Consider the following 57671-nt stretch of genomic DNA (forward strand, 5'->3'; position numbering starts at 1 on the left):
TTCGAGCACAGCCTGGACGCACCGGCCGGCATCGTCGAACTCGCCGTCGATCCGGCGGTCGCGGACAGTCTCGTCGACCGGCTCACAGCCACCGGATGGACGGCATACCGACGATCCTGATGCGGTACCGAGTAGCCTGATCCGGGTTGCCCGCGACGGTCCCCGCCGCGGCGCGACCGACGGGTTGACGCCACCGGCCCGCCCTTCGGCCCGGTTCGCGTGCCGGGAGTCGTCCGACGGTCATCGTCCGGTGATCGTGGCCGGCGGGCCGGCCACCGCCCTCGCGGTGGGCGAGGGTCGGGGCGGACGCGGCGCGGTAAGGGGTCCGCGGGGCGCGACCCGACGATTCTCAGGTGTCCGGGACGGAGGAATCGGGTGAAGCCCGAGCACGGGTCTGCGCTGTCGGCGGGCGGGAGCGCCGCCGACGGGGTGAAGGGAACGTCCGCGCCGCTCGGGTCCGAGGCAGGCGCGTCCGCGCTTGCCGACGGCCCGGTCGAGGGGCTGATCGTGGCGGTCGACGGTCCCGGCGGATCGGGAAAGAGCACGGTGGCCCGCGAGCTCGCGCGGCGCCTCGGGCTGCGCTATCTCGACACCGGGGCGATGTACCGCGCCGTCACCCAGCTCGCGCTGGAGCGGCGCATCGACATCGAGGATCCGCAGGCGGTCGCGGAGCTCGCCGAGCGGGCCGTGCTCTCCGTCGGCACCGACCCGGACGAGCCGTCGATCGCCGTCGACGGGGTCGGCGTCGACGCCGAGATCCGCACCAGGGCGGTCACCAACGCGGTCAGCGCCATCGCCGCGGTGCCCGCGGTGCGGGCGCGCCTCGTCGCCCAGCAGCGCCAGGTGATCGCCGCCACCCGGCCCGGGGGCATCGTCGTCGAGGGCCGCGACATCGGTTCCGTCGTTGCGCCGGACGCCCAGATCAAGGTGTTCCTCACCGCGTCGACGGAGGTGCGGGCGCTGCGCCGGTCGCGTCAGCTCGGCGAGAAGGGCGTCGACGACGTCGCGCGGACGCTGGCCGAGCTGGACCGCCGCGACGCGCTCGACTCGAGCCGCGCCGCCGACCCGCTGGCCGTCCCCGAGGGGGCGATCGTGCTGGACTCGACGGCCCTGTCCGTCCCCGAGGTGGTCGACGAGGTCCTCAAGCGCTGCGGGCAGTCGTCGAACGTGGCGACGTGACGGGCCCCGACCAGGCCGCGGACGACACGACCACCCGGCCGACCCCCGAGGCCATCCTGCCGGCGCCCGAGACCGTTCGGCCGGCGCCCGAGTCCNCCCGGCCGACCCCCGAGTCCACGCGGCCGGCCTCCGGGACGGGGCTGCTGCACCGGGGCGCCGCCTCGCCGGTCTACAACGACCTGCCGCACCGCGTGCTCAAGCCCGGCGTGCGGCAGGTCATCAACCGGCTGATCATGCGGGTGACCCTGGAGGGACTCGAACACGTCCCCCGGGACGAGCCGCTGATCTTCGCCGGCAACCACAGCAGCTGGCTGGACGGCCCGCTGGTGGTCATCGAGTCGCCGCGCACCGTGCGCTGCCTGGTCAAGTCGGAGATGTACACCCGGATCGTCGGCCGCCTGCTGCTGATCAGCGGGCAGATCCCGATCGACCGGGGCCGCCCCGACCGNGAGGCGCTGCACACCGCGCTCGACGAGCTGTCCCGCGGCGGCGCGATCGGCGTCTTCCCGGAGGGCACCCGGGGCAGCGGGGAGATGGCCGCGGTCCAGCACGGCATCGCCTACCTCGCCGTCCACGGCCGCTGCCGGGTGCTCCCCGTAGCCTGTATCAACACCGGCGACGCCCTGCCCAAGGGCGCGCGCTGGCCGCGCCGCTCGGTGCAGGTCAGGGTGGTCTTCGGTAAGCCGTTCGAGGTCGACGTGCCGGCGAACCCGCGCTCGCGCCGGGCGCTCGCCGCCGTCGCCGAGGACATCCGGGTGCGGTTGCTCGATCATCTCGAGACCGCCCGCGCCTCCCCGGGCGCATCCGCCGCGTGATCATCGTAGATCACCGGTCCCGACGACAGGTGTGGCAGTGATGGCAGTGATGAGCAGACAGGACGCAGCGATGGACGGCGCCGAGGCGGCATCCGGCGACGACCTTCGGAACGCCGACCTTCGAGGCGCCGAGCTGGGAGCCGACGAGCTGGGAGCCGACGAGCTGGGAGCCGACGAGCTGGGAGCCGACGAGCTGGGCCCGGTCACCGGCCAGCCGGTCGTGGCCGTCGTCGGGCGGCCCAACGTGGGCAAGTCGACGCTGGTCAACCGGATCCTCGGCCGCCGCGCCGCCGTGGTCGAGGACGTGCCCGGGGTGACCCGCGACCGCATCGCCTACGACGCGGTGTGGAACGGCCGCCGGTTCACCCTCGTCGACACCGGCGGGTGGGAACCCGACGCCTCCGGGCTCGCCGCGCAGGTCTCCGAGCAGGCGTCGGCGGCGCTCGACACCGCCGACGCGGTGCTGTTCATCGTCGACGTGACGACCGGGGCCACCGACGCCGACGAGGCCGTCGCCCGGGTGCTGCACCGCAGCGGCCTGCCGGTGATCCTGGTGGCGAACAAGGTCGACGACAACCGGTTCGAGTCCGACGCCGCCGCCCTGTGGGGGCTCGGGCTCGGCGAGCCCCACCCCGTCTCGGCGCTGCACGGCCGTGGCAGCGGTGACCTGCTCGACGCCGTGCTCGCCGTGCTGCCCGAGGCGCCGCGCGAGGTTTTCACCGAGACCGACGGCCCGCGCCGGGTCGCCCTGATCGGCCGACCCAACGTCGGCAAGTCCAGCCTGCTCAACAAGATCGCCGGTAGCCGCCGCTCGCTCGTCCACGACGTGGCCGGCACCACCCGCGACCCGGTGGACGAACTCGTCACCGTCGGCGGCGAGGAGTGGATGTTCATCGACACCGCCGGCCTGCGCCGGCGGATCCGCGAGGCGTCCGGCGCCGAGTACTACTCGTCGCTGCGCACGGCCGCGGCGCTGGAGGCCGCGGAGGTCGCGATCGTCCTGCTCGCCGCGGACGAGCCGCTCACCGAGCAGGACCAGCGGGTCATCACCATGGTGATCGAGGCGGGCCGGGCGCTCGTCATCGCCTTCAACAAGTGGGACCTCGTCGACGAGGACCGCCGGTACACCCTCGAACGGGAGATCGACCGCGACCTCGGCCGGATCGCCTGGGCCCCGCGGGTGAACATCTCCGCCCGCACCGGGCGGGCCACCGACCGGCTGGCCCCGGCGCTGCGCACCGCGCTGGAGTCCTGGGGCACCCGGATCCCGACGGGCCGGCTCAACACCTGGCTCGGCGAGGTCGTCGGCGCCACCCCGCCGCCCGCGCGCGGCGGCAAGGTGCCGAAGATCCTGTTCGCCACCCAGGCCGGCGTGCGCCCCCCACGCTTCGTGGTGTTCACCACCGGCTTCCTGGAGCCGGCCTACCGCCGCTTCCTGGAGCGCCGCCTGCGCGAGGATTTCGGCTTCGCCGGCTCACCCATCGCCATCTCGGTCCGCGTCCGTGAACGCGGCGACCGCCGCAGCCCCACCGCCGGCTGACCCGCGGCGCAGGCGCGGGACGCACCAGGTGTCCCGTGCCTGCCCGGACGTGGAACGTCGTGGGATGGACGCTGCCCGACGGGGTGCGTGCCCGGTGGGTCCTTGCCTGGCGCCGAATCTCTGGTGCGGTGCTGAGACCCGATCAGCGCGCCGCCTTCCTGGGGGCACGAGCTCTGTTCGTNGAGGGCTTGGTCGCCGGCGTGTTCCACCCGTCGTTACGGGTGAAGGGATACCAGTCGAAGCCGGGCTGGTACGGGATGACCTGGGCACCAGACGGCCGAGCCCTGTGGCGCTACGGCGACCTCATCCCGGGGCAGCCTGGCCCGCATAGCGAGTGGCTCCAGATCGGCACCCACAAGATCTTCCGCTGGACGACCTCGGCCAAGATCCAGCACGTCTTCGCNCTCAGCTCTGTTCGAAGTAGTGGCCGTGCGTCAGGTCGTCGATGAGTCCTGGGTGCGCAGGCTCCCATCCGAGCAGCTTCCGCGTCACCTCGCTGGAGGTCGGGTTGTCCACCCCGACGAACGCGCCGAGGAAGGCGAAGCGCTCGGCGGCGTCGGAGGCGGCGATGCTGACCGTGGGGACGCCGGCCCCGCGCCCGATGGCGGCGGCGATGTCGCGGAAGGGGATGCCCTCGTCCGNGACCGCGTGCAGGCGGCTCCCGGCCGGGGCGTCCTGCAGGGCCAGCAGGTAGACCCGTGCCGCGTCGAGCGTGTGCACCGAAGGCCACCGGTTGGCCCCGTCTGCCACGTAGCCCGACACGCCGGACTGCCGGGCGATGCCGATCAGGATGTGCGCGAAGCCGTGGTGATCGAGCGAGCTGTGCACGATCGGAGGCAGCCGGACGATCGACGACCGTNCCCCGCGGTCGGCGAGCCCGATCACGAAGTTCTCCGCGTCGACCCGCGGACCGCCGCTGGCGACGTCGGCCTCGGTTCCCGGTCGTCCGACGATGCCCGCGAGGGTGAGCATGAGCGTGCCGGAGGAGGTGACCAGCGGCTTGCCCGTCCCCTCGAGCGCCGATGCGAGCGCGGTGATGGCGGCGAGGTCGGCGGCGACCGCGGCGGCGAAGTTGCCGGCCCCCATCAGGTCGTGCTTGAAGGCGAGGTGGATGACGCCGTCGGCCGCCGCGGCGGCCACGCGCAGCCCGTCGAGATCGTCCAGGTCGCCGCGGCAGACGTCGGCGCCGGCGGCCGTGAGTGCCTCGGCCGAGCTGTCCGAACGAGCCAGCCCCACGACCTGATGTCCCGCCCGCAGCAGCTCGGGCACGACCGCCGAACCGATGTGCCCGGACGCGCCGGTCACGAAAACACGCATGGGAAACCCTCTCGGAACGACTGATGTCACCTGGTGCCATCACCCTAACATGGTCATGACGCCAGGTGACATCGCTAGGCTTGTCACATGGGCAGATGGCAGCCGGATGCGCGCGTGCGGTTGCAGGAGGCGGCCCTGGCCCTCTACGGCGAGCGTGGGTACGAGGAGACGACCGTCGCGGAGATCGCGCAACGCGCCGGGCTGACCAAGCGCACGTTCTTCCGGTATTTCGCGGACAAGCGCGAGGTGCTGTTCTGGGGCTCCGAGTTGCTGGAGCAGCAGATGGTGGCCGCCATCGAGGCCGCCCCCGCGCCCGTGTCGCTCCTGCGCCTGATCGCCGCGGCGCTGGAGGCCGCCGCCGTCCGGTTCGAGGAGGTCCGCGAGTTCGCCGGCCCGCGGCACCGGATCATCGCCGCCAGCCCCGAGCTACGGGAACGCGAGCTGATCAAGGCGGCCTCCCTGGCCGCCGCCATGGCACAGGCCCTGCGCGCACGGGGATTCGGCGACACCGCCGCCACCCTCGCCGCCCACCTGGGCACGACCGTCATGCACGTCGCCTTCACCCAGTGGATCGACGACCCGGCCCGCAGACCCTTCCAGCAGATCGCCGGGGACGCCCTGGCGCACCTGCGGGAGATCGCCTCCGCCGAGTAGTCCNGGCCGGCTGCGCCACGGAGACCGGCGGCGACTACCCCGTCGGCGTGGGTCTGACCCGTCGGCGTGGGTCAGACCCGTCGGTCCGGACGGGCGGGCCCCTCCGGGTCGGCCGCGGCGTAGGCGCGGGCGAGGTGGTCGCCGAGTCCGGTGATCGCCTCCCGGGCCGTCTCGACGGGTGGCTTGTGGGTGTAGCCGTGGTCGACGTCGGGGAAGCNGTGATAGGTGACGTCGGCCCCGGTGGCGCGCAGCTTCTCGGCGAAGATCTGACCGTCGGCCTCGAGGGAGTCGAGCCCGCCGGTGGTGACCAGGGTCGGCGGGAAGCCGGAGAGGTCCGGGGCGAGCGCGGGAGAGGCGAGGGGTTCGGCGCGGGTGGCCGGGTCGGGGAAGTAGGCCTTCTGCACAAGCCGCAGCAGCCGCGGGCCGATGGCGGGAAACCTCTTCGGCGAGGTGCGGGCGTGCGGGTCGAGGCCCACGTCGGTGACGCCGAACCCGACGGCCAGGGCGACCGGCAGGAACGCCCCGGCGTCGCGGGCCTGCTGGACGACGTTGATCGCGAGTTTCGCGCCGGCGCTGTAGCCGCCGACGGACAGCCGTTCGCCGTCCCAGCCCCGCTCGGCGCCGTGCGTATGGGCCCAGGCGGCCACGTCGTAGGCCTGGTGCTCGGCGACGGGGTAGGTGACGTCGGGGGCGGTGTCGTAGTCGGGGACGAGGACCGCGGCGCCGACGTCGGCGGCGAGGTAGCGGCAGACGTGGTCGTCCTGCTCGGGCCTGCGGACGATGAACGCGCCGCCATGGAGCTGCACGTGCACCGGCGGGGGCGCTGCGGTGCCCGCGGGCCGGTAGAGCAGGCAGCGGACGGGGCCGTGCCGGGTGGGCACCGTCACGGTCTCGGGGTCGGCAACCGTCCCGCTGGCGAACCGCAGGGACTTCGGCGGGCGTGCGACGAGGGTGAAACCCGTGCGCATGACGCGGGCGGCCAGGCGGGTCCCGAGGCCGGGGGTGGGGCCGGTGGTCAAGGTCTGTCTCCTGGGGCGGGTCCGGGCTCCGGTGGCGGGTCCGGATCCGGCGTCGAGCGTGCGGGGCAGCGGCGCTGTCTGTCACTTCTACAGGCGTCGCGGCCATCGCTGCCATCCGCTGTCTGCTGCGCCTCGCTGCCGTCGGCTGCCGACGGCTCAGCAGGGTCGGACGATCGCGTCGTACGCCGCGTAGCCGCCGGCCACGATGTCCTGCACGTCTCGCGGTCGCTGCGGCGCGCGGAAGGAGTTGCGGTGCGGTGGGCACAGTTCTCGGGCTCGGACCGCACAGAACGCACCGCAATCGGCCCCGCACCGGCAGACCCCCGACCACCGCAAACGACCGGATGTGGCGGCACTGCTGGTGGCAGAAGAAATCGCCCCGGAACCGGTCCGGCGGCACCCAGTGGTCCGGCTCATCGTTCGAGATCTGCACCAAGAACCGGTGCGGCGCGTCAACATGAAGGAAAGGTGAGGCCGCGGCACATGAGAGCCCGTTGGGGTTCCAGCCAAGGGCGGGCCCGAGGACCGCTGCGAATTCGGGGCGAGTCAGCCCAAGCGTTTGAAGCGCATTACACCGGCCGGCTTGGTCCTCGTCCTCGATCAGACCATCCGGGGCAGCCTGATGGACAGGAGCCCGGCCAGGACCGGCGGGCAACAGAAGGAGGACCGCCGCACGGAGGGAGAACGGGACGAACGCCGTTCGGGCGATCTTCTTTACGGTAAGAAGTCGCGGCGAGCCCCGCGAGGCGGAGCGCCGCCCACGCTGCCTTGGGATTCAGCCCGAGCAGTCCCGCCAAAGACCGCCAACCACGCTTCGCCACCGATCCCGCGAGGGGCTTCGCCACCGATCCCGCGAGGGGAGGGGGACCGCGAGGGTGGAGCGAAGCTCCCCCTCGCCCCGCGAGGCGAAGCCGAGCAATGAATAAAGGGTGAGGCCCCAGCCTGCGCTCTCCGCAGGCACACCTCACCCCTCACCCGTGTCGGGACGACAGGATTTGAACCTGCGACCCCCAGACCCCCAGTCTGGTGCGCTACCAAGCTGCGCCACGTCCCGTACGTCGACAACATTACCGGATCGGCGGCCGGGTGTGGTGACCGGGGGTCGCGTCAGCGTCGACGCGACCCCCGACCCTCGTGCGCGGGCCCCGCGTGGGACCAGGCCGAGGCCATCACCCACGAGGGTGTTCGTGCGGCTGCCGGCCGCGACGGGGAAGGGTCAGGCCGCACCCTGGGCGCGTCGCCGAGCCACCCCCGCACCGATCAGCAGGGCGCCGACGGTGGCACCGGCCAGTGGGAGCAGGGGCGAGGACCCGCGGTCGGCCATGCCGCCGCCGCCGGCGGCCACACCGCCCGGGCCGCCGGCGCCGACGACGCCGACACCCACGCCGGCGACGACGCCGACCGGGCAGTCGCGGTTGCGGTCCTTGTCCTTGTCCTTGTCATCCCAGTTGAACCAGTCGTCGTCCTTGCCGTCCCGGCCGTCCCGGCCGTCCCGGCCGTCCCGGTCGTCCTTGCCGTCCCGGCCGTCCCGGCCGTCCCGGTTGCCGTCCAGGTTGTCGGCACGCCTCTGCTTGTCACCGCCGTCCCTGTTGTCGAAGCCATCCCTGTTGTCGAAGCCGTCCCGGCCGTCCCGGCCGTCCTTGCCGTCCCTGTTGCCCTTGTCGCCGAAGATGTCCCAACCGTCGTCCTTCTTGTCGTCGCAACGGTTGTTTCTGTCCTTGTCGTCGAAGGCGTGGGCGGCGGCCAGGCCGGGCCCGAAGGTGAGGGCGACGCTCGCTGCACTCGACATCGCGAGAACGGCGGCGCTCCGGCCCATACCCTTCTTCATCTGGTCCCCTCTCTCACTTACGGTGATCCGTTTGTCACTGCGAGTGACACCATAGCGACTGCGTGTGGGGATGCGCGGCAAGCGGGCCGGGCGTGGTGCGAGCGGCCCGGCCGGCGCGAGAAACGCCTGGCCGGCTGGATTTCACGGTCTGTCCCGCCGTCGACCGGGATGGCGGGCGTGGGCGACGGCCGGCTCTCGGCTCGTCGGTGCAGGATCACCGATTGTGTTCGGCTTGCTCGCTACAGTGACGGTCGGTGAAGGGGCTGCGGCCGGGGCGCAGGCAGAACCGGTGGCGCGTACGGCAGACGGCCAGCGGCCAGCGGCGTGCGGCGTGTGGATCGGGCGGGAGGGACTGTGGAAGGCGAGACCAACGACGGCCACCGGAAGCCTGCCAGCGGACCGGTCCCCGTCGCCGCGGCCACGCGGCGCCCCCTGCTGTGGCGCGGGCTGCTCCTCGTGGGCCTGGTGCTCATCGTCGGCAGCGGATTCCGGCTGGCGGAACCGGCACTCGACGCCGTCCGCGGCGGTTCCGGGACGGATGCGGCGGCCGACCTGCCGGACATCCCGCCGCCCCCGCCCCCGCCGCCGGCGGCCTCCGCGGGACCCGCGATCGGTCTGCCGCCCGCGCTGGTCGAGCAGCCGGTGGTCGTCATCAACGATCCCGTCCGACTGCGTATCCGGCGGATGGGGATCGACGCGCCGATCACCCATCTCGGCCTGAGCCCGGACGGTTCGGTCGCGGTACCGAAGGCGTGGGGCGACGTCGGCTGGTTCGACCGCGGTCCCGCGCCGGGTGGCATCGGACCGGCCGTCCTCGTCGGCCACTACGACTCCACCACGGGGCCGGCGGTCTTCTACCGCCTGCCCCAGCTCGTCCCCGGCGACCGGATCGAGGTCGCCGGGCGGACCGGGGCCGCCCAGGCGTTCATCGTCGACCGCAAGGAGGACGTGTCGAAGGCGGCGTTCCCGAGCCAGCGCGTCTACGGACCGGTGGCCCGGCCGGAGCTGCGCCTGATCACCTGCGGCGGCGCCTTCGACCACAAGACCAAGCACTACCTCAACAACGTCGTGGTCTACGCGCATGCGGACACGTTCGCGGGCCCCGCTCCCGGCGCGCCCGCGGGACCCGCCCCGGCGGCGCCGGCGACGGGCGGGAAGCCGGCCGCCCCGCCGAGCAGCGCCCCGCTGGGCAGCGCCCCGCTGGGCAGCGTCCCGCCGGGCGCCGCCATCGGGCCGACCCGCACCGCGGCCGTTGCGCCGGCCGGTGGCGGTACCGGCCCGTCGGCCGGCGCGGCGGGCGCACTCACCCACGCGCCCGCCGTCCCGCCCGCTCGGGCCGCCCGCCCGCCGGCCGGCGCGGCCGCCGTGCCGCCCGCAGGCGCCGCCGCGGTTCCCGCTTCGACGGCGCATGCTGGCACGTTGGTGCTGCCGGGCGCGAGTTCGGGCGGTGGGTCACCGGCGGCGGGGGGTCCGTTCCGGTAGGTCCCGGNGGTGCGGTCCCGGCGGCACCGGGCGTCCCCGCAGCGGGTGCGGGCGCGGCCGCGGGGACTCCCTGAGCCGCACCGGCGGCCCGGCGGCGGCAGGGGTAGCGGATGTCCCCGGCCCACGCCGGCGGCCTCGCGGCGGTGACGGCGAGGGCGAGGGNGAGGGAATTCCCCCGGGTCGATCCGGCGGCTGACCGTTCCGCTTTTCGCCGGCGCCGCGCGGGGCGGGAGGACACCCGTCCTTCGATACGCCTACGGCGTCCGGCAAGGGCGTGGCGGCGGCCCGTCCGGTCCCGGAACGATGCCTTTCCCGCGGTTCGCGGAACCGGCGGGGACCCCGATTCCGGCCGCCCCGGGGTGGCTCGCCGGATCACCTGCGCAGCGTCACCCGAGACGCGGATCAGTACACCGCTGGTCGCGGCCCACCCAACCGACTGTCACGGCGGCAGGGGTCGAGGGGTGTCGCAGCCCGACCGTCNTCACGAGACGTGAGTGCGGTGGCACATCTTGCTGAGGAGGGGGTGCTTTCCGGTGGCGTGTCCGAGCGTTGGGTTCGGGGTGGTTGCCGACCCTGCTGGTATGTCCATTATGGTCGTCGACAGCACTTCTGTTCCGGCCGTTCATCGCAGTCTGGAATATGAAGTGCTGGTTACGTGCCATGCGAACAGCGATACCCGTCGGACCGATGCGCCTAGTCCTGCCCCCGGTTCGGCGGCCCCTCCGAGTATGTCGGGGCAGGCGCGGGGGACCCATGGTCCTGGAGGTGGCTGCCGCAGGCGGCGCCGTCCCCAGGGGTGGAGCCGATAGGTCCGCGCGGCCGGCACCGGGCTCCCCGGCCCGACTCCCGGCAGCTCACCTCGTAGGCGCACGGGAAGGACACGCCTTGCCCCGTCGTGGTATGGCCTGGCTACCGGAGGACTGGGAACAGTTCGTTCGCAGCCGCCAGCGGCCGCCGGCGCCCCGCGCCTCCTCAGGCTCCGGCGCGGTCCGCCGCCGTACCACCCCTCCGCCCCGGCGGGCCGCCACCATCGCCGCGTTCACGACCGGGACGCTCGCCGCGTCGACGGCCGCCTTCGCCGCGACCGTGCCTGCCGGGACCGACGGTGCGGCCTCCCTGGACGCGGGCACGCCGATCCACGAGGCCGCGATGGTCGACGGGCACGGGCACGGGCACGGGGACGTCGGCGACCTGACCGGGGCGCGCACCCTCGCGCCGCTGGCCACCGCGATCGCCGACCACGACCCGGTGTTCACCAACGTCTCCATCAGCGCGGACAAGTCGACCGTCGCGCCGAACACCCCCGTCGTGCTGACGGTGCGCGCCACCGAGGCCGACACCGGCGCCCCCCTGTCGGGCCAGGACGTTCGCATCGTGGTCGTGAACGGGCCGCAGTGGCAGACCTCGACGCGCCTNCACACCGACGCCAACGGGACCGCCCAGATCACCGCCCGGCTGCTGTCCACCACGACCATCACCGCCGTCTTCGACGGGTCGAGCGCGCTGCGNCCATCCCTCGCCGGCGCCGCCACCGTGACGATCGCCAGCCCGGTGCGGGGCGCGGGCGGGCTCGGCGGGTTCGGCTCCGGTTCCGGTTCCGGGTCGGTCATCGACCAGGCCATCCCCACGGTGATCCCGGGCAGTTCGATCGGCGAGAAGGCCGTCTACCTGGCCTCGCTGAACAAGGGCAAGCCGTACGTGTGGGGCGCCGAGGGGCCCTACTCCTTCGACTGCTCGGGCCTGGTCCAGTACGTGTTCAAGCAGCTCGGCCGGTCCCTGCCGCNCACCGCGCAGGGGCAGTACAACGTCTCGACGAAGGTGCCGCAGTCCGGCAAGCAGCCCGGCGACCTGATCTTCTACGGCACCCCGGGCAACATCTACCATGTCGGCNTCTACGCCGGGAACGGCTACATGTGGGCCGCGCCGCAGACCGGCGGCGTCGTCTCGCTGCGTCCGATCTACAGCTCCACCTACAAGGTCGGCCGCATCCACTGACGGCGCCGGCTCGGCGCCGGGCGACGCCGATCCGCGCGGGGCGGTGCCGGGCAGCCGTGCCGAGCGGCCCTGCCGGGTCCGACGGACCCGTGGCGACGGCCATCCGCTAGCGTCAGCGCTGTCCGGACTGCCGATCGGGCGGCCCACGCGCGACCGGGCGGCCCCGGCGGCGCCGTGCCCGCGGGGCAAACCCGCGGGTGCACCGGGCGCGGTGGGCGCCCGCTCACCGCACCCCGCGGCACCTGCCGCCGAGCCGGTCGAAGCGCCGGTGGAGGAGGGACGTCGCATGACCGCGCCCACCCCGCAGCCCACGGCGTCCGAGCCGGTGCCGCCGGACCGGGTGTGGACGATCCCCAACGCGCTGTCGGCACTGCGGCTGCTCGGCGTGCCGGTGTTCCTCTGGCTGGTGCTCGGGCCGGAGGCGGACGGCGCGGCGCTGGGGATCCTCGCGTTCGCCGGGGTCAGCGACTACCTCGACGGCAAGCTCGCCCGCGCGCTCAACCAGACCAGCCGCCTCGGCGTGCTGCTCGACCCGCTCGCCGACCGCCTCTACATCCTGTCCACGATCATCGCGCTGACCGTGCGCGAGATCGTGCCGATCTGGCTGGCCGTCCTGCTGCTGGCNCGCGACGTGGCGCTGCTCGCCCTGCCGCCGCTGCTGCGGCGCATCGGCGCGGGGGTCGCCCTGCCCGTGCACTACCTGGGCAAGGCGGCGACGTTCAACCTGCTCTACGCCTTCCCGCTGTTGCTGCTCTCCGCCGGTGACTCGTGGCTGGCGACCGCGGCCCGCCCGCTCGGATGGGCGTTCGCGATCTGGGGTACTGCTCTGTACTGGTGGTCCGGCCTGCTCTACTTCGTCCAGGCCGGCCAGCTCGCCCGGCGCTACCGGGCCCACACCCGGACCGGTGCCCACCCCGGGGCCGGCGAGAGCGGGAGGTAAGCGGTGAGAGCCGTCGTCATGGCGGGCGGCGAGGGCACCCGGCTGCGTCCCCTGACCGCCAACCTGCCCAAGCCGCTGCTGCCCGTCGTCAACCGTCCGATCATGGAGCATGTGCTGCGGCTGCTCAAGCGGCACGGCTTCGACGAGACGGTCGTGACGGTCCAGTTCCTGGCCTCGATGATCCGCACCTACTTCGGCGCCGGCGACGAGCTCGGCATGCACCTGTCCTACGCCACCGAGACGACCCCGCTGGGCACCGCCGGCAGCGTGAAGAACGCCGAGGACGCCCTGCGTGACGAGGCGTTCCTCGTCATCAGCGGCGACGCGCTGACCGACATCGACCTCACCGACCTCGTCGCCTTCCACCGCCGCCAGGGCGCACTCGTCACCGTGGCGCTCAAGTCGGTGCCCGACCCGCTGGAGTTCGGCATCGTCATCACCGGCGAGGACGGGCGCATCCAGCGCTTCCTGGAGAAGCCGACCTGGGGGCAGGTCTTCTCCGACACGGTCAACACCGGGATCTACGTGATGGAACCCGAGGTCCTCGCGCACGTGCCGCCCGGCGAGGCGGTCGACTGGTCCGGCGACGTCTTCCCCCGCCTCGTCGAGGCCGGCGCGCCGGTGTTCGGTTACGTCGCGGCCGGCTACTGGGAGGACGTCGGCACCATCGCGAGCTTCCTGCGCGCCCAGGCCGACGTGCTCAACCGGCAGGTCGACGTCGAGATCGACGGCTTCGAGGTCTCGCCCGGCGTGTGGGTCGGCGAGGACGCCGAGGTGCACCCCGACGCCATCCTCAAGGGCCCGCTCGTCGTCGGCGACTACAGCAAGGTCGAGGCCGGCGCCGAGCTGCGCGAGTTCACGGTGCTCGGCAGCAACGTCCTGGTCAAGAGCGGTGCCTTCCTGCACCGGGCGATCGTCCAGGACAACGCGCTGATCGGTCCGCAGACCAACCTGCGCGGCTGCGTGATCGGCAAGAGCACCGACGTGCTGCGGGCGGCCCGGATCGAGGAGGGCGCCGTCATCGGCGACGAGTGCGTCGTGCGGGAGGAGGCGTTCGTCTCCCACGACGTGAAGGTCTACCCGTTCAAGACGATCGAGGCCGGGGCGGTCGTCAACACCTCGGTCATCTGGGAGTCCCGCGGGCANCGTTCCCTGTTCGGCCCGCGCGGCGTGTCCGGCCTGATCAACGCCGAGATCACCCCCGAGCTCGTCGTGCGCATCGCCGGCGCCTACGCCACGACCCTGAAGAAGGGCGCCACCGTCACCACGGCGCGCGACGGTTCGCGGGNCGCCCGCGCTCTCAAACGGGCCGTCATCAGCGCGCTGACCGCCGGGGCCATCAACATCCGCGACCTCGAGGTGTCGCCGATGCCCGTCACCCGGTTCGACGTCCGCTCCTCCAACGCGGCCGGNGGGATCATGGTGCGCACCGCCCCGGGCGACCCCGAACGCATCGACATCCTCTTCCTCGACGCCGACGGCGACGACCTGTCCCCGGCCGCCCAGCGCAAGCTCGACCGGGTCTTCTCCCGGCAGGACTTCCGCCGCGCCTTCCCCGGCGAGATCGGCGACCTGCGCTTCCCCGCCCGCACCCTGGACCTCTACATCCAGGACCTGCTCGACCGCGTCGACACCACCGGCCTCGCCGAGGCGGACCTGAAGATCGTCGTCGATCCGTCCGGCGGCTCCGCCTCGCTCGTGCTGCCCACCCTGCTCGGCCGGCTCGGCGTCGACGTGCTGACCGTCAACGGGCGGGTCGACGAGATCATCCCTGCGCACAGCGCCGCCGACGACCTGCGGGCGACCGACCGCCTCGGCGCGCTGGTCGCCAGCTCCGGCGCGGCCTTCGGGGTGCGCTTCGACCACGTCGGCGAGCGCATCGCCATCGTCGACGAGCGGGGCGACCTCATCGACGACGACCGGGCGCTGTTGGTCTTCCTCGACCTCGTGGCCGCCGAGAACCGGGGCGCCGAGGTCGCCCTGCCGGTCACCACCACCCGGGTGGCCGACCAGGTGACCCACTTCCACGGACTGACCGTGCGGCGGACCTCCCTGTCGGCGGCGGCCCTGACCCGCGTCGCCCGCGAGGAGGGCGTCGTGTTCGCCGCCGACGGCCGGGGCGGCTTCGTCGTCGGCGAGTTCGCCCCCGCCATCGACGGGCTCGCGGCGTTCGTGAAGCTGCTGACCCTCGTCGCGCGGACCCGGCTGACGCTGTCCGCGATCGACGCCCGGATCCCGTCCATCGCCATCCTGCGCCGCTCCGTGCCCACCCCCTGGGCGGCGAAGGGCACGGTCATGCGGCGCATCGTGGAGTCCGTCGATCCCGACGCCGGCCAGACCCTGGACACCACCGACGGCGTGCGCATCGTCTCCCCGGACGGTTCCTGGGTGCTGGTGCTGCCCGATCCCAGCGAGGCCGTCACACACCTGTGGGCCGAGGGGGCGGACCTGAGCGAGGCCCACCAGCTCCTGCGCCACTGGGCCGAAGTGGTCGAGGCGCCGTAGCCCTGGCCGAGTGCGGCCGAGCCCGGGTGAAGCCGCTTGCGGTGCGGTTCGCGCGGACTGGAGCCGGCGGACGATACACCTCGCACCGCACACGCCTCGCGCGTACCGCGACCGGCGGGTCACCGGTGACACGCCCCGCCCAACCGGGGGCGTGCCGACGACCCACGGCACGCGCGGGACGACCGCGGTCGGCGATGGCGGGCCGCCGGTCGGTCAGAATGCCGAATGTGCGGGATCGGACCGGATGGCGATGGCCAGAGGCGATTTACCCCGCCGGCGGCTGTGCACTGCCCGGGTCCGCCGTGCTCCGCGGCACCTCCGAGCCCCTGCCGGCGGAGCTCGCCATGCTCCTCGACGACCCGCCGCGCCGACTCCCCCCGCGCGCCGAGCCGGGCCCGGGCGCCGAGCCGGGCCCGGGGGGTCGGGGATGGTTGCGGCCGGTGGCGCTGGTGCTGGCGTTGGCGCTGCTCGGCGGGGTGATCGCGATCGGGGCGCGGCGTGCCGCCGTCACCGCCGACGCCCGCGACCGGCTCGTGGCGACCCTGCGCGTGCAGGTCGGCGAGCGTTCCGTGGCGCTGGCGGGCACGCAGGACCGGGTCGGGCGGCTGCGGTCGCAGCTCGCGGTGGCCCGCGAACAGCGCCGCCGCGCCGAGCGCGACCAGGCCGGTGCTGCCGCGGACGTCGCGGCGCTCGGACCCGTGACGGGCTCGGCCGCCGTGACGGGCCCCGGCGTGCGCATCACCATCACCGACCGGCTGGCCGGCGGCTCCGGCGGCGCAGACCCCCGGGTGTCGGCGTCCGGCACCCCCCGACCGCGCCAGACCGGCCCGACGACCGCCCCGGGCGTGGTCGCCCCGGGACGCATCCAGGATCACGACCTGGCCGACCTGGTGAACGTGCTGTGGATCTCCGGAGCCGAGGCGATCGCGATCAACGGAGTGCGGCTGACGGCGCTCAGCGCGATCCGGGCGGCGGGGGACATCGTGCTGATCAACTTTGTCCCGGTGCTGGCGCCGTACGCGGTCGAGGCCGTCGGTGACCCGCTTCGGCTGGTGCGGCGGGTGGATCAGTCGGCGGTGGTCGACCGGCTGCGCCACCGTCCCGGCTCTCCCGTGACCTCCCTGACGGCGTCCGCCGCCGCGTCCCTGACCCTGCCCGCGGCGCCGTCACCGGTGCTGCGCCATGCCCGACGGAGCGGATCATGATTGCCCTGCTGGCCCTCGTGCTCGGTGTGGTGGCCGGACTGCTGCTGGGACCGAGTGCCCCGGACTGGTTGGACCCCTATCTGCCGGTCGCGGTCGTCGCGGCGGTCGACGCCGCCCTCGGCGCCGCGCGATCGCTGGTCGAGCGGACGTTCGACGACCGGGAGTTCATCGTCTCCTTCCTCTCCAACGTGGTGATCGCCGTTCTGCTCGTGCTGCTCGGCGATCTGATCGGCTTCGGCGGTGCGCTGTCGACGGCGGTCGTCGTCGTGCTGGGCATCCGGATCTTCACGACCGCGACGGTCCTGCGCCGTGCGCTGATCAGGCTCTGACGATGACGGCGAGCGCGGCGCAGCCCCCGCGACCCGAGTCCGCCGGCGAGTCCTCGGCCGAGNCGCCTGCCGGCGCCCGCACGGACCCGGCGCCGCCGGCGTCCGGCGAGCCCGCCGCCGCACAGTCCGACGCCGCACAGCCCGCTGTCCCGGAGTCCGCCGTCCCGGAGCCCGACAGCCCCGAGTCCGCCGTCCCGGAGCCTGACAGCCGAGAGCCCGCCGCCCCCGAGCCCGCCGCCCCCGAGCCCGCCGGCCCCGAGCCCGCCGGCCCCGAGCCCGCCGGCCCGGGGCCTGAGCCGGGCATCGGCGACGTGGCCGCGGCGGCGGCTGCCGCGCCGTCCGGGGCGGGACCGAGGCCTCGCGGGATGCGGCTGAGCCGGGCGGTGACCCTCGTCCTGCTGGCCGCGCTCGGCTTCGGCGGGGTCGTCGCGGCGCGTTCGGCGGACCCCTCGTTCTCCCTGGCCACGGCCCGCCCGGACGAGCTCGCCGCCAGCCTCGGCGCGATCGGCGCCGAGGATCGGGCGCTCGCGTCGCAGGAGGCGCGCCTGCGCCGCGAGGCAGCCGGCGCGGGTGGGGCGGCATCGCCCGGGGCGTCGCCGGCACCGGGCGGGAGCTCGGGGCCGGGCCGCGGGCCGGGGGCCACAGCGGATGCGGCGTCGGGCGCCGGGGCCGGCGCCGGTGCCGCTGGCGGGGCGGACGCCGAGCGTGCGCGGGCCGACGAGCTGGCGATCCTGGCCGGGACGGTGCCGGTCGGCGGGCCCGGGCTGGAGCTGACCATCCGGGACCCCCACCGGGCGGTCGACGCCTCGGTGCTCGTCGACGCGCTGCAGGAACTGCGCGACGCGGGCGCGGAGGCCATCGAGATCGCCGGGGTGCGGGCGATCGTGTCGACCTACATCGCCGACGAGCCGGGGCACGGGCTGATCGTGGACGGGACGTCGGTCGCCGCGCCGTACGTCCTGCGGGTGGTCGGTGATGCCCACACCCTCGACCAGGCGCTGCGGATCCCGGGTGGGGTGCTCGATACGGTAGCGGCGCGGGACGGGGCGCAGGCCAGCGTCCGGACCTTCGGGCACCTGGAGATCCGTGCGCTGCGGCCCGCGCCCAGTCCCCGCTACGCTCGCCCGGCCGGATAGCTCCGCCGCCGCGCGGGTCGTCTGGCGACGGGGCCGGCTCCACGGCTCCCGCCGGCGCTGGTCGGAGTGATGCGGATCAAGGGGAGGCGATCTCCGGTGTACCCGGACGACCTGAAGTACACCCGTGAGCACGAGTGGATCCGGCTCACCGGGAGCACGGCCCGGGTGGGCATCACCGCCTACGCGCAGGAGGCGCTGGGCGACATCGTGTTCGTGCAGCTGCCCGAGGTCGGCACCACCGCCGCGGCGGGGGAGCCCTTCGGCGAGGTCGAGTCGACCAAGAGCGTCTCGGAGATCTACGCGCCGGCCGGCGGTGAGATCACTGCCTGCAACGAGGCGTTGGTGAACGCGCCCGAGTTGATCAACTCCGATCCGTACGGGGACGGCTGGCTGGTCGAGTTCACGTTCACGGACACCGGCGCCCTCGAGGGTCTGCTGGACGCCGGCGAGTACACGGAGCACGTGAAGGAGCACTGACGGTATCGGCTGTGTCCCGATGGCGGGCGGTGGGTGACGCCACGCCGAACAACACGGGTCGCACCCTTTTCACGAGCGTGCCCCCGATGCACTAGCCTCGGGGTGCACCGGGGCACGGNCGTGGACGGCCCAGCCGTCGGCATGTGATCATCCCGGTGGTGGGGGTGGGCTGAGGACGTCTGGCTACCACCATCGCAAGTGCTGGTAGAGACGTTCCCGCCGCCTGTCCGGCGGCGGCCGAGGCGGCTGGCGAACCTCGCTCACGCGGGGTCCCGGCAGGAAGCGGACGCGACTGTGTTCTGCACGAGGTGCGGACAGCAGAACCCGTCCGACGCGCTGTATTGCGCGCGGTGCGGGTCCCCTCTGGTACGTCCGGGTGAGCCCGTGGCGCCGGAGCGGCCCGCCGAACAGACATCGACGCTGAATCTGGCCGCCGCGCTCTCCGGGATCGAGGGCGATCACGTCGACGAGTCGACGGAGCGCGACGCCGTCGCCGCCGTCGACGCGCTGCCGCCCGGTTCGGCGCTGCTGGTCGTCAAGCGCGGGCCGAACGCCGGCAGCCGGTTCCTGCTGGACGCCGACATGACCACCGTCGGGCGTCATCCCGAGAGCGACATCTTCCTCGACGACGTCACCGTCTCGCGCCGGCACGCGGAGTTCCACCGCTCGCCGTACACCAAGGGCTTCTCGGTGCGCGACGTCGGCAGCCTCAACGGCACGTACCTCAACCGGGAGCGCATCGACTCCGCCGAGCTGACCAGCGGCGACGAGGTGNAGATCGGGAAGTTCCGGCTGGTGTTCCTGACCGGGGCGAGCTACGGGGGGTCAGCGGCGCGGTGAGCGGGAGGGACCCACGGTGAGCGGCTTCGCTGCGGCGTCGCCGGCCCCGCGCCCGAACGGGCCCGGTCGGGACCGGTCCGGTTCGGGCGCGAAGGTGCTCAACATCGGCCAGGTCCTGGAGCGGCTGCGGGCCGACTTCGCCGACATCACCCTGTCGAAGATCCGTTATCTGGAGGCGGAGGGGCTCGTCGAGCCGGCTCGTACGAGCGCGAACTACCGCAAGTACTCGGCCGACGACGTGGCCCGGCTCCGGTACGTCCTGCACGCGCAGCGGGAGCGGTTCCTCCCGCTGCGCGTCATCAAGGAGGAGCTGGCCTCCCTCGACCGCGGGGAGACGCCGGTGCACCGCCCCGGCCCCCGTGCGGTGCCCCCGCATCCGGCTCCTGGCGGCCTGGACGCCATCCTCGGGGTGGAAAGGGTCAGGATGTCCCGCCGGGAGCTCCTGGCGGCCGTGGGGCTCGACGAGGAGGAGCTGGCGGACCTGGAGCGCCACGGCCTGGTCGCCCCGATCGCGGGCGGCGGGTACTACGACTCCGACGCCGTGGTCGTCGCGCGCACGGTCGCGCTGCTCGCCGGGCACGGCGTGCAGGCCCGGCATCTGCGGGCCGCCCGGACGGTGGCCGATCGTGAGGCTGGTCTCATCGAGGCCGCCACCGCTCCGCTGCGGGGCCAGCGCGGCTCGGACAACGCCGGGCGGCAGGCGGAGACCGCCGATGAGCTGGCGGCCTTGCTGGTCCGGCTGCATGCGGCCCTGCTGCGGTCCCGGCTGGNGGCCGGTCGGTCGAGCTGACCGGGTGGTCGGGGCCGGGGCCGAAGTGCCCTGCCGGGCAGCGGAACCGGTGGGCGCGCTGACGCCGGGCGGATGCGGGGATACTGTCTCCCCTGTGGGGTTTTCTGGCTCCGGTCACATCATCCCGCCCTGCCCCACCTGCGCGAGGAGGTAGATCGGTGCATCGGCTGGACATCGTCGGCGTGCGAGTCGAGCTTCCGTCGAAGCAGCCGATCGTCCTGCTCAAGGAGGTGGGCGGTGAGCGGTATCTNCCCATCTGGATCGGCGCCGTCGAGGCGACCGCGATCGCCTTCGCCCAGGAGGGCATCACGACGGCTCGACCCATGACCCATGACCTGATGCGGGACGTGTTGCGGGCGCTGCAGACGGACCTGACCCGGGTGACGATCACGGACCTGCAGGACGGCGTCTTCTTCGCCACCCTCGTGTTCGGCAACGGGGTGGAGGTCTCCGCCCNCCCGTCCGACGCGATCGCGCTGGCGATGCGGATGGGGGCGCCGGTCTACGGCGTCGAGGCCGTCCTGGCGGAGGCCGGGATCACGGTCCCCGAGGAGCAGGAGCAGGAACAGGAGAGCGAGCTGGAGAAGTTCCGGGAGTTCCTGGACACGATCTCTCCCGAGGACTTCAACACGCCCGGCTCCTGAGCCCGCCTCCGCCCCGCGGCGACGAGCTGCCGCGGGGCGGCGTCAGCATGCCTGCGGTCACCTCGGCGCCGGTCCCCGTCCCNGCGCGCCCTTGACCTGCCCTTTCAGCAGCTTCACGGCGGCCCTCGTGGCGCGGGTGGCCCGAACCGGGTGCCCCGTCGGGGGGATGGAGGCGCGCGCCGCACCCCGTTCGCGGGCCCACCGCACCCCGTTCGCGGGTCCACCACGCACGGGGGCGGGTGTGGTCCCGCCCGGGCCGGACCGCGGGCTCCTTTCCCCTGGCCTGGTGGGTTTCGGCGGCCCTTCGCTCCGGGCGGGCGGGCCCGGTGTGGGACGAGTCCGGCCATGACCGCTCCGATGCGATTCCTTTTTGTCCGATCTGGCCAGTGATGTCCGCTGGACTACGGACACGCCGGCTTAGATCATTGAAGGAACCGCACGTCGCTCCTACGGTCGGAGGAACCCGATCCCGGAGCTCGTGGCCGCCCGTGCCCGTGGTGGACGCGTCAGCGGACGAACGTGCTCCGGCACTGACCCTTGCCGGGGAGGTGGTGACGGCGGTCCGTGCCCGGACCTGTGGACCCGCGCCGCGGGAGGCCGGGGCGCGTGCGTNGCGCGCGTCTCGGGCCGGTCCGGGGTCACGTCGCTCGATGGCGACGTGCCGGCCCGCTCGCTCGCGGGCCGGCGGTGGGTGCCGGTGCGGGCTGGTGGCGTCTGGTCGGGACGATCCGGACGTGGCCGTGGAAGTGACTCGACCGGGCTGGGCGTCCGGGATGGCGGGACCGGGTGACCGGCCGCCTGGACCGACCCGGATCGATCCGGAGGATGGGGCTGGCATGGCGGCGAAGTGCGTACGACGATGATCGAACAGGGCCAGCTCTTTCCGGACGAGATCCCCGAACCTCCTGGGGACGACGTCGGATACCGCGGGCCGACAGCATGTGCCGCGGCGGGCATCACCTACCGCCAGCTCGACTACTGGGCGCGGACCGGCCTGGTGGTCCCCAGCGTCCGCGGCGCGTCCGGCTCGGGCAGCCAGCGGCTGTACTCCTTCCGGGACGTCCTCGTTCTGCGGGTCGTCCGCAAGCTGCTGGAGGCGGGCGTCTCGCTGCAGAACATCCGGGTCGCCGTGGAGCACCTGCGCACCCGGGGAGTGGACGACCTGGCCCAGCTCACCCTGATCAGCGACGGCTCGACCGTCTACGAGTGCACCTCGGACGACCAGGTGATCGATCTGGTCCGCGGCGGCCAGGGGGTGTTCGCGATCGCGGTCGGTCGGGCCCTGCGCGACATGCGCGGCCAGCTCGCCGAGCTGCCCTGCGAGCGCCCCGGCCAGCCGCCCGCCACCCACCCGGGCGACGAGCTCGCCAGCCGGCGCACCCGGCGNAGCAGCGCCTGAGCCCCGCCGCGCGTTTCCCCCGGACGCATGAATGTCCGGGATTTGTCGGCCGCGGATTATGTCGGCATCGCTTTTCGCCGATTTCCGGCGAGGGCGAGCCGGTGCGCCGCTGATGGGCAGGAGTCCGGCAGGGGCTGGGCCCGGACAATCACGGGAACTGTCGGTGNGGTGGCATACGGTCCGCACTGTGGCAGACGAACCCGCGGTCCTCGCCGAAGGCCTGCAGAAGAGTTACCGGGGCAAACCGGCGCTGGCCGGGCTGGACCTGCGGGTCGCCTCGGGCACGGTCCACGGCGTGCTCGGTCCCAACGGCGCCGGTAAGACGACGGCGGTCCGCATTCTGTCGACGCTGCTGCGCCCGGACGGCGGGCGGGCCCGGGTACTCGGCGTCGACGTCGTGCGCGAGCCCGACGTGCTGCGGGCTCGCATCGGGCTGACCGGCCAGTACGCCGCGGTCGACGAGCGGCTCACGGGGCTGGAGAACCTGGAGATGTTCGGCCGGCTCTACCGGCTGCGGGCCGGCGTCGCCCGGGCCCGCGCCCGGGAGCTGCTCGACCGGTTCGACCTGGCCGACGCCGCCGGCCGCCAGACGCGCACCTATTCGGGTGGGATGCGCCGCCGGCTCGACCTCGCCGCCAGCCTCATCATCAACCCGCCGGTGCTGTTCCTCGACGAGCCGACCAGCGGCCTGGATCCGCGCAGCCGGGCCGCCCTGTGGCGGGTCGTGGAGGATCTGGTCCGCGACGGCACGACGGTGCTGCTCACGACGCAGTACCTGGAGGAGGCGGATCGGCTCGCCGACCGGATCTCCGTGATCGACGGTGGCCGGGTCATCGCGGAGGGCACCGTCGACGAGCTGAAGGCGCGCATCGGGGGAAGCCGGCTCGACCTCGTCCTCGCCGGGGACGATCCCGCCCAGGTCGAGGCGGCTCGGGCCGTGCTCGACCGGTTCGGCACGGGGNCGGCGACGGCCGACCCGGCGACGCGGCGGGTGGGCGTGCCGGTGGCGGGCGCCGGCGTGCTGTCGGACGTGGTCCGGGCGCTCGACGAGATCGCCGTGCGGATCGACGACGTCGCCCTGCACCGGCCGTCCCTGGACGAGGTCTTCCTCAGCATGACGGGTCGCAGGGCCGGCGGTGCGCAGCCGGCCGTGGCCGGCTCCGCCGTCCCGGCCGCGCGCGACGGCGCCGGCCGCGGCGGCGACGATCGGGACGAGCGGACGGTGGCGGCACCATGACCATCCTGGACACCGGCGACCCACGGGCGGGATCCGTCGAGCTGGTGCCCGTGNGCCGCGGGTCGCTGGCGTGGGCGGTCATCGACGCCTGGGTCATGGCGCGGCGCAACCTCGTCCAGACCTGGCGGATCCCGGAGCTGACCGTCTTCGCGACGGTCCAGCCCGTCCTGTTCGTGCTGCTGTTCACCTACGTCTTCGGCGGCGCGATCAACGTCGGCGGCGGGCTGGACTACGTCGACTACCTGATGCCCGGCGTGTTCACGCAGACGGTGATCTTCGGCGCGATGGTCACCGGGCTCGNCCTGGCGGAGGACCGCCAACGCGGCCTGATGGACCGGTTCCGGTCGCTGCCGATGACCCGCTCGGCGCTGCTCACCGGCCGGACCCTGTCCGACCTGCTGCGCAACGCCTTCATCATCGTGGTCATGCTGGCGGTGGGGCTGGCGGTCGGGTTCCGGTTCGGCGACACGACCGTGCCCGCGGTGCTCGCCGGGTTCGGCCTGATCCTGCTGTTCTCCTACGCGTTCTGCTGGCTGTCCGCGGTGATCGGCCTGTCGGTGCGCAGCGCCGAGGCGGCCCAGTCGGGGGGCTTCGTCTGGATCTTCCCGCTGGTCTTCGCGAGCTCCGCCTTCGCGCCGGTCGCGACGATGCCGGGCTGGTTGCAGGCGTTCGCTCGCCACCAGCCGGTGTCGGTGACCATCGACGCCGTCCGGTCGTTGTTCCTCGGCGGCCCGGTGTCGTCGTCGCTGCTGCAGTCCCTCGCCTGGTGCCTGGGCCTGCTGGCGGTGTTCGCGCCGCTGGCCGTCGGGATCCACCGCAGGTCGGCGTCGGGCTGAGCCGAGCCGTGCCGTCCGGCATGCGGTGCCCCGACCGGTGCCTGCCGTGCCGTGGTCGGCTCAGGTGCGGCCCTCGGACTCCTGGGCGTTGCCCAGGGTGGCCTCGTAGGCGAGCCATTCGGCCCGCAGCACCGGCCAGCCGTCGGCGCGCAGCAGGTCCACCACGGCGGGGTCGTCGTCGACCACGACGGCGACCTGCCGTCGCGCGCCGAGCTGGCGCAGCTCGGCGCGCTTGAACACCCGGGCCGGGCGGCGGTCGTCGTCGGGGCGCATCCGCAGCTCCCCCAGGGGCAGGCCCTGCTCGCCCAGCCAGCGCCAGGTCGCCGCCCGCGACCGTTCCGGCCGGCCGGTCAGCCATACCACCTCGTGGTCGCGGGCGAGCCGGTGGACCAGCTCGACCCCCTCGGCCAGCGGCGGGTCCGCGGGCGCCGCGGCGAAGAACGCCTCCCAGTCGCCGGGGCTCGCCCGCAGGAACCGCAGCCGGTGACGGACGTCGGCCACCACCCCGTCCACGTCGATGACCGCGAGCGGCCGCTGCTCCGGCACCATCGGCTCCCCCCGACCGCCGGCTCTCGCCGCGGCGGAGTCGGCCGGGCCGCCGGGCGGTGAGCCGCCCACCGTGCCGCCGGTCCGGTCGGCCGTGCCGCCGGTCCGTTCGGCCGTGCCGCTGGTCCGGTCGGCCGTGCCGGCGATTCCCGCCGCTTCAGCCGCGTCCGTCACCTGGATCCCCTTCCCGCGTGGCCATCGACGCTGCGCGCCCCCGCCGGGCGGCTCGTCGACGACCCGCCGGGGACGTTGCCCTCGCCCGGCCATTGAACACGCGCCCGGTGCCGCATATCGGTCCCGGTCGTGCGCTGTCTGCCGGATCGCCTCGAACATCGCACCTTCCACCCCGTCGTGGGCGCCACCCGTCGCGGGCCGCGGCGGCCCTGTCATGGTCATGGATCGGCGAAACCGGTTCGACGCCTCGCGACGGTGTCGGGTGNCCCACAGGCCGCAGCGCGCGGACACCCGACCGATCGGGTCCGCGCTGGCGGGCGGGGGTGGTCTCGGCGTCGTCCGTGCGGTGGCGGCGGGTGTGATCCGGGTCCGAACGGCCACGTCGGCGCCAGGTGAGTCGCTAGCGTGGCCATGGTCAGCATCCGGTGCCGCTCGGTGACGGCGCCACCCCCACGGCCGCCCGGCGGGTACGCCGGTTCGGCCGGTCGGCGGGNTCTGGGATGTTTGCTCCCTCGGACGTGTCATGGTCGTCGGGGGAATTGGCGTCGCCGGGTGCCCGACGCGGCGGCGGTCGCCCGGCGCTCCCGGTGCTCCCGGTGTGGTGCGGAGATGGTGTGGGGAGGTCGACGATGTCGGGTACCCGGCGGGCGCGCACGCTCGTGGCCGGTATTCAGTCCTCGCTGGGAGCGGCGCTGGCTCTTGCCGACCGGCTGGAGGAGCAGGCGGCCGAGCTCGAACGCGGCGGAGCGCCGGCCGCGACCACGGCGGCGCCGGGCGCCCCGGGGCGACCGGGCACGGCGACCGGGTCGCAGGGCGTCGACGCCGAGCTGGCGCAGGCCAGGATGATCGCTCGCAGCGGGGCCCGTGGTTTCGCCGGTGCCTCCTGGGCCGCGCCCGACTGGCGGCACGGCCCGTTCGGTGCCGCCCCCGCCGCGGCGGGTGGCGCGCGCGGCCGCTTCCGCCCGGGCCTGTGGCAGGTCGGGCAGGTCGTCATCCCGCCGGACGAGCCCGGCGCGCCGCACAGCACGGTGCCGCTGGCGGTGCCCCTGCTCGACGGCCGCAACCTGCGGATCGAGACCACCCCGGCGCGGCGCGCCGCCGCGGTCGATCTCGTCCGCGGGCTGCTCACCCGGATCCTCGCCGCGGTGCCCGCCGGCCGGGTCCAGCTCGTCGTCTACGACCNGCACGAGCTCGGCGCCGGCCTCGCGGGCTTCGCGCCGCTGCGGGCCGCCGGCGTCGCGTCGGCCACCATCACCACCCGGGCCCGGCTGGAGGAACGCCTCGCCGAGCTGTCCGCCGAGGTGGGCCGCATCACCGTCGAGCGGCTCGCCGGCCGGTTCGACTCGCTGCGCGAACGCGAGGACGCCGGCCACGGCCGGCCGGAGCCGTGGCTGCTGCTGGTGCTGCTCGGCGATCCGCGCCTGTACGAGGAGGGCGCCCGGTCGCTGGCGGCCGTCGCCGCGCAGGGGCCCGCCTGCGGCGTCCACGTCCTGTCCATCGTCCAGCTCGTCCCGCAGCCCCACCCGGGCGGCCTGGACGCCGGCGACGACCTCGACGACGTGACCCCGCCCGATCCCGACTTCGACGATCCGCGCCCGGACGAGGCGGCCGACTCGGTCGCCGAGGCGCTGCCGAACTCGGTGGTGTTCACCGCCGTCGAGCTGCTCGCCGACCGCCCGGACTGGCGCGGCGCGCAGCCCGGCCTGTGGCGCACCTCGCTGACCGGCCTGCTGGCCGTCCAGCTCGACCCGCCGCCGCCGGCGGCTCTCGTCACCGCCGTCACCAGGCAGGTCGCCGACGCGGCCGCCCGCGAGGCGTCCCGCCCCCCCGGCATCGCCGAGCTGCTGCCCGGCGCCCTGTGGGAGTCCGACAGCGCCGCCGGCATCAGCGTGCCCGTCGCCCAGGGCCCCGACGGCCCGGTGCGGCTCACCTTCGACGACGACACCGTCCACGCCCTCGTCGGCGGTCAGGCCGGCGCCGGCAAGTCGACCCTGCTGCTCGACATGGTCTACGGCATCGCCGCCCGCTACGCCCCCGACCAGGTCCGCTTCCACCTGCTGGACTTCAAGGAGGGCCTGGAGTTCGCCCAGTTCGCCGCCGGGGCCACCGACCCGTTCTTCCTGCCACACGCCGACACCGTCGGGATCGAGAGCGACCGTGAGTTCGGCGTCGCCGTCCTGCGCGCGGTCCGCGAGGACATGCGGCGGCGCTCGGTGGCGATGCGCGCCGTCGGCGCGCGGGACCTGCGCGGCCTGCGCGCCGCCGACCGCAGTTCCGCCTGGCCGCGGGTCCTCGTCGTCGTGGACGAGTTCCAGGTGATGCTCACCCCGATGGACGCCATCGCCCGCGAGGGCGTCGCCCACCTGGAGGTCCTGGCCCGCCAGGGCCGTGCCTACGGCGTCCATCTGCTGCTGGCCAGCCAGACGCTGTCCGGCATCGACGCCCTCGACTCCACCGCCGGCAAGCGTGGCTCGATCTTCGGCCAGTTCGCGCTGCGGGTGGCGCTGCGCACCTCGATCTCGGAGTCGCGGGTCCTGCTGTCCACGGCGAACGAGGCCGCGGGCGCGCTGTCCGGCGTCGGCGAGGCGATCGTGAACCGGCGCAACGGCCATCCGGCCGGCAACGAGCTCGTCCGGGTCGCCTTCCCCGACCCGGACGTGATCGCCCGGCTGCGGGACCGGCTGGCGACCACCACGGCGCGCAGCCTGCCGTCGGCGCCGCGGCCGCGGGTCTTCGTCGGCCACGCCCCGGCGATCCTCGACGACAACCCGGTCTACCGCGCGTTGGACGGGCGCCCCGCGCCGCCGGCGATCGAGTCCACGGCCGCGCCGATCGGAGACGACCCGCCCATCGCGATCGGCGCGTACCCCTCCGCCGGGTCGGCGTCCCTCGCCCCCACTCCCGACCGGTCCGCGTGGCCCGGCGCCGCCACGTCCGCCGCAGCGATGCCCGGGGTCGAGATGCCCGGGACGGAGACAGCCGGGGCCGAGCTGCCCGGCGTCGAGCTGCCCGGCGTCGAGGTGGCCGGCAGCGCGATGCCCGGCGGCGACCCGCTCGCACTGGTCGGGGTGCCCGTCGACCTCGCTCCGGCGGCGGTCGGGGTTCGCCTCGCCGCCTCGCCCGGGCGCCATCTCGCCGTGCTCGGCCCGCTGCGCCGGGAGGCGGTCGGCATGGTGCAGGCGGCGGCGGCCAGCGTCGCCGCCCAGCTCCCGGCCGGCGGCCTCGTCGCGGAGATCGTCGCCGCGGAGCCGACCGCGCTCGGCGCGGCGGAGATCCTCGCCCAGCGGATGCGGCGCGCCGGCCACCCCGTGCGGGTCGTCGACGTCACCGGGCTGCGCGCGGTGCTGGCCGCCGCCGCGGACGCCTGCCGGGCCCGGGAGGAGGCGGCGCTCGCCGGCGCCGGCGGTCCGTTGCCGCCCCTGCGGCTGGTGGTGGTGTTCGCGATGGACGCCGGGCGGGCCGCCCTGGAGGTGCGTGATCCGGCGTCGCGCCGCACCGGCCTCGACGATCTGCGCACGGTCACCCGCCGTGGCCCGGCTACCCGCGTCCACCTGGTCGGCTGGTGGCGCGGGGTGTCCCGGATGGCGGAGGACCTGGGGCCGGTGAACCGGGACGACATCGCGGCCTGGGCGGCTGCGGGCGTGCCGGGCAGTGACCTGTTCGCCCTCGCCGGCCACCGCCCGGTGGCCGGCGGGACGATGCCGAACCGGGCGGTGCTGTTCGACCGGCACACCCAGTCCGAACCGCGCACGGTGGTGCCGTTCGCGCCGATGGTGCGGGGGTAGGCCGGTGGCGATCGGGCAGGAAGATCCAGACGGCGCCGGCTGGGCGGGTGCCCGCCGCGAGGCGGGGCGCGCCCGGCCGGCCGGAGCCGGGGGAGAACGGAACGCGATGATGGCGGGAGCTGAGCCGTTGGACCCCGAGGCCTGGTCCATCGCCGGGTCGTGGCAGCGCGGCGCGACGGCGACGCCGGACCCGCCCGCGATCACGGCCGTACCCGCCCCGGGCCGGCCGCCCGCGACTGCCGACCCCGATCCCGACAGCGATCCCGATCCCGATCCCGATCCCGGTCTCGGTCTCGGTCTGGGCCCCGACGATCCGCTGCGGGCGGCGATGCAGTACCGCCGGCTGCTCGGCGCCTCCGACGCCGCCCGCGCCCGCGCGGACCGGGACGCCTACCAGCGACGTCAGGGCGGCCGCGCGCAGGCGCGCCGGCACCGTGAGGCCGCCGCCGACATCCGGGCCCGGGTCGAGAGCGTCTGGGCCCAGGTCGCCGAGCCGCTGGCCCAGTACGGGCTCACCGACCTCGACCAGCTCAGGCCGGCCGCCGCCGAGCCCGCGGTCGCGCTCACGAAGAAGGCCGCCCCGCGTCGCGGCGCCGACGCGCCGGCCCAGCGGCGGGCCGGTCGGCCGCTGGCGAGTTCCGGACGGGACCTGCGCGGCGGGCCGGCCGTCGGCGATGCCGCCGGCCGCGAGGGCCGCCGGCCGGCGGGCGACGGGCGCGAGGCGCGTGGTGCGGGCCGGTCGGGGCGCGAGGGTCGGTCGGGGCGGGAGGGCCGGCCAGGGCGCGAGGGCCGGTCGGCGCGCGGGGGTCGGTCGGGGCGCGGGGAGCTCGGCGCCGTCGGGCAGCCGGCGGCGACCGCCCCGGTCGATCCGCGTACCGCTCCCCGCCAGGCCTACGACCTCTGCCTGGAGGCGATGAGCAAGGCCGCCGAGCTGCGCGCGGTCTCCAAGGCCGCTGGTTCGGCCTCCGCCGGGCTGATGACCGCGCTCGCCTGTCTGCTCAGCCTCGTGTTCGTGGGGGTGCTGCGGGTGTTCACCGAGGCGCCCGGGCTGCCCTGCATCATCGGCGCGGCGGTGCTCGCGGCGGCGCTGGTGGCCGTGGCGGCCGGCTCCGAAGACGGGGTGAAGGCGGTGTTCCGGGCAGGCATGCTGGGAGCGGGCGCCGCCGCGGTGGCGGTGCTCGCCACGTTCCGGCTCGCGCCGATGGCGCCGGTCGACGTGGCCGCCGCGTTGCTCGCGCTCGCGGCCGCGGCCCGGTTCGGCCTTGGGCTCGGCTCGGGCGTCGAGCAGGCGCCGGCGTCCGGCTCGCGGGCCGGTGGCTCCAGGAAGGGATGAGGACGGGTGTCAGGCACGATCGCCGACGTCAAGGCGCAGCTCGACGAGGCGTTCCGGCGCACCGAGGAGGTCGCCGGCCAGCTCGAGGGCGCGCTGAGCATGATCGAAGAGGCGCAGGCGATGGTGATCGCGGCGACCGACGGCAGCGAGCATCGGGCCGTCGAGCAGCTCACCAGTGCGCTCGTCGAGACGCGTGACACATTGCAGATGTCGCTTGCCTCCCTGGGCTCGGCCGTGCAGGAGGTCCGGGACTACCGGGACGGCCTGTAGCCCACCTGTCGTGATCGTCGGCACACTCGATGTCGCCGGGGACGGCCGCCTCTCCACAATGGTGGTACGTGTTGGTTACGGACGGAAATCGCGTCGGTGGCAACAGTGACCAGATGAAGGTCTGGGTAACAACGCTTCAGGCACCCCGCAACGCGGTGCATCCGAAAGCGGGGCTCACTACAGTCCGGATTGTCCCCGTGCGCCCGGGCGCCCGAGCGATCAGGGGCACCGGACGCCGAGTACCGCCCGTGACCAGGAGGCTNCATCCGCCGTGTCGGACTTCATCCCCCTCGACCTGCCTCTCGTACTCCTGTCCAACCGCGGTCCTGTCAGCTTCGACCGGGACGCCTCCGGGCGCACCGTGAACCGGGGCGCGGGGGGCCTCGTGTCCGCCCTGTCCGGACTCGCCGAACACCTCGACGACGCCGTGTGGGTCTGCGGCGCCGCCGGCGAGGAGGACGCCGCCGTCGCGGCGGAGAGCGCGGGCGGGTCCATCCTCGTCCAGACGCAGCCCCAGCCCCACGTGGTGGACGGCGAGCCGGACGGCCCGGCGATCCGGGTCCGTCTCGTCGTCACCGACCCGACCGCCTACGCCGACTTCTACAGCGTGTGGTCCAACCCGATCCTCTGGTTCATCCAGCACGGCCTCTACGGCCGGTCGCTCGCGCCGGTGCTGACCCGGGCCGAGCACGACGCCTTCGAGAACGGGTACGCGGCGGTCAACCGCGCCTACGCCGACGCGGTGGTCGACGAGGTGCGCGCCCGCGGGGGCAAGGCCCTCGTCCTGCTGCAGGACTACCACTTCTACCTGGTCGCCGACTGGGTGCGCGAGCAGTGCCCCGACGTCGTGCTCACCCACTTCGTGCACATCCCCTGGCCGGGCCCGGACGAGTGGCGCATCCTGCCCGGTGACATCCGCGAGCGGCTGCTGCGTGGGCTGCTCGGCAGCGACGTCGTCGGCTTTCACACCCGCCGCTACGCCCGCAACTTCGTCCTGTGCGCCCAGGAGCTCCTCGGCCTGCCCGTCGACCTGGAGAAGCTCACCGTCACCGTCGGAGACCGGGTCGTTCGCGCCCGCTACTACCCGATCTCGGTCGACGCGGCCGCGCTCGACGCCACCCAGGCGTCGGAGGAGGTCGCCGCGCACATCGCGATGCTGCGCTACATCTTCCTCGACGACGATCGCCAGCTCATCCTGCGCGTCGACNNCACCGACCCGAGCAAGAACGTGGTGCGGGGCTTCCTCGCCTTCGGCACGCTGCTCGACCAGCATCCCGAGCTCGTCGGCAAGGTCAGCTTCCTCGCTCTGCTGCAGCCCAGCCGCACCGACGTCCCGGAGTACGCCGACTACATCGCGCTCATCGGCGCGCTGGTCGCCGAGATCAACGCCCGGCACACCAAGGAGGGCCGCCAGCCGATCGACCTGCGGATGGTGGAGGACTTCCCGCTGGCGGTGGCGGCCTACTCGATCTGCGACGTGCTGATCGTCAACGCGATCGCCGACGGGATGAACCTCGTCGCGAAGGAGGTGGCGGTCGTCAACCGCCGCGGCGGCGTGCTGGCCCTGTCCGAGATGGCCGGCGCCCACGAGGAGCTCGGCGAGTTNGCGGTGACCCTTCAGCCGTTCGACGTCCAGCAGATGGCCGACGCCCTCTACACGGCGCTGACGATGCCGATGGAGGAGCGCCACCGCCGGCTCGCGGCCGCCGCCGAACAGGTCCGCACCCACGACGTCCGGCGCTGGCTCGACGACCAACTCGTCGATCTGCGCCGGATCGCCGGGTTCATCTGAGCCGCCATGGTGCCGGGATGAAGGCGCGATGGCGGCGGGACGGGGTCGGACGGGCTGGCGGACCGCGGGCCGAAGGACCCGGTGCGGTCCGGATATCACCCTGCCGACCCGCCCGCCCGGACGGGTCGGAAGAAGGGGCGAATGCACATCGGCCCCGGGCATCCGCCGTCGGTGTTCGCAGGTAGTCTCGCAGCGGGAACGAGGCGCGTCGCGCCGCCGGCCGGCGGCGCAATGACAGGGACAGGAGTGGACGTGAGTGAGACCGGTCACCACAAGGCCAACACGGGTTCGTGGCTGGCGGTGCTGCTGCTGATCGCGGGCTCCGTGATCGGGTGCTTCGCGCTCATCCTCGCCTCGGTGCCGCTGTGGATCGTCACCGCCGTGCTCCTGGTCGGCGGCGGCATCATCGCCCTGGCCTCCCGGATCATGGAGCAGGCGTACTGATCCCGGCGAGCCGCAACCCCGGCGGCCTGCAACCCGGCGAGTCGGGCGGTGCCCGGCGCGCTCAGCTCGAGGCGGCCGGGGGGTCGGCCTGCGCACGCAGCGCGCGGGGAGTGACGTAGGAGACGAGCCGGGTCGAGTCCTGGCCGAGCTCGGCCCACCGCGACACGGCAAGGTCCTCGACCGCGAGCGCGGCGGTGGGAAAGGTGGGGATCCGGAAGCGTTCGTCGGGGGCGAGCAGGGCCACGGCGAGCGTGTGGATACCCGGGTTGTGCCCCACGAGCAGGACGCTCGGCACCCCGTCGTCGACCTCGTGCAGCCGTTCCAGCAGGGCCTGTGCCTCCGCCAGGTAGAGCCGGTCCTCGACCAGCACCGGCACGCTCGCCGGCAGCGCCTCGGCGATGCCCTCGACGGTCTGCCTGGTCCGCAGGGCGGCGGAGCACAGGATGAGGTCCGGGGCCAGCCCGTTGTCGGCGAGGTGGCGGGNGATGAGCCGGCAACCGCGGCGCCCGGCGTCGGACAGCGGCCGGTCGACGTCCGGCAGGGATCCGTCGGCCCAGTCGGACTTGGCGTGACGCAGCAGCAGCAGCCGGCGGGGCGNCCTCACCCGGCACCACCGAGCAGTCTGATACCGCGCGTGGAGAACATGAGGTCACCCGCATTCCGTGCATGGCCGTGGATGGCCGTGTAGCGCTGTTCTGGAATGCGGAAATGTACCAGCCAGGAACCTTGACGGCGAACGGCCCGGCCCCGCGTGGGGGTCGGGCCGTTCGCCGTCAGCAAGCGTCGAGGGTCAGCTCGCGACCGAGGCCGACAGCAGCAGGCGGTCGGCGAACACCAGCGCGTCGTCGGCGCTCAGGCGGCCGCGGGGAACGACGGTGGCACGCTCGTCCGAGGTCAGCCCACCCCACACGCCGTGCTCCTCCTGCCGGAAGATCGCGGTGGCCAGGCAGGGACGCTGCACCGGGCAGTCCGAGCAGATCTTGNGGGCGCGGGTCTCGGCGGCGGCGCGGGCCTTGGTGTTACGGCCGTCCGGCGGGAAGAACGCGTCCGGGTCGCCGTCGCGGCAGGCCGCGTCCTGGCGCCAGTAGGCGGGCCAGCCGGCGCCGAACGGCTGCGGCGGCAGGTCACGACCGGGAAGAACGGGTACCCCGGCGCTCATCGGGCATCACCGCAGACGCAGAGGCACGCGGCGAACAGGAAGATGGGTGCGGCGGAGCTTCTGGCAGATAGCACGCTGGGNTGACTGGGCATACCGTCTCCTGCTGACGTTGCAAAGGCGGACACATGCTTTTGCAGACCGCCAAATCCGGCGTAGCGCGACACCCCAGACAGGCAGGTCAACCTTGTTGCGGCGAGAAGCCCCCTGGGGCTCCGGGAGGAATCCGCCGACGGCGCCATTCGCGTGGCTTACCGGGGGTGGGCTCCGCTCGGAAACGATCCCGTCTCGTCTCGTTAACCGAGGAACGTAGACGTCTCTCGACCGGATAGCAAGGGTTCCGGAACGCGGACGTCCGGAGTGCTCCCGCGGGCCGTCAGGAGGCGCGCCGGGAGGCCGTACGGGCGATCCGCGGCGACGCGAGCCCACCTGAACGATCGTGGCCGGACTGGCAGCCGCGGGCGGGGCGAGGCTGTCCGTCAGGAGAGAGTCGCTGGTGGGCAGNGGAAACGGGCGCCCGGGAGATCGCTGTCCGGTGGCCGACAGGGAACACGGGAGTCCCCACCGAGAGGACTACGATCGCCCACTCGGCGCNGCGCGCGGCCGCGTTGCGGGCAGATGACGAACGGGGGAACCCCGTCCGGGGGGCGCTACCGAGCCGGATTCGGCCGCGAAATGTGCGCAGAACCACATTCGGCGCCTTTGCTGATGCACGGGCCGCTGGTGGGGCCCGGGTACGCGAAAAGTCCCGGTGGCGTACCACCGGGTGGGGCGGTCGGCGTCGGACCGGTCACCCACCGCCGCGGATCGGCAGGCCCGCGGCGGCCCAGGCGTGGTATCCGCCGATCACGTCGGTGGCCCGCCGCAGGCCCAGCTGGCGCAGCGCGTCGGCCGCGAGGCTGGAGGTGTAGCCCTCGGAACAGATCACGATGACCTGCAGGTCGTCACCGGTCGCGATCGGTAGCCGGGCGTCGCTGGTGGGATCGAAGCGCCATTCGAGCACGTTGCGCTCGACGACCACGGCGTCGGGGATCTCGCCCTCGGCGGCCCGTTGGGCGGCCGGCCGGATGTCGACGAGGACACTGCCCGAGCCCTCGGCCAGTGCCTGCGCCGCCTCGGCGGGTTCGAGGCGGCGCAGCCGCGAGCGGGCCGCGGCGAGCATCGCGTCGATCCTGCTCCCGCCGGTGGTCACCGGGCGGCGCCGACGGCCTCGGCGTCCCGCCCGGCCGGGACTGCGGATGCCGGGACTGCGGATGCCGGGACTGCCGGCGTCGGCGCGAAGCGCATCGGCAGCTCCGGCGGGGAGTACGCGTGGATGGTCGTGGCGACCACCTGCCCGCGGTTGGCGACCCGGTGCACGTGCTCCGCGCCGAACCCGACGGACGATCCGGTCAGGTGCTCGCGGACGCGCGTGATCGTCCAGTTCCGGTCGTACCGGTCCTCCTCGACGCGGCCTTCGGCGACCGTCATCGCCCCCAGCGCNCCGCCGTGGTCATGCACCTCGGTCTGCTGCCCCGGATACCACCCGATCAACCACACCTCGACCGTCGCGGAGAGCAGCAGCCGGGTGTACCAACGACGGTCGGGACGGTGGTGGATCACCGGGCGCCAGATCTCCGGCACGCCGGCGAAGGCCGCGGTCAGGTCCCGCAGGGTCGCCAGCTCGACGGTGCCCGGCTCGTCGCTGAGGCACTCGGCCGGCAGGAAGGGCGCCGCCCGCAAGGGGGCCGCCCGCCATGGTGCCGCCCGGAAAGGCGTCGGCAGCGCGGGTCCGGCGTGACGGGCCGGGTCGGCGACGAGCGCCGGGTGCAGAAGAGGCACGGGGGACTCCCAGGGCGGTGGAGGCGAACGGTGCCACCGGGTCGGCCGGGAGAACGGCGGCCGGCGGGGGCGGGNATCGCGCGGGCGACCGTCCGCCCCACCGGGGACGCCGCGAGCCGGGCGGCGGGCGGGGCACGCTCACGGCAACGCGTGGGGGGCGGTCGGCCGGGCCCGGCGCGAGGCGGGACCGGAAGGCGGCGGCGGACGGGGCTGGGCGCGCACCGATCCGCCGGCGACGACATGGCCAGGCGGTGACGGGACTCGTCAGTCAACCCACCCGGGTGGGAACCCGGCGCGGGAGCGGCCGATCGACCGCGGACTGCACCGCGGTGCGCTGGGCACCCGCGGAGACGGCGACGACGAGGCGCCTCAGACCCGCCCGGTACACGCCGCGCTGACGGCCCGACCCAGGTCCGTCACACGGTCGCGGTGCAGGAGAGGACGCAGCACTGCCATGCAGGACACTGTACTTCTGCTGGCGGTCCGCGCTCCACGTTGCGCCCCGTGCAGTGGCGTGGAGAGGCGGACCCGGGCGCCGGCGGCGGAAGGGACCCGGGCCGCCGCCGAGGGTATTCCCCGCCATCGCCGGGGTGGATATCCTGCACGCCAGAGTGATCCCACCTTCGGGTGGCCGCTCTTCGCGAGGGGCCCCGCCTGGGAGCCGCGCGGAGCGAGGAGGAATCACCCGCGATGACCGTTGTGCCCTCCGGTGGACGCCCATGGGCGGTGCCGATCGCGAGCGAACCCTCGCCTCTCGACGACCTGCGCACCCGCCTGTCCGCGCAGGTCGACGAGGTGGCCTCCATGCAGTCGCGGATGCAGGGCCTGCTCGACGCGGTGGTCGACGTCGCCCGCGAACTGAGCCTGCCGGTCACGCTGCGCCGCATCGCGCAGGCCGCCAGCCAGCTCGTCGACGCCGAATACGGCGCCCTCGGGGTCATCGGCGAGGCCGGTGAGATCACCGAGCTCATCCACGTCGGTTTCGCCGACGGCGTGCCCGGGACGATCGGCCGGCTGCCGTTGGGCCGCGGTCTGATCGGGGAGAGTCTGCGCCATCCCCGCCCGCTGCGCGTCGCCGACGTGGCGGGCCATCCGGCCGCCGTCGGCTTCCCGCCGGGGCATCCGCGCTTCGACACCTTCCTCAACGTCCCGATCATGGTGCGCGGGGAGGCGTTCGGCACCCTGTTCCTCGGGGCCAAGCGGGGCGGCGGCGAGTTCAGCCGGGAGGACGAGAGCCTGGCCTGCGCCCTGGCCGCCGCGGTCGGCTTCGCGATCGAGAACGCCCGCCTGTACGAGGCGACGCGTCGCCGCCAGGCCTGGCTGTCCGCCAGCGCGGAGATCACCACGGCGCTGCTGTCGGTGGCCGAACCCGAGGAGGCCCTCGAGCTGGTCGCCCGCCGTGCCCGGCAGGCGACCGCCGCGCGCCTCGCGGCGATCCTCGTTCCCGACGCCGCCGGTCTGGTCGTCGGGGTGGTGGACGGGCCGGGGCAGGAGCACCTGCGTGGCCGGGTCTTCACCGGCAACGAGCGGATGACCGAGGCGATGCGCACCGGGCGGGCCGTGCTCGTCGGCGCCGGCGCGCCCGGCGGCCCGCTGCTCGGCGCGCAGACCCCCGACGCGGCGGCCACGGTGGGGATGGTCGTGCCGCTCATGGCGGGCGGACGGGCGCTGGGCATCCTCGTCCTCGGCACGAACGGCCCGTTCGAGACCTTCAGCGGCCTCGACCTGGAGATGGCCGCCGCCTTCGCCGGTCAGGCGGCCCTGTCGCTCGAACTCGCCCGCATCCACCGCGACCGGGAGCGTCTNGCGGTGTTCGAGGAGCGCGACCGGATCGCCCGCGACCTGCACGACGTCGTGATCCAGCGGCTGTTCGCGACGGGCCTGCAGATGCAGAGCCTCGCCCGCGTCCTGGACGGTCCGGCGGCGGGGCGGCTGCACGCCGCCGCCGACGAGCTCGACCACACCATCGCGGACATCCGCCAGACCATCTTCTCGCTGACGGTCGCCGACCTCGACGGCGCCGACCTGGGCGCCGAGATCCGATCGATCGCCGCCCAGACCGAGCGCGCGCTCGGCATCAGCCCCACGATCCGGGTGGACGGGCCGATCGACCGCCGGGTGCCCGCGGCGATCCGCCCGCACATGCTCGCCGCGCTGCGGGAGGCGCTGTCCAACATCGCCCGCCACGCCCGGGCCACCCGCATCGACGTGCTGCTGCGGGTGACCAGCGTGGACGTCCTCGTCGAGGTCCGCGACGACGGCTGCGGTCCCGGCGGGGCCTCCCGCAGCAGCGGCCTGGCGAACCTGCGCCGCCGGGCGCAGGACCTGGGCGGCCGGATGGGGTTCGGCCCCGGCGAGAACGGTATCGGCACGACCGTGACCTGGCTGGTCCCGCTCATCACCCCGCCGGGAGTGCTGCCCGCGTACTCGCCGGCGGACGACGCGGTCGCCCGCTGACGCCCGCCGGCCGGCGGGCGTCAGGTGTTCAGGCGGGTGGCGAAGACGGCGGCCTGGGTTCGGCTCTCCAGGCCGAGCTTGGCCAGCATGCTGGACACGTAGTTCTTCACCGTCTTCTCGGCGAGGAACATCCGGCTGGCGATCTGACGGTTCGTGAGCCCCTCCGCGATCAGTCGCAGAATGCGCCGTTCCTGATCGGTCAGACCGGCGAGCCGCTCGTCCTCGGCCGGCCCCTCCCGCAGCCGCACCAGCACCCGCGGCGTGACCGCGGGGTCGAGCAGGGACTTGCCCGCGGCCACCTGGCGGACCGCGTCCACCAGGGCCGTGCCCCGGATCTGTTTGAGGACGTAGCCGGCGGCGCCGGCCATGATCGCGGTGAAGAGCGCCTCCTCGTCGTCGAAGGAGGTGAGGATGAGGCAGGCGATGCCGGGGTCCGCCGAGCGCACCTGGCGGCAGACCTCGATGCCGCTGCCGTCCTCCAGGCGCGCGTCGAGCACCGCGACCTTCGGTCGCAGCGCGATGATCTGGCCGAGCGCCTCGTCGGCCCGGCCGGCCTCGCCGACCACCTCCACGTCGGGCTCCTCGGTGAGGAGATCCCGCAACCCGCGTCGTACTACCTCGTGGTCGTCAAGAAGGAACACCCTGATGATTCCGGTGGTCGACGGTGGGGACGCGGCGTCACCGACACCGGACCCGACCGCCACTTCGTCTGACACCGTTGACTCCGCCCGACCTCGCTGTCGTAGAAGACCGTCGCTGTATGTCACGTGCGGCAAGCAGAATATAACGCTCGTGGTCCAACGCCCGGGCTGGCTTGGCGGAACGAACGGGGCGGCGAGCCGCGCCGCGGGCGCCTCGGCGGGGCCGGGAACACCGTCTGCAGAGCCATCCCGAACGGGGNGGCCCGTTGAGGTCGCCACCGACGTGGAACAGCTAGGTAATCATTTAACTGCTATGTGTAGTTTCCGTGTGTGATCATGACCTGATTGTCGCGGCGGAAATCCGCGCCACGCCTCCGGCGATTTTCTGGGGCGGGGCGGCGGGCCCCGCGCGCGCGGTGATCCGTGCCGATGTNCGCGCCGCACCGATCGTTCGCTCCTTGGCGTGCGTCAATCATGTCCGACCTCCCACTAGTTTGCGCCGATATGTCGCCNCTGTGTCGGAACACACCCCGATGCGGAGCGCATCCGGTCTGTCCGTCAGAATGCGGGTCTCGCCCACGCCGACGGCCTGTTGGCCGGGCCGTCCCCGGGGCCGGGGGACGCCGGCGCTGCCGAACGGGCGTGCGGACGATGCCGACTTCGCGAGGAAAGGACGTGCGCGCGTGCGATGGGGTAGGAGCGACGACCCGGTGCCCATGACGGCCGGGGCGAAGATCGCCACGCTGTTGGCCGCCCAGACCGAGAGCTCGCCACTCGAGCCGCCCGCCGGCCGGATCGCCAGCCGGTCGTGGACCGTGACCGAGACGGTGAACCCCACCGTCTCGGCAACCACCTATCGGGTGTCGGCGACGGTCGCGACGTTCCCGGACGCGGATCCGGCCGTCGGTCCGGACGACGCGCACAGCGCGCAGGATGCGCCGACGGCCGTCGCCACGCCGGATCTGACGCTGTCCTACCAGCTGCTCGTTCGCTTCCGTGACGCGCTGAGCGCCGATGGCTACACCGTCACCGAGGTCTTCGAGGGATGGCGCACGGTCGCGCTCGACGTGACGCCGACCGCCGCGGCCGTCGCCCCCACCTCCCGTGGCCGCAAGGCCGCCGCCGAGCCGGTCGCGTCCCACCCGGTCGCCGCCGCGCCGGCCGAGCCCGCGCCGGCCGAGCCGGTCGCCGCGTCGTCGATCGAGCCGGCAGCGGTCGAGCCGGAGGCTGGCCCGGCGCCAAGCGGAGCCGCGGCCGGCGAGACCGTCCCCGGCGCCGCCGGAACCGAGGTCCCGGTCGGCACCGACGAACTCGTCGCACCCGATGGATCCACCCCGGCGACCTCGACGGAGACCCGTACCACCGAGGTGCTGCCCTCGGCGCCCACCGCCGAGACGCCCGTCGCCGAGACGCCCGTCGCCGAGACGCCCGTCGCCGAGACGCCCACCGCCGAGACGGCCGTTGCCGAGACGGCCGTTGCCGAGACGGCCGTCGCCGAGACGGCCGCCGATGCCGGTGCCGCCGAGCCCGCCGCCTCGGAGCCGGCTCAGGTAGCCGAATCCGCCGGCGCGGCGGAGCCTGACGACCGGGCTGCGGCGGCCGACATCGCGAAGGTCGTCGACGAGGCTGTGGCGACCGATGGCGCTGTGGCGACCGATGGCGCTGTGGCGACCGATGGCGCTGTGGCCGTCGACGGGGGCGAGGCTGCCGACGCGGCCGAGTCTGCGGAGAAGGCCGAGTCTGCGGAGAAGGCCGAGGCGGCTGATTCCACCGAGAAGGCAGCGCAGAGCGGCGGGGACGACCCGACCGTGGTCGCCGCGGCGGGTCGCAAGGGCCGCAAGCGGCGCGGTGACGCCGAGGCGCCCCGTTGCGGAGCCCGGCGCGGTCTGCTCCGTCGCCGGCCCGCCGAGGTCGCCACCACCGCCGCCACTGCTGCGCCCGCCGCCACTGTTGCGCCCACTTCCGCTGCTGCGCCCGCCACTTCGGGATCGCCGGCGCCCACCGCGGAGATCGCCAGCCCCGCCGACGCCGGGACCGAGGAGGGGACCGCAGGCCAGACTGGCGACGACACCGCCTCCTGAGCAACCTCCAGCGAACCGCCGCCCGGTCCCGACGGTCCGCGGCGAACCGGCCGCCCGGCGAAAGGTCGCCGGGCGGCGGTCGCCGGGTGCACCGTCTCCTGGCGCCGTGAACCGGAACGGTCAGCCGGCGGGGTCGACCGTGGTGATCGCGGGTGCGGTGGTGCTCTCGGGTGCGGAGGCGGGGCGCGGGACGCTGGCCGGGGCGGGGCCATGGGCGTCGACGTCGGGCAGGTACAGGCGCCTGAGCAGGGCCGTCAGGCCGGCGAGCAGGCCCGCGCCCGCCGGCACGAGGTAGCCGAACCGGGCGCCGCCGGCGTCGATCAGCCGGCCGGCCAGCGGGGAGCCCACGGCGAGGCCGCCGACCACCGCCATCGTGAGCCAGGCGAAGCCCTCGGTGCGGGCGTGCGGCGGGACGATCCGCTCCATCATCGCGTTCGCGTTGATCATTGTGGGGGCCACCGTGGCGCCGGCGAGGACGGCCAGCGGGATCATCGTGGCCANGCCGACCCCGGCCAGGGGGAGTGCGAGGCCGGCCGTCAGCAGCGCGATCGAGCGCAGCAGCCGGGCCCGCAGCGGGCGGTCGTGCCTGCGGGCGCCGGTGATCAGACCCGAGATTCCCGACCCGGCCGCGAACATTCCCAGCAGCAGCCCGCCGATGGCCGCCAGCCCCTCCTCGCGGGCGAAGGCGACCATGGCCACATCTATCCCGCCGAAGCCAATCCCGATCGCGAACACGATCGCGACCAGGGTGCGGGCGTCCGGCCGCCGCATGATCCGCTCCGGTGGCGCGGCCGACGCCGGCCGGGGCCCCGGGTCGGTGCCGTGCTGCAGCGCAAGCCCCAGGGCGCCGACGCCGAGCAGGACCGCCGAGGCCAGCAGGCCGGCGGCGGGATCGACGAGGGTGACCAGCGCCGTCACCAGGGTGGGCCCCAGGATGAACACCAGCTCGTCAGTCGCCGCCTCCAGCGCGAGCGCGGCGGGCAGTAGCGCGCCACCACCCAGCAACGCGCTCCACCGGGGGGCCCGTACGCAGGTCCCGACGGGCGGCAGGCAGCCGCCGGCAACCACCGCGGCAAGAAACCACAGCGGTCGGGGGGCGCCGGCCCATACGGTCACCAGCAGTGNCGCCGCCCCGAGCAGGTGCCCGGCGAGCCCGGCGAGCAGCACTCTGGCCTGACCGAATCGATCCAGGGCGCGGCCTACCCGTGGCACGCACACTGCCTCNCTGAGCGCACCGGCGGCGGNGACCGCCCCGCCCACGGCATAGGAGCCGGACCGGTCCTGGACGAACAGCACCGTGCCGAGCGCATGCATCGCGATCGGCAGCCGTCCCACGAACGCCGGCCCGATGAACCGGGCCGCGCCGGGGGTTGCAAGGGTCCGCCGGTAGACGCTTCCGCCCGCGCCGGGTGCGGGGGCCTCGGCACCGCGGGCGGGGGCAGGGGGCGTCGGGGGCAGGTCGGTCATCGCCGGTCAAGCGTGCCGCACCGCAGCGCCGGATTCCAGCAAAATTTTCCCTGGTCAGGGGCGTTCCATGAGCGCTCGGTTGAAGCCCGTCCACCCGGAGTTCCTCACCGCGGTCGGTCCTCAGCCTGCAGCGAGCGGTAGGCGTTTCGAGTGGTAGATCAACATCGCCTGTGGCGTNGGGGAATGCCCTGAACGTCGCGGTGGTGGCGAGGCTCGGATCTGGGTGGGGATCGTCGCGGGCCCGGGGTGCTCCAGACGCGGGCCCCGGTTCCGCGGAACCGGGCGAGCGTCGGGTCCGGGGCGGGTTGGGGAACATCATGATTGCTGGGGCTGGGGCTGGGGCTGGGGCTGGGGCTGGGTGTGGGTGTGGGTGTGGGCTGGAGTCGGTGTGGGGCTGGTTCCGTGGAACCTCGCGGGTGTCGGAGGTGGCTTCGGGTTCGCGGAGCGTCACCCCTGCCAGCGCCGGCGTGCGGTGGGGTTGTGGTCGGATGGTGTGTGGGTGGGGTCGAAAAAGTGTCGGTGGTGGGTGGGAGCATGCCGGTGTCCGATGCTTCCCGACACCCCTGGCCCGGTGATCATGATGGTTGGTTCTGTGGTAGCTCCGACGGCTGTGTCCGGGCCGGTTCCGGACCCGGTCTCCGGGAAGGACCCGGTCTCCGGGAAGGACCCGGTCTCCGGGAAGGACCCGGTTGCCGGGGAGGGCGCGGGTGGGGAGGTGTCGCTGTTCGAAGGGGATGTGGAGGCGGGTTCGGTGGCGGAGTTGGAGGTGTCGATCTGCCGGTGGGCGGGGCGGCTTGCGGCGGCGACGTGCGGCTGGTTGATGTTGCTGGCGGTGTTTGATCGGCGGGGCGGTTGGTCGGGGGTGGGGGTGCGGTCGTGTGCGCACTGGTTGTCGTGGCGGTGCGGGATCGGGTCGCGGACGGCCCGGCAGTACCTGGCGGTCGCGCATGCGTTGGAGCGGCTTCCCGCGATCCGGGCGGCGTTCGCGGCGGGGACGTTGTCGTATGCGAAGGTGCGTGCGGTCAGCCGGGTCGCGCAGGCCTCGACGGAGCAGGTGTGGTTGACCCATGCCCGGTACTGCACGGCGGGGCAGTTGGAGCGGGTGGTGCGTGCCTACCGGCAGGTGACCGAGGATCGGACGGCCCGGCGGGCGGCGCGCGGGGTGTCCTGGCGGTACGACGATGCGGGGATGTTGCACCTGAACGCGGTCCTGCCCGCCGAGGACGCCGTCCGGCTGCTCGCGGCGTTCGACGCCGCGCACGCCAGCCTGCACCGCACCACACCCCCCACCCCGGCGGCCCAGCCCGGCGAGGTGAGCGGGTCAGACAGGTCCGGCGGGTCGGAGGAGTCTGGCGGGTCGGGCGAGGGGGAGGGACCGCCGGCCGACGGGGAGTCCGTGGCGGCACCGCGGGACCGCCGGCAGGACGCTGATGCGTTGATGGCCCTGGCCGACGGGTTCCTCGACCAGCCCGCGCCCGGCCTGATGACCCCGATCCACACCCTGACCCTCACCGTCGACACCGCCGCCCTGCCGGCTGCCACCAGCCCCGTCCCGGCCCCCGGCGCTCACGAGCCGAGGCCGGCACCGCAGGGAGCAGCGCAGACCGGCAGGGAGACGGCCNGGAAGGCGCAGGGTGAGAGGGCGGCGGGGGAGGAAGCGGGCACCGCAGGGGAGGCGGTGGACGCCGCGGCGACGGGCCGGGTGGGACCACACCTGGTCGGGCTCACCGGCTGGGCGCAGACCGCCTCGGGGATCGGGATGCCCCGCCCGGTCGTGGACCGCCTCGGTTGCGACGGACTACTACGCGTCCTGCTCACCGACCTACACGGCAACCCTCTGAACCTCGGCCGGCGCCGCCGGCTACCGTCCCGCCGGCTCCGAGACGCCGTCTACACCCGCGACCAGGGCGTCTGCCAGTACCCGGGCTGCGACCACACCCACTGGCTGCAGATCCACCACCTCGACCACTGGACCCACGGCGGCGACACCGACGTCGACAAGCTCCTACTACTCTGCTCCGCCCACCATCACATGATCCACGACGACGGCATCACCCTCACCCGAAGCGCCGACGGCACCGTCCACGCCCACACCCCCGACGGCCGCACCCTCACCCCCACCCCACCACTCGACCCCGGCCCCCACCCCACCACCACCCTCGCCCACACCACCCGACACATCGACCCCACCGCCATCCACACCCTCGACAGCGGCCCGCTGAACCTCCACGACTCCATCCACGCCATCCTCCACGGCGACCGACCGTCAAACCCACACGACCAGGCCGCCTGACACCGGCACGGCAACACCAGCGGCCCCGCGGAACCAGGCCATCCCCCTACAGGGAAGGTCAGTAGCTCCGGCGATGCCGGGCGGCGGCGGAGGTTCCGGTCCCGCGGATCCAGCGGTGCTGCGGTATTCGGGGNGGCGTGCCCGGTCCGGCCGCGCGTAGCTGGCGGATGAACGGCGCGACGAGCAGCGCCCCGACGATGAAGCCGACGACGTGCGCGCCGTAGGCGACCGCGCCCCCGTCGGCGACGCCAAATCCGGTGAAGTACACGTACTGCAGCGCGAACCAGAAACCGAGGACGATCCAGGCCGGCAGCCAGAACGGGAGGAAGAACAGCACGGACACCAGGCCGATGACACGAGCTCTCGGGAACAGGAGTAGGTAGGCGCCGAGNACGCCGGCGACGGNGCCCGAGGCGCCGATCAGGGTGCTCGACGACCCGCTTTCGAACAGCGCGAACCCGTAGGTCGCCGCGTACCCGCAGACCAGGTAGAACAGCAGGTAGAACAGCCTGCCCATGCGATCTTCAAGGTTGTTGCCGAAGACCCCGAGAAACAGCATGTTGCCGATGAGGTGAAGCCAGCTTCCATGCAGGAACATCGCGGTCAGTACCGAGAGCACCGGAATCTTGTCGAAGCTCGGCGGTGTCTGCACGATGCAGCCGGGACTGCCGGCCGCGTCGACGCCGATGTGGCCGGAGTAGGCGGCCGAGAGCTGCGCGTTGTGCACCAGTTCCCGGGGTATCGCGCCCCACTCCTGGAAGAACCGTTGCTGCTCGCAGACGTTCTGTGGGGTCGAGGTCCCGATCCCGGCGACCGAGCTCACCACGGGCTCGAAGAAGATGAAGATCACTACGTTGGCGGCGATCAGCAGCCAGGTGATGATCGGCCGCCGGCTCAGCGGGTTGATGTCGTGAATCGGGATGACCACGCCGCCCATCCTGCCCGGTGCCCCGGCCGGCGTCGCCGTCGGGCACGCCTGGTGGTCATCGTGGCTGGCGGGCGGCCGGTGGGCCCGGCGGCCGGAGCCCGGTCCGACGTGACCTGCGTCGCGCACGCATCGTCGGGGAAGGCCGCCCGCGTCGCCGATGGACCAGAGTGGGAGGGGTGAAGCACTCCTGCGCCGTCGCCGCCGTGCCAACCTCGACGTCCCCGGGCCTTCCGTCGCCAGCCGGCGGCGGGGCGAGCGGCACGGACGGGGCGGGCGGGGCCGATCTCGTGGCCCGGGACCGGCGGGCCGTCTGGCACCCCTACGCCGCGGCGTCGCACGACGGACCGCTGTTCGCCGTGGCGTCCGCCGCCGGGGTGCGCCTCACGCTGACCGACGGCCGCGAGCTGATCGACGGGATGTCGTCGTGGTGGGCGGCCATCCACGGCTACCGGCACCCCGTGCTCGACGAGGCCGTGCGCACCCAGCTCGGGTCGATGTCGCACGTGATGTTCGGCGGCCTGACCCACGAGCCGGCGGTGCGCCTCGCCGAGACGCTGGTGGNGATCACCCCGGAGCCGCTGCGCCGGGTGTTCCTCTGCGACTCGGGATCCGTCGCGGTCGAGGTGGCCATCAAGATGGCGTTGCAGTACTGGACCGGTCGGGGCCGGCCCGAGCGGACCCGGCTGCTGACCATCCGGCGCGGGTACCACGGCGACACCTCCGGGGCGATGTCCGTCTGCGACCCGGACGCCGGGATGCACCACCTGTTCAGCCAGCTCCTGCCGCGCCACCTGTTCGCCCCGGCGCCGAGGTGCGCCTACGACGAGCCGTGCGAGGACGCAGACGTCGCCGAGTTCGAGCGGCTGTTCGCCCGGCACGCCCACGAGGTCGCCGCGGTCATCCTCGAACCGGTGGTGCAGGGCACCGGCGCCATGAGCTTCTACGCCCCCGGCTGGCTCGCCCGGGTCCGCGAGCTGTGNGACCACCACGGGGTGCTGCTCATCGCGGACGAGATCGCCGTCGGCTTCGGCCGGTCGGGGGAACTGTTCGGCTGCGACCACGCCGGGATCAGCCCGGACATCATGTGCGTCGGCAAGGCGCTGACGGGCGGCTACCTGTCGATGGCCGCGACGCTGTGCACCGACGAGGTGGCCGCCGGCGTGTCCGACTCGCCTGCCGGGGCGTTCATGCACGGCCCGACGTTCATGGCCAACCCGCTGGCGAGCGCCGTGGCGAACGCCAGCGTCGAGCTGCTGCTGTCCTCGCCGTGGCGGGACCGGGTCGCGGAGATCTCCGCGGGGCTCGCCGCGGGCCTCGCCCCGGCGGCGGAGCTGGCGGGGGTGGCCGACGTGCGGGTGCTCGGCGCCATCGGCGTGATCGAGACGCGGGACCCGGTCGACATGGCGGTGATCCAGCCGCTGCTGGTGGAGCTCGGCGTCTGGGTGCGGCCCTTCGGCCGGCTGGTCTACACGATGCCGCCGTTCATCACGTCGCCGGCGGACGTCGCCACCCTGACCGATGCGATGGTCGAGGCGGTCGCCCGCACCACCTGAGGAACTGGTCCTCGACTGGTCCGCGGCTCGGCCGACACTGGTCCCAGACGCGGAGCCATGCCGTTTCCCGGGCGTGTCGTGTGTGGTCTCTCCGCGGGCGTCATGGAGTGGACGGCGACCGGTGGGCCCCGCTGCGGGCCCTTTCGTCAACCCATTCGTCGTCGCAGGTCAGATGCCATTTCCGGAACGAGTTCGGGGCCCGCCGGGGCGGAGGATTGCGGCCGGTCGCCGACGCGGAGCAGTTAGCCGCGCCATTGCGGCGGTTGCGAATGACGCGAACGTCTTCGTACTCTTCGTTCTCAACGATTCACTGTGAGTAGCAACGACGAGGTTGGATTCACCGGGCGGTTCCGGCCCACCACGGCCGCGGACGAGAACGAGGAAGGCCATCCGCCAATGCCGTTACGCCTACGACTGTCACGCCGCCCGGGTCGCGTCCTGCTGGGCGGCGCCCGCCGGGCGTGGCGACGGCTGCGGCTGCGCCCCCCGCGCCCGCCCGCCGCCTGCCCACCGCCCGCCGGTCGGCCCGTCGCCTGTCCGCCGGCGCTGCGCATGGCCGGCCTCGGCCTTCCCGGCGGCTCCCGGGGCGGTGGCTCCCGGGGCGGTGGCTCCCGGGGCGGTGGCTCCCGGGGCGGGGGCTCCCGGGATGAGGGGGGCTCCCGGGGTGAGGGCCCTGGCAACGGCGGCCCGCGGATCGGCCGGGGACGGCGGTCGCGGGCCGGTGGGGACCGACCACCCCGACCACCCCGGCCGTGCCGGGTGCTGCCGCAGCTGGTCGGACGGGGCTGGATGCTGTGGCGTGCGCCGCGGACGGTCGTGCGCCGGGTCGTGGGGGTCACGCTGTGCTGGGCCGCCCTGGTCGGCGTCGCGATCACCGGGCTGCGGCCACGCTGGGTCGACGTGCTCGCGTTCGCCGCGTTCGTCGCCCTCGGGGGGTTCGCGGTGGTCGTGTCCGGGCGGCTGGGAGCCGACCTCACCGTCTCCCCGGCCGCCCGGCACGACCTGCTCGCCACCTGGACCGTGGCCGTCGCCGTCCTGCTGCCGCCGTTCTACCCGACGGTGATCGGCCTGCCGCTGTGCTGGCTGGCCGGCCGTGCCGACCCGATTCGCCCGCCGCACCTGCGGGTGTTCCATGCCGCGGCGCTGGGCATCGCCGGCTTCTGCGCATCCAGCGTGCACCTGCTGCTCAGCCCGACCACGGGGCCGTTCACCGTCGAGGGCCTGGTCGGCTCGGGTTCCGCGGCGCTGGCGTTTCTGGCCGCGGTGGCCGTGTACCCACTGGTCGCCAGCCTGCCCGGGGTCGGGATGGCCCGAGCGGGCCGGGGCGACGGCCTCGACGCGTGGCTCGGGGGAGCGCCGGCCGGCGCCGGCGTCCACGGCCCGGCCGGGCTGCCCGGCGCCGGCGTCCACCGCCCGGCCGGGCCCCCCGCGCGGGCGCCGCGGCGCGCCCGACGCGAGCTGGTGCCGGCGCGGGCCGCCGAGATCTGCTCGTCGATCGTGGTGGCGGTGCTGTGGGCGGCGAGCCCGTTCCTCATGCTGGCCGTGACCCCGCCGGTACTGCTGCTGCAACGCAGCCTGCTGCACGCCGACCTGCTGCTCGCCGCCCGCTCGGACGCGAAGACGCGCCTGGCCAATGCCGCCTACTGGCGCCAGGTCGCCGAGCGCGAGATCGGCCGGGCGGCCCGCGCCGGGCGACCGCTGTCGGTGCTGCTCGTCGACATCGACCATTTCAAGCGGGTCAACGACCGTTTCGGCCACCTCATCGGGGACGTCATCCTGCTCGCCGTCGCGGACACGCTGCGGGCCACGGCCCGGCCGCGGGACCTCGTCGGCCGCTTCGGCGGCGAGGAGTTCGTCATCCTGCTCACCGAGGCCGGACGGGAGCACGCCCTCGACATCGCCGAGCGGATCCGCAGCCAGGTCGCCGGCACCCGCTGCCGGTTCGACGGGTGCCCTCCGCTGTCGGTCACGGTGTCCGTGGGCGTCGCGACCCAGGACGGCTCGTCCGGCGACCTGTCCGCGCTCATCGCCCGCGCCGACACCGCCCTGTACCGGGCGAAGGCCGATGGCCGCAACCGGGTCCGCCTCGCCGACCCGCTGTGCGCCCCGGCGTAGCCGTGCGGAGCACGCCGTCAGTCGGCGCGGGCGGCTCGGATCGTGTTGCGCAGCAGCAGCATGGTGGTCACCGGGCCGACTCCGCCCGGCACCGGCGTGAGGGCACCGGCGACGGAGGCGATGGCCGCGGCGTCGACGTCGCCGACCTGGCCGGCGGCGGTGACCGCGGTGCCGACGTCGATGACCGTCGCCCCCGGCCGGACGAACCCGGCACCGACGAGGCCCGGCACCCCCGTGGCGGACACGATGATGTCGGCCTCGTGCGCGATCGTCACCAGGTCCTTCGTGTGGGAATGGCAGACGGTGACGGTCGCGTCCTCCGCGAGCAGGAGCAGCGAGACCGGCTTGCCGACGACCGGCCCGCGGCCGATGACGCACACCCGGGCGCCGGCCATCGGGATGCGGGCGCGGGTGAGGATCTCCACCACCGCGGCGGCGGTCGCCGGGGCGAAGCCCGGCAGTCCCAGGGCGAGCCGACCCAGGCTCTCCGGGTTCATCCCGTCGACGTCCTTGGCGACGGGGATGTGCTCGCCGACCTCCCGGGAGCTCAGCTGCGCGGGCAGCGGCGTCTGGACGATGATCCCGTCGACCAGCGGGTCGGCGGCCAGCGCGTCGACCATGTCGAGCAGCGCCGCCGGCCCGGCGGTGGCCTCGTGCGGCTCGCAGCGGACCCCGACCTTGCCGGCGGTCCGTTCGATGATGTGGGTGTAGGAGCGGGCGGCCGGATCCGCGTTCGGCAGGACCACGGCCAGCGTCGGCGTCTTGCCGGCCAGCATCAGCCGCTCCGCCTCGTCGATCACGTACCGGCCGATCTCGGCGGCCATGGACCGCCCGTCGAGCAACCTCATCCGGTGCTCCGATCTCGTCGTCTTCGTTCGTCGTCGTCGTCGTCGGCGTCGTCAGGCCGGCCCGCGGCGCCGATCGCGCGACCCGCCGCCGGCGCCGGGGGCGCCCGCCGGCGGGGCCGCCGACGTCCCGCCGTCCGCGGTTCACCCGCGGGTGGCGCCGCGGCGGCCCACCGTGAGAATCTGGGGCTTTTTGCGCGGGCGGCTCGGGGCCACGGGCTCGCTCGTACCGTAGCAAGGCCGCGCCGGCCCGTAACCGTCACGGGGTACCCGCCGCGGGGTAGGCCGCCCGTGCCCGGGACGTCCCGCCGCCGATCGTGGGCCCGCCATGAGCCCGCCGCCACGGCGGAGGGCGACGATCGGGCGACGCCTATCGGGGTAGGTCGCGCAGGATCAGGTCGAGCCCGGCGAGGAACTGCGCCTCGTTGTCCTCCCGCAGGTGCGGGGCGACGTCGGACAGGTCCGGATGGAGCTCCGCCGGCGGGCGCACCTGCGNCACCGGCCCACCGCGGGCGCCGGCCCCCTCCTTCTCCACCGCGCGGGCGAGCTGGCGGGCCTCCGACAGGGTGTGGCCGAGGGTGTAGAACAGCAGCGTCTGGTAGACGTTGGCCGCATCCGCCGGGTCCATGNCGGCGCGGTGGAGCTGGGCGACGGCGTGGTCGGAACGCTCCCAGTAGGCGCCGACGCCCGGCGGGCGGCGCAGCACCAGCGGGGCCAGCGTCGGGTGGGCCAGCAGCGAGCGGCGGAGCTGGCGGAAGTTCGCGCGGATGTCGGCGCGCGGGTCGTCGCTCTCCGGCAGGTCCGCGACCCCGTCCCGGACGACGCTGTCGACGAGCGCGTCGAGCAGGGCGTTCTTGGTGGCGAAATGCCGGTACATCGCCGTCGGGTCGCAGTCGAGGAACCCGCCGAGCGCCCGCATGCTGAACGCCCCCGCGCCGTTGGTGTCGACGACCTCCATCGCCGCCGCCATCAGCACCTCCCGCGACAACGTCCCCCGCGGCGTCCGCCGCGACCTGCCCCGCCGGCCCCGCCGCGCTCCGTCGGCCGGGGCATCGTCGGCCGGGGCATCGTCGGCCGCGGGGTCGCCGTCTTCGGCCGCGCTGTCCTCATCTGCCGGGCCCTCGGGCGGCGTGGGTTCATCGCCGGGTTCCGCCCCGCCCGGCTGATCCTGCTCGATGTCGTCGATGCCACCATGATAATCAACGATGTTGACGTGCTCCCGCGGCGCGCCGAAACAGTCAGGACCATCCGATCAGGGGTGGTTCCGCGGAACCCACCGCCGATCGAGCCGCTTGCGGCCTGTTTTGCCTGCATCTCCCGGCGGGTCACATCGGCGGATCACACCGAGTCGAAGGCCTCGGGATAGCTGAACCGTCCGCGTGGCGAGGGGCCGTGCGCGGTGAGGGTCCGTATCTGGAAATGCGCACCCCACGCGGGTTGCGGTGCGGTGATGCCGCAGGCGTCGCTGGGACGGAAACCGAAGCGGGAGTAGTAGCCTGGGTCGCCGAGCAGACCGACCAGCGGCTCGCCGAGGGCGTCGGCGGCGCCGAGCATGGCATGCATGAGCGCGTGACCGACGCCGCGTCGCTGATGGTCGGGCCGGACNCTGAGCGGCCCGAGGGCGAGTACCGGGCTGAGGTCGACCGCGGCGCGGGTGCACAGGACCTGGCCGATGATCTCGCCCGCGGCGGTGGTCGCGACGAGCGAGAGCGCGGGTATCCACGCGGCGCTGGCACGAAGCTCGTCCACGAGGGTGACCTCGGCCGGAAGCAGGTCCTGTTCGGCCGGTCGGGCGAACNCCGTGCCCACCACGGTACGAATCGCTGCCGCATCCCCGGCGATCTCCCGGCGAACCATCATCGGAACACCCTCGGCCGGCGCCCACGGTCCCGGCAACTACTTTTCGCGGTGGTGGTGACGGCTGCGCAGGCCTCGGCCGACCCGGGAGGCCGACCCGGGAGGCCGAACCGGAAGGGGCGCCGGCCAAGCTGGTCAGGTGTCTGCTTCTGCCCAGCTGTCGAGTATTGCGGCGGGGCCGTTGCCGCGGCGTTGGAGGCGCAGGGCCGGGTAGCCGGGGCGCCAGCTTGTCAGGATGATCTCCTCGGCGGGTTCGTCGACGGTGGTGCGGACGATCTCGGTGAGCTCGACGCGGAACAGGTCGAACGGCTCGGGGGGCGACACCTCGGCGGCGAAGTGGGCCAGGGTGGCCGGGTCGTCGACCCAGCGGGCGAGGCCGGAGATCCGGACGTCGCCGCCGGCCATGTCGGTGCCGGGGCCGGGGTTGGCGCACAGCGCGAAGCGGGGGTCGCGGCGCAGGTCGCGGGACTTGCGGGCGTCGGGCATGCTGCCGAGCCACAGTTCGCCGGCGCGGAACGTGACCTCGATGCCGCTGGTGCGCGGGGAGCCGTCCGCGCGGATCGTCGCCAGGATGTGATGACGGAACGCCTCGAAGCGGGTGCGGACGGCGTCGGCGAGGGTGGGGTGGGCGGTCTCGACGTCGCGCCAGGAGTTCGTGGACGAGTTCGTGGATGAGGTCGTGGATGTCGTCACCCGGCCATCCTGCGGTGCAACCCTGCCATCCGCCGTCATGGTTTTCGGCCTAGCATCCCGGGGTGCGATCGAGCCGGTTGACCGCGTTGCTGCTGCATCTGCAGGCCGTGCGGCGGGCGACGGCGGCGCAGCTGGCCGCCGAGCTGGAGGTGTCCGTCCGCACGGTGCACCGTGACATCGCGGCGTTGCAGGACGCCGGCGTGCCGCTGTGGACCGAGCCGGGGCGGGCCGGCGGGGTGCGGCTGATGGACGGCTGGCGGACCAGCCTCGACGGGCTCACCGGCGACGAGGCGGCGGCCCTGCTGCTGATCGGCGCCGGGCCCGAGGTGCTCGCCGGGCTGGGGCTTGCCGGGATCGCCGCGGCCGCGCGCACGAAGGTCCTGGCCACGCTGCCGCCGCGGCCCCGCGTCCAGGCGGGGCAGGTCCGCCAGCGGTTCCTGCTCGACGCGCCGGGCTGGTTCCACCGCGAGGAGGCCGTGCCGCACCTGGCCACGCTCGCCGAGGCGGTGTGGGCCGGGCGCCGCGTCGATCTGCGCTACGCCCGCGTCGGCGACGATCCGGCGGGTGCAGCGGGTGCAGCGGGTGCAGCGGGTGCAGCGGGTGCAGCGGGTGCAGCGGGTGCAGCGGGTGCGGCGGGTGCGGCGGGTGCGGCGGGTGCGGCCGGCGAGGAGGCGGGGCGGGGGGTGGCGCGGCGGGTCGATCCGCTCGGGCTGGTCTGCAAGGCGGGCACCTGGTACCTGGCGGCCCGCCACCGGGGCGACGTCCGCAGCTACCGGGTCGGGCGGATCTCCCAGGCCAACCTGCGGGCCGAGACGTTCGACCGGCCGGACGGCTTCGACCTCGCCGCCTGGTGGCGGGCGGGCAGCGACGAGTTCGCCCGCTCCCTGCTGCGCTGGACCTGCCGGCTGCGGCTGTCCCCGGCGGGGTTGCGCGGCCTGCGGCACGCCGTCGACCCGGTCGCCGCCCGCGCTGCCCTCGCCGGCGCCTCGCCGCCGGACGGCGACGGCTGGCGGGTGGTGGAGCTGGCCACCGAGGGTCCGGAGGTGGCGCTGTCCCAGTTGTCGGCGCTCGGCGACGGGGTCGAGGTGCTCTCGCCGGCGGAGCTGCGCGCCGCCCTCGCCGCGACCGGGCGGCGCATCGCCGCCCGCAACGCCCCGGCTTCCGGCGGTGCGAGTCGGGGTGAGGTCGGGGATCGAGGTCATGACGGGGAGCGGGGGGAAGGTGGGGAACGGGGCGGCGATCAGGGCGAAGGTGACGAGAACTGCGTGGTCGCACGTTTGTCAGGCGGGCCCNGGGAGGTCGCGGGACCGGTACCTTCTCGGAAAGGCAGTTCGAGGGAGGTCGCGCCATAAGTACCGGTGAGCTGCTCGCCGTGGCCGTGGTGATGGCCGTGGGCCTGGTCGGGATCGTCCTGCCGGTCCTGCCCGGTCTGGTCCTCGTCTGGGGCGCGGGGCTGTGGTGGGTGATCGCGGACGGCGGCGGGGTGGGCCGCTGGATCGTGCTGGCCCTGATGACGGCCCTGTTCGTGATCGGCGCACTGACGAAGTACGTCCTGCCCGCGCGGGCCACCGCCGGGCGGGGGGTGNCCTGGCAGAGCCTGCTCCTCGGCGCCGTCTGCGCGATCATCGGCTTCTTCGTCGTGCCGGTTCTCGGGCTGCTGATCGGCGGGGTCTTCGGCATCTACGTGGCGGAGCTGATCCGCCTCGGCGACTACCGCACCGCGGGCGGCACCACCTGGGCGGCGATCGTCGCGTTCGGCATCGGCGTGCTCGTCGAACTCGTCGCGGGCGTCGCCATGGCGGCCGTCTGGGCCGTCGGCGAGCTCGTCCTCTGAACTTCCCGGTCGGCGGTATCCCGCCCTTGTTCTTCGTGTATTCCGTACAAGGAAATTCCGCTATCTCGGTCGCGGTGCGGACGGGCGTTTGACCGGGTGGGCCGTCGCGGTGACGTGACGAGCTGGCGGGCATCGGCCGCCCGGNCGTTCCCGGCCTTGCATAATGCCGAAATGAAATGTGGCGGCGCGCGGTGAGCGGGCCGATGGTGCTCATCCAGAATCCGACCGTCGTGCAGCCCGTGGAGACGTCGGTGTTCCGGCTTGGGCGGCCCGCCTACGATCCGGTCCGGGCCGCGGCGGAGTCGGCCGCCGTGCGGGCGGCGCTCGTCGACCTCGGGGTCGAACCCCGCGCGCCGTCGGAGATTCTCGCCGCCCTGCCCCGCGAGGTCCTGCTCGAACTGGCCGCCCGCGCCGTCAGCGCCGACGACGACGGCCGGCTGTCGGCGGCCCGCGACGTGATGCGCGACTGGTCCGTCCCGGCGCTCGCTCCGGTCGTACTGCGCCAGCCCCGGCTGCTGCTCGACCCCGGCGCCGGTGGCGGCGTGATCGGACCCGACCAACCGGACGAGAGCTACGCCCTGCGCCCGCTCGCCGGGCTGATGTTCCCCCGCGACCATTACGTCGACCTCGGCGGGGCGATCGCCGTCGGCCGGCTGCGCCGCCGCGACCGGGCCCGGGAGACGGTCGTGATGGCGGCGGTCCTGCGCGGCCTGCGGGGACGCTCGGCGGAGGTGCGGGTGCCCGAACCGCTGTTCCTGGCCGGCGGCGATGTCGTCAGCTGCGACGGCGTCGCCGTCCTCGGCACCGGCGCGCGGACCAGCCCGGCGGCGTGGGGACTGCTGCGCCCGTACCTGCTCGCCGCGTTCGGCCGGGTCGTGCGGGTCCGCGACGAGCTGCTTCGCGCCGGCGAGCCGCACCTGGATCACTGGCTGGGGCTCGGTCCCGGGATCGCGCTCGTCGCCGCGGACCGGCTGCACGCGCCCGCCGTCGTCGAGAGTCACGGCGCGGCCAGCCGGGAGACGACCCTCGTCGACGCGTTGCGCAGCATCGAACTGGCCGTCTGCCCGCTGGCTCCGGAGATGGTCGCCGCGTTCGCCGCGGGGGTGTTCTTCCTGCCGGGCCCGCGCTCCGGGGGTTGGGCGGCGGGCGGCGACGAACCGGCGGCGCTGGTGTCGACGGCCAGCGCGCCGTGGACCGAGCCGGTGCTGTCCCGGTTCGGCGTGCACACCGTCGCCGTCCCGTTCGACGAGCATCACAAGCAGCTCGGCAGCCTGCACCGCGCGCTCAACACCGTCCCGGGCACGGCCGTCGGGGAGGATCTCGGCCGGGCGATCAGCCGCTGGTCCTCGGACGCTGTCGCCTGAGGCGGCGCGGCAGCCGGCCGGCCAGTCGACCGCGCCGGCTTGCGGCCCGCTCGCCGGCGACGTCCGGCGGCATCGACGTGGTCGCAGCCGCGGTGTCGGGCGAGTCGGGGGGCGTCGGGGGTGGCGCGCTCGCGCCGAGGGCCACCCGGGCCTGGAGCCGGGCGCGAATCTCGTCGGGGGAGTAGGCGCCGCGGTGGCGATGGTCGCGGGCGACCAGGACGCCGGTCGCCGCCACCCCCGCGAGCCCGGCGACGCCGAGCACCTTGCCCCACCGGGCCAGATGCAGCCCGCCGGGCTGGCGCGTCCTTCCAGGCTGCTGCACCTCGTCAGGCTACGGCGCGCCCGCCCGGATGGGGCATGCTTGTCGGCATGCCCGATGCGCGGATCGGCCTGACCGACGCCCTGGAGCTGGNCCGCACCGGTGACCTGTGGCTGTTCCGTGGTCGCACGGCGGCGGACCGGGCCATCCAGACGACGACGAACAGCCCGGTCAACCACGTCGGCATGGCGATCGCGCTCGACGACCTCCCCCCGCTGCTGTGGCACGCGGAGCTGGGTAAGGCGCTGCCCGACGTCTGGGCGGGCACNCATCACCGCGGGGTGCAGCTGCACGACCTGCGGGCGGCCGTGGAGGTCTGGGCGCGCCGCTACGGCCAGCGGGCCTGGCTGCGCCAGCTCTCACCGGTGGTGGGCGCCGAACGGGAGGACGCCGCGCTGCGGACGATCGCCCGCCTCGACGGCACGCCGTTCCCGTCCACCGCCCAGCTCGCGACGCGCTGGCTGCGCGGACGGTTCCCGCGCCCGCGCCGGGCGGTGTCCTCGCAGGCGCTGCGGACCGCCTACTGCGCCGAGGTCGTCGCCGTCACCTACGAGGCGATGGGTCTGCTTCCGGCCGGCCGGGCGCCGAACTGGTACGACCCGGGCCGGTTCTGGAGCGGGGACGCGCTGGAGCTGCGCGCCGGCTTCACCCTCGGCGGTGAGATCGCCGTCGACCTCACCGCCGAACCATGACCCCACCCACCGGTGACGCCCCGCGGTCGCACGCGGGAGCGCGTTGCGGTGCGGTGCGGTGGTGCGGCTCGGCTCGGCGCGGCGCGGCTCGGCTGTACCTGGCTCAGCGGCGGGCCGCGGCGGCGGCGCGGCCCAGGGCGCGGCGGGTCTCGACGACGGCGGTGCGCGCTCCAGCGATGTCGCGGCGCGCGGCGGGGCCGGGTGGGGTGCCGCGGGCGTCGAGCTCGCGGGTCAGCGCGCGTAGGGCCGGTCGACAGGCGAGCAGGGCCTCGACGGCGTCGTACCGATCTGGCCGCAGGGCCCGGCCGGGCCGGCGGTGACGGCGGAGTCGGTGGGGTGGGCGGGTCAACGCGCGGTGCGCCCGCAGCGGCGGGGCGACCTGGGCGAGCTGGTCGAAGGCGGACTCCAGCCGGTCGTGCGCGTCGGCGAGGGCGGCGCGCATGATCTCCGGTGACGTCCTGTTCGGGCCGGGTGGAGCCGGGCCGCGTGGGCGTGGCACGTGACTGCGGCCCGTCTGGCAGACGACCAGATAGTCCGTCAGGGCGGCGAGCAGGTCGGCGATCCGGCGGCGCAGGACGTCGCCCGTGCGCACGGGCAGGACGACCCAGGCCGCGGCCAGACCGATCGTCGCGCCCAGCGCCACCGCGGCCAGCCGCTCCCGCAGCAGCCCCGTTCCGGCCTGCCCGTAGTACCCGTAGAGCAGGGCGAGCACGCCGGTGACGCATGCCGTCCAGTAGGCGTAGGACGCCGAGCGCAGCCACACCCCGAGCGCGAGCAGGACGAAGACGAGCACGATCGACGTGTCGTCGCCGCCGGGGAAGCGGCCCGCGACGACGGTGGNCGCCNCCGTCCCGACCGCCGCGCCGGCCAGCCGCTGCGCGCAGCGGTAGGCGACGTCGCCGCGGCCGCGGTTGCCGCTGTGGACCAGATAGGNGGTGAGAACGAGCCAGGACCGGTGCTCGCCGAACACGTGGCGCCCCACGGCGAAGGCCGTCCCGAGAGCCACCGCGAGCTGGATCGCCATCCTGGTGCTCGCCGGAAGTC

At 74.3% G+C, this 57671-nt stretch carries 38 protein-coding genes, 1 tRNA gene and 36 pseudogenes; 51 read left to right on the forward strand and 24 right to left on the reverse strand.

Annotated features, from left to right (window positions below):
• The 5 genes and pseudogenes from UK94_RS33090 to der form a co-directional block, all read left to right on the forward strand.
• A pseudogene (locus tag UK94_RS33090) lies at positions 1 to 120 on the forward strand (prephenate dehydrogenase/arogenate dehydrogenase family protein); the annotation flags it as partial.
• Positions 121 to 375: 255 nt separating this feature from the next.
• Positions 376 to 1179 (forward strand): (d)CMP kinase, encoded by an 804-nt coding sequence (cmk, locus tag UK94_RS25720; RefSeq protein ID WP_041939089.1) that lies wholly within the window; start codon positions 376 to 378, stop codon positions 1177 to 1179.
• Between the two features lie 96 nt (positions 1180 to 1275).
• Positions 1276 to 1627 (forward strand): annotated as a pseudogene (locus UK94_RS65555) (lysophospholipid acyltransferase family protein); the annotation flags it as partial.
• A gap of 1 nt (position 1628) precedes the next feature.
• Positions 1629 to 1994, forward strand: a pseudogene (locus UK94_RS65560) (lysophospholipid acyltransferase family protein); the annotation flags it as partial.
• Between the two features lie 49 nt (positions 1995 to 2043).
• Positions 2044 to 3534 (forward strand): ribosome biogenesis GTPase Der, encoded by a 1491-nt coding sequence (gene der / locus UK94_RS25730; protein ID WP_231861597.1) that lies wholly within the window; start codon positions 2044 to 2046, stop codon positions 3532 to 3534.
• Positions 3535 to 4394: 860 nt separating this feature from the next.
• Here der and UK94_RS65575 read toward each other — a convergent pair.
• A pseudogene (locus tag UK94_RS65575) lies at positions 4395 to 4851 on the reverse strand (NAD-dependent epimerase/dehydratase family protein); the annotation flags it as partial.
• A gap of 114 nt (positions 4852 to 4965) precedes the next feature.
• Between UK94_RS65575 and UK94_RS25740 the strand changes: the two are divergent.
• Positions 4966 to 5505 carry a TetR family transcriptional regulator gene (locus tag UK94_RS25740; RefSeq protein WP_235489884.1) on the forward strand — a complete coding sequence of 180 codons (540 nt, stop codon included), beginning with the start codon at positions 4966 to 4968 and terminating at the stop codon, positions 5503 to 5505.
• Positions 5506 to 7504: 1999 nt separating this feature from the next.
• On the opposite strand, the gene UK94_RS25750 is transcribed toward UK94_RS25740, so the two are convergent.
• Positions 7505 to 7578: transfer RNA gene (locus UK94_RS25750), tRNA-Pro, on the reverse strand.
• A 162-nt stretch (positions 7579 to 7740) separates the two neighbouring features.
• Positions 7741 to 8352, reverse strand: a complete 612-nt coding sequence (locus UK94_RS25755; protein WP_041939091.1) for a hypothetical protein — start codon at positions 8350 to 8352, stop codon at positions 7741 to 7743.
• A gap of 354 nt (positions 8353 to 8706) precedes the next feature.
• On the opposite strand from UK94_RS25755, the gene UK94_RS25760 reads away from it, so the two are divergent.
• The 26 genes and pseudogenes from UK94_RS25760 to UK94_RS65655 form a co-directional block, all read left to right on the forward strand.
• Positions 8707 to 9834, forward strand: coding sequence for a class F sortase (locus tag UK94_RS25760; protein ID WP_157734444.1), 1128 nt, complete (start codon positions 8707 to 8709; stop codon positions 9832 to 9834).
• Positions 9835 to 10719: 885 nt separating this feature from the next.
• Positions 10720 to 11249 (forward strand): annotated as a pseudogene (locus tag UK94_RS65580) (glycoside hydrolase); the annotation flags it as partial.
• Positions 11250 to 11343: 94 nt separating this feature from the next.
• Positions 11344 to 11617, forward strand: a pseudogene (locus UK94_RS65585) (NlpC/P60 family protein); the annotation flags it as partial.
• 1 nt (position 11618) lies between these two features.
• Positions 11619 to 11724 (forward strand): annotated as a pseudogene (locus UK94_RS65590) (NlpC/P60 family protein); the annotation flags it as partial.
• 1 nt (position 11725) lies between these two features.
• Positions 11726 to 11829, forward strand: a pseudogene (locus tag UK94_RS65595) (glycoside hydrolase); the annotation flags it as partial.
• Between the two features lie 286 nt (positions 11830 to 12115).
• Positions 12116 to 12453 (forward strand): CDP-alcohol phosphatidyltransferase family protein (locus UK94_RS65600; protein WP_235489887.1); only part of this gene is annotated, 338 nt, incomplete at its 3' end.
• Between the two features lies 1 nt (position 12454).
• Positions 12455 to 12769 (forward strand): annotated as a pseudogene (locus UK94_RS65605) (CDP-alcohol phosphatidyltransferase family protein); the annotation flags it as partial.
• Positions 12770 to 12787: 18 nt separating this feature from the next.
• Positions 12788 to 13914, forward strand: a 1127-nt coding sequence (locus UK94_RS65610) for an NDP-sugar synthase (protein ID WP_235489935.1), incomplete at its 3' end; no start/stop codon positions are given.
• Between the two features lies 1 nt (position 13915).
• A pseudogene (locus UK94_RS65615) lies at positions 13916 to 14057 on the forward strand (hypothetical protein); the annotation flags it as partial.
• A 1-nt stretch (position 14058) separates the two neighbouring features.
• Positions 14059 to 14181, forward strand: a pseudogene (locus UK94_RS65620) (hypothetical protein); the annotation flags it as partial.
• Between the two features lies 1 nt (position 14182).
• A pseudogene (locus UK94_RS65625) lies at positions 14183 to 15274 on the forward strand (mannose-1-phosphate guanyltransferase); the annotation flags it as partial.
• Between the two features lie 344 nt (positions 15275 to 15618).
• Positions 15619 to 16479 carry a DUF881 domain-containing protein gene (locus UK94_RS25780; protein WP_055751924.1) on the forward strand — a complete coding sequence of 287 codons (861 nt, stop codon included), beginning with the start codon at positions 15619 to 15621 and terminating at the stop codon, positions 16477 to 16479.
• On the forward strand, positions 16476 to 16808 hold the full coding sequence (locus UK94_RS25785) for a DUF1290 domain-containing protein (RefSeq protein ID WP_011603434.1): 333 nt from the start codon (positions 16476 to 16478) through the stop codon (positions 16806 to 16808). Before UK94_RS25780 ends, UK94_RS25785 begins: the two co-directional genes overlap by 4 nt.
• A 365-nt stretch (positions 16809 to 17173) precedes the next feature.
• Positions 17174 to 17944, forward strand: coding sequence for a DUF881 domain-containing protein (locus UK94_RS25790; protein WP_095213005.1), 771 nt, complete (start codon positions 17174 to 17176; stop codon positions 17942 to 17944).
• Between the two features lie 96 nt (positions 17945 to 18040).
• A complete protein-coding gene (gene gcvH, locus UK94_RS25795; protein WP_041939094.1) occupies positions 18041 to 18421 on the forward strand; it encodes a glycine cleavage system protein GcvH in 381 nt (126 codons plus the stop codon).
• A gap of 294 nt (positions 18422 to 18715) precedes the next feature.
• Positions 18716 to 19195, forward strand: a 480-nt coding sequence (locus UK94_RS25800) for an FHA domain-containing protein (protein WP_235489889.1), incomplete at its 3' end; no start/stop codon positions are given.
• 1 nt (position 19196) lies between these two features.
• A pseudogene (locus UK94_RS75100) lies at positions 19197 to 19261 on the forward strand (hypothetical protein); the annotation flags it as partial.
• Positions 19262 to 19277: 16 nt separating this feature from the next.
• On the forward strand, positions 19278 to 20031 hold a 754-nt coding region (locus UK94_RS25805), incomplete at its 3' end, for a MerR family transcriptional regulator (protein ID WP_235489891.1).
• A 178-nt stretch (positions 20032 to 20209) separates the two neighbouring features.
• Positions 20210 to 20301: pseudogene (locus UK94_RS65630) on the forward strand (bifunctional nuclease family protein); the annotation flags it as partial.
• A gap of 1 nt (position 20302) precedes the next feature.
• A pseudogene (locus UK94_RS65635) lies at positions 20303 to 20507 on the forward strand (bifunctional nuclease family protein); the annotation flags it as partial.
• Between the two features lies 1 nt (position 20508).
• Positions 20509 to 20695, forward strand: a pseudogene (locus UK94_RS65640) (DUF151 domain-containing protein); the annotation flags it as partial.
• Between the two features lie 859 nt (positions 20696 to 21554).
• The coding region (locus UK94_RS25815; protein WP_235489893.1) for a MerR family transcriptional regulator at positions 21555 to 22081 on the forward strand (527 nt) is incomplete at its 3' end.
• A 200-nt stretch (positions 22082 to 22281) separates the two neighbouring features.
• On the forward strand, positions 22282 to 23055 hold a 774-nt coding region (locus UK94_RS25820), incomplete at its 3' end, for an ATP-binding cassette domain-containing protein (protein WP_235489895.1).
• Between the two features lies 1 nt (position 23056).
• Positions 23057 to 23331, forward strand: a pseudogene (locus tag UK94_RS65645) (daunorubicin/doxorubicin resistance ABC transporter ATP-binding protein DrrA); the annotation flags it as partial.
• A 54-nt stretch (positions 23332 to 23385) separates the two neighbouring features.
• A pseudogene (locus UK94_RS65650) lies at positions 23386 to 23631 on the forward strand (ABC transporter permease); the annotation flags it as partial.
• 1 nt (position 23632) lies between these two features.
• Positions 23633 to 24167: pseudogene (locus UK94_RS65655) on the forward strand (ABC transporter permease); the annotation flags it as partial.
• Between the two features lie 60 nt (positions 24168 to 24227).
• On the opposite strand, the gene UK94_RS25830 reads toward UK94_RS65655, so the two are convergent.
• Positions 24228 to 24887, reverse strand: coding sequence for a hypothetical protein (locus tag UK94_RS25830; protein ID WP_157734445.1), 660 nt, complete (start codon positions 24885 to 24887; stop codon positions 24228 to 24230).
• Positions 24888 to 26070: 1183 nt separating this feature from the next.
• On the opposite strand from UK94_RS25830, the pseudogene UK94_RS25835 reads away from it, so the two are divergent.
• From UK94_RS25835 to UK94_RS25855, 7 genes and pseudogenes are all read left to right on the forward strand, one after another.
• Positions 26071 to 28672, forward strand: a pseudogene (locus UK94_RS25835) (FtsK/SpoIIIE domain-containing protein); the annotation flags it as partial.
• A 109-nt stretch (positions 28673 to 28781) separates the two neighbouring features.
• Positions 28782 to 30005 (forward strand): hypothetical protein, encoded by a 1224-nt coding sequence (locus UK94_RS25840; RefSeq protein WP_235489897.1) that lies wholly within the window; start codon positions 28782 to 28784, stop codon positions 30003 to 30005.
• 6 nt (positions 30006 to 30011) lie between these two features.
• A complete protein-coding gene (locus tag UK94_RS25845) occupies positions 30012 to 30275 on the forward strand; it encodes a hypothetical protein (RefSeq protein WP_009739496.1) in 264 nt (87 codons plus the stop codon).
• 271 nt (positions 30276 to 30546) lie between these two features.
• Positions 30547 to 31482: trehalose-6-phosphate synthase (locus UK94_RS65665; RefSeq protein WP_235489937.1), on the forward strand; the 936-nt coding region annotated here is incomplete at its 3' end.
• 2 nt (positions 31483 to 31484) lie between these two features.
• Positions 31485 to 31880: pseudogene (locus UK94_RS65670) on the forward strand (trehalose-6-phosphate synthase); the annotation flags it as partial.
• A gap of 1 nt (position 31881) precedes the next feature.
• Positions 31882 to 32067: pseudogene (locus UK94_RS65675) on the forward strand (trehalose-6-phosphate synthase); the annotation flags it as partial.
• Between the two features lie 252 nt (positions 32068 to 32319).
• Positions 32320 to 32511 (forward strand): hypothetical protein, encoded by a 192-nt coding sequence (locus UK94_RS25855; protein ID WP_308203131.1) that lies wholly within the window; start codon positions 32320 to 32322, stop codon positions 32509 to 32511.
• Between the two features lie 61 nt (positions 32512 to 32572).
• On the opposite strand, the gene UK94_RS25860 is transcribed toward UK94_RS25855, so the two are convergent.
• From UK94_RS25860 to UK94_RS76535, 7 genes and pseudogenes are all read right to left on the reverse strand, one after another.
• Positions 32573 to 32994 (reverse strand): histidine phosphatase family protein (locus UK94_RS25860; RefSeq protein ID WP_235489899.1); only part of this gene is annotated, 422 nt, incomplete at its 5' end.
• Position 32995: 1 nt separating this feature from the next.
• Positions 32996 to 33108: pseudogene (locus UK94_RS65680) on the reverse strand (histidine phosphatase family protein); the annotation flags it as partial.
• 193 nt (positions 33109 to 33301) lie between these two features.
• On the reverse strand, positions 33302 to 33494 hold a 193-nt coding region (locus UK94_RS65685; RefSeq protein WP_313949596.1), incomplete at its 5' end, for a WhiB family transcriptional regulator.
• 1 nt (position 33495) lies between these two features.
• Positions 33496 to 33670 (reverse strand): annotated as a pseudogene (locus UK94_RS65690) (WhiB family transcriptional regulator); the annotation flags it as partial.
• Positions 33671 to 34457: 787 nt separating this feature from the next.
• Positions 34458 to 34829, reverse strand: a complete 372-nt coding sequence (locus tag UK94_RS25870; RefSeq protein WP_011603452.1) for a rhodanese-like domain-containing protein — start codon at positions 34827 to 34829, stop codon at positions 34458 to 34460.
• 26 nt (positions 34830 to 34855) lie between these two features.
• Positions 34856 to 35149, reverse strand: a pseudogene (locus UK94_RS65695) (cysteine dioxygenase); the annotation flags it as partial.
• 1 nt (position 35150) lies between these two features.
• Positions 35151 to 35488 (reverse strand): annotated as a pseudogene (locus UK94_RS76535) (cysteine dioxygenase); the annotation flags it as partial.
• Between the two features lie 816 nt (positions 35489 to 36304).
• Here UK94_RS76535 and UK94_RS65705 point away from each other — a divergent pair.
• Together UK94_RS65705 and UK94_RS65710 are read left to right on the forward strand one after the other, a co-directional pair.
• Positions 36305 to 37293, forward strand: a 989-nt coding sequence (locus tag UK94_RS65705) for a GAF domain-containing protein (protein ID WP_235489941.1), incomplete at its 3' end; no start/stop codon positions are given.
• 4 nt (positions 37294 to 37297) lie between these two features.
• Positions 37298 to 37945: a histidine kinase gene (locus UK94_RS65710; RefSeq protein ID WP_268761652.1), complete on the forward strand. Its 648-nt coding sequence runs from the start codon at positions 37298 to 37300 to the stop codon at positions 37943 to 37945.
• 20 nt (positions 37946 to 37965) lie between these two features.
• Here the strand turns inward: UK94_RS65710 and UK94_RS25885 are convergent, their stop codons facing one another.
• On the reverse strand, positions 37966 to 38649 hold the full coding sequence (locus UK94_RS25885; protein ID WP_050997059.1) for a response regulator transcription factor: 684 nt from the start codon (positions 38647 to 38649) through the stop codon (positions 37966 to 37968).
• Between the two features lie 620 nt (positions 38650 to 39269).
• On the opposite strand from UK94_RS25885, the gene UK94_RS25890 reads away from it, so the two are divergent.
• A complete protein-coding gene (locus UK94_RS25890) occupies positions 39270 to 40667 on the forward strand; it encodes a hypothetical protein (protein ID WP_157734447.1) in 1398 nt (465 codons plus the stop codon).
• 120 nt (positions 40668 to 40787) lie between these two features.
• On the opposite strand, the gene UK94_RS65715 is transcribed toward UK94_RS25890, so the two are convergent.
• On the reverse strand, positions 40788 to 41167 hold a 380-nt coding region (locus UK94_RS65715), incomplete at its 5' end, for an MFS transporter (protein ID WP_268761625.1).
• A 1-nt stretch (position 41168) separates the two neighbouring features.
• Positions 41169 to 41438: pseudogene (locus UK94_RS76540) on the reverse strand (MFS transporter); the annotation flags it as partial.
• 1288 nt (positions 41439 to 42726) lie between these two features.
• Between UK94_RS76540 and UK94_RS65720 the strand changes: the two are divergent.
• On the forward strand, positions 42727 to 43755 hold a 1029-nt coding region (locus UK94_RS65720; RefSeq protein ID WP_235489901.1), incomplete at its 3' end, for a DUF222 domain-containing protein.
• 806 nt (positions 43756 to 44561) lie between these two features.
• Here UK94_RS65720 and UK94_RS65725 read toward each other — a convergent pair.
• Together UK94_RS65725 and UK94_RS65730 are read right to left on the reverse strand one after the other, a co-directional pair.
• Positions 44562 to 44818 (reverse strand): annotated as a pseudogene (locus tag UK94_RS65725) (rhomboid family intramembrane serine protease); the annotation flags it as partial.
• Between the two features lie 15 nt (positions 44819 to 44833).
• A pseudogene (locus UK94_RS65730) lies at positions 44834 to 45355 on the reverse strand (rhomboid family intramembrane serine protease); the annotation flags it as partial.
• A gap of 287 nt (positions 45356 to 45642) precedes the next feature.
• Here UK94_RS65730 and UK94_RS65735 point away from each other — a divergent pair.
• From UK94_RS65735 to UK94_RS25915, 4 genes and pseudogenes are all read left to right on the forward strand, one after another.
• Positions 45643 to 45916, forward strand: a 274-nt coding sequence (locus UK94_RS65735) for an aminotransferase class III-fold pyridoxal phosphate-dependent enzyme (protein WP_235489947.1), incomplete at its 3' end; no start/stop codon positions are given.
• A 1-nt stretch (position 45917) separates the two neighbouring features.
• Positions 45918 to 46334: pseudogene (locus UK94_RS65740) on the forward strand (aminotransferase class III-fold pyridoxal phosphate-dependent enzyme); the annotation flags it as partial.
• Position 46335: 1 nt separating this feature from the next.
• Positions 46336 to 46908, forward strand: a pseudogene (locus tag UK94_RS65745) (aminotransferase class III-fold pyridoxal phosphate-dependent enzyme); the annotation flags it as partial.
• A gap of 759 nt (positions 46909 to 47667) precedes the next feature.
• A complete protein-coding gene (locus tag UK94_RS25915) occupies positions 47668 to 49023 on the forward strand; it encodes a GGDEF domain-containing protein (RefSeq protein WP_235489904.1) in 1356 nt (451 codons plus the stop codon).
• Positions 49024 to 49040: 17 nt separating this feature from the next.
• Here the strand turns inward: UK94_RS25915 and UK94_RS25920 are convergent, their stop codons facing one another.
• The 7 genes and pseudogenes from UK94_RS25920 to UK94_RS25935 all read right to left on the reverse strand — a co-directional run bounded on the left by UK94_RS25920 (position 49041) and on the right by UK94_RS25935 (position 52418).
• The gene (locus UK94_RS25920) at positions 49041 to 49871 is read right to left on the reverse strand and encodes a bifunctional 5,10-methylenetetrahydrofolate dehydrogenase/5,10-methenyltetrahydrofolate cyclohydrolase (protein WP_011603462.1); all 831 of its coding nucleotides are present in this window, start codon (positions 49869 to 49871) and stop codon (positions 49041 to 49043) included.
• Positions 49872 to 50238: 367 nt separating this feature from the next.
• Positions 50239 to 50363 (reverse strand): annotated as a pseudogene (locus tag UK94_RS65750) (TetR/AcrR family transcriptional regulator); the annotation flags it as partial.
• Position 50364: 1 nt separating this feature from the next.
• Positions 50365 to 50497, reverse strand: a pseudogene (locus tag UK94_RS65755) (TetR/AcrR family transcriptional regulator); the annotation flags it as partial.
• Position 50498: 1 nt separating this feature from the next.
• Positions 50499 to 50838: pseudogene (locus UK94_RS65760) on the reverse strand (TetR family transcriptional regulator); the annotation flags it as partial.
• 368 nt (positions 50839 to 51206) lie between these two features.
• The coding region (locus UK94_RS65765; protein ID WP_235489907.1) for a GNAT family N-acetyltransferase at positions 51207 to 51473 on the reverse strand (267 nt) is incomplete at its 5' end.
• Position 51474: 1 nt separating this feature from the next.
• A pseudogene (locus UK94_RS65770) lies at positions 51475 to 51617 on the reverse strand (GNAT family N-acetyltransferase); the annotation flags it as partial.
• Between the two features lie 243 nt (positions 51618 to 51860).
• The gene (locus tag UK94_RS25935) at positions 51861 to 52418 is read right to left on the reverse strand and encodes a pyridoxamine 5'-phosphate oxidase family protein (protein ID WP_055751903.1); all 558 of its coding nucleotides are present in this window, start codon (positions 52416 to 52418) and stop codon (positions 51861 to 51863) included.
• 62 nt (positions 52419 to 52480) lie between these two features.
• On the opposite strand from UK94_RS25935, the gene UK94_RS25940 reads away from it, so the two are divergent.
• The 4 genes and pseudogenes from UK94_RS25940 to UK94_RS25950 all read left to right on the forward strand — a co-directional run.
• Positions 52481 to 53710 (forward strand): WYL domain-containing protein (locus tag UK94_RS25940; RefSeq protein WP_235489910.1); only part of this gene is annotated, 1230 nt, incomplete at its 3' end.
• 92 nt (positions 53711 to 53802) lie between these two features.
• The coding region (locus tag UK94_RS65775; protein ID WP_235489949.1) for a DUF456 family protein at positions 53803 to 54003 on the forward strand (201 nt) is incomplete at its 3' end.
• Position 54004: 1 nt separating this feature from the next.
• Positions 54005 to 54252 (forward strand): annotated as a pseudogene (locus tag UK94_RS65780) (DUF456 domain-containing protein); the annotation flags it as partial.
• Between the two features lie 191 nt (positions 54253 to 54443).
• Positions 54444 to 55616, forward strand: a complete 1173-nt coding sequence (locus UK94_RS25950; RefSeq protein WP_235489913.1) for an arginine deiminase family protein — start codon at positions 54444 to 54446, stop codon at positions 55614 to 55616.
• On the opposite strand, the gene UK94_RS25955 is transcribed toward UK94_RS25950, so the two are convergent.
• Positions 55585 to 55938, reverse strand: a complete 354-nt coding sequence (locus tag UK94_RS25955; protein ID WP_235489916.1) for a hypothetical protein — start codon at positions 55936 to 55938, stop codon at positions 55585 to 55587. The two genes, UK94_RS25950 and UK94_RS25955, sit on opposite strands and share 32 nt — an antisense overlap.
• Positions 55939 to 57671 lie beyond the last annotated feature (1733 nt).

This window comes from Frankia sp. AvcI1 (assembly GCF_001420875.1).
GTDB classification, from domain to species: Bacteria; Actinomycetota; Actinomycetes; order Frankiales; family Frankiaceae; genus Frankia; species Frankia alni.

Coding starts and splice junctions, on each gene's coding strand:
- der (WP_231861597.1), top strand. CDS start 2,044: ATGAGCAGACAGGACGCAGCGATGGACGGCGCCGAGGCGGCATCCGGC.
- UK94_RS25755 (WP_041939091.1), bottom strand. CDS start 8,352: ATGAAGAAGGGTATGGGCCGGAGCGCCGCCGTTCTCGCGATGTCGAGT.
- UK94_RS25780 (WP_055751924.1), top strand. CDS start 15,619: ATGCTCCTCGACGACCCGCCGCGCCGACTCCCCCCGCGCGCCGAGCCG.
- UK94_RS25785 (WP_011603434.1), top strand. CDS start 16,476: ATGATTGCCCTGCTGGCCCTCGTGCTCGGTGTGGTGGCCGGACTGCTG.
- UK94_RS25790 (WP_095213005.1), top strand. CDS start 17,174: ATGCGGCTGAGCCGGGCGGTGACCCTCGTCCTGCTGGCCGCGCTCGGC.
- UK94_RS25840 (WP_235489897.1), top strand. CDS start 28,782: ATGGCGGGAGCTGAGCCGTTGGACCCCGAGGCCTGGTCCATCGCCGGG.
- UK94_RS25870 (WP_011603452.1), bottom strand. CDS start 34,829: ATGCTCGCCGCGGCCCGCTCGCGGCTGCGCCGCCTCGAACCCGCCGAG.
- UK94_RS25920 (WP_011603462.1), bottom strand. CDS start 49,871: ATGAGGTTGCTCGACGGGCGGTCCATGGCCGCCGAGATCGGCCGGTAC.